This is a genomic window from Aquicoccus sp. SU-CL01552, assembly GCF_040365005.1.
Classification (GTDB): Bacteria; Pseudomonadota; Alphaproteobacteria; order Rhodobacterales; family Rhodobacteraceae; genus Antarcticimicrobium.
Genome location: NZ_BAABWV010000021.1, coordinates 1 through 53,142 on the forward strand (window position 1 = coordinate 1; position 53,142 = coordinate 53,142).

Annotated in this window: 62 protein-coding genes (1 of these 62 only partly in view); 56 read left to right on the top strand and 6 right to left on the bottom strand. The window is 65.9% G+C overall.

The window, feature by feature from the left end:
• The first annotated feature begins 99 nt into the window (after window positions 1-99).
• The 22 genes from rpsJ to rpmD all read left to right on the top strand — a co-directional run bounded on the left by rpsJ (window position 100) and on the right by rpmD (window position 10,572).
• Window positions 100-414, top strand: coding sequence for a 30S ribosomal protein S10 (gene rpsJ / locus ABWV23_RS19675; RefSeq protein ID WP_008756422.1), 315 nt, complete (start codon window positions 100-102; stop codon window positions 412-414).
• A gap of 17 nt (window positions 415-431) precedes the next feature.
• Entirely contained in the window at window positions 432-1,160 is a 729-nt protein-coding gene (rplC, locus tag ABWV23_RS19680; protein ID WP_353350893.1) for a 50S ribosomal protein L3, read from the top strand.
• Window positions 1,157-1,774 (top strand): 50S ribosomal protein L4, encoded by a 618-nt coding sequence (gene rplD, locus ABWV23_RS19685; RefSeq protein WP_353350895.1) that lies wholly within the window; start codon window positions 1,157-1,159, stop codon window positions 1,772-1,774. The genes rplC and rplD overlap by 4 nt, the downstream gene beginning before the upstream one ends.
• Window positions 1,771-2,067: a 50S ribosomal protein L23 gene (locus tag ABWV23_RS19690; RefSeq protein WP_353350897.1), complete on the top strand. Its 297-nt coding sequence runs from the start codon at window positions 1,771-1,773 to the stop codon at window positions 2,065-2,067. The genes rplD and ABWV23_RS19690 overlap by 4 nt, the downstream gene beginning before the upstream one ends.
• A 164-nt stretch (window positions 2,068-2,231) precedes the next feature.
• The gene (gene rplB, locus ABWV23_RS19695) at window positions 2,232-3,074 is read left to right on the top strand and encodes a 50S ribosomal protein L2 (RefSeq protein WP_353350899.1); all 843 of its coding nucleotides are present in this window, start codon (window positions 2,232-2,234) and stop codon (window positions 3,072-3,074) included.
• A 3-nt stretch (window positions 3,075-3,077) separates the two neighbouring features.
• Entirely contained in the window at window positions 3,078-3,356 is a 279-nt protein-coding gene (rpsS, locus tag ABWV23_RS19700) for a 30S ribosomal protein S19 (protein ID WP_300244834.1), read from the top strand.
• A gap of 3 nt (window positions 3,357-3,359) precedes the next feature.
• Window positions 3,360-3,740, top strand: coding sequence for a 50S ribosomal protein L22 (rplV, locus tag ABWV23_RS19705; RefSeq protein ID WP_300244833.1), 381 nt, complete (start codon window positions 3,360-3,362; stop codon window positions 3,738-3,740).
• Window positions 3,740-4,456 (top strand): 30S ribosomal protein S3, encoded by a 717-nt coding sequence (rpsC, locus tag ABWV23_RS19710; protein ID WP_353350902.1) that lies wholly within the window; start codon window positions 3,740-3,742, stop codon window positions 4,454-4,456. The genes rplV and rpsC overlap by 1 nt, the downstream gene beginning before the upstream one ends.
• A gap of 13 nt (window positions 4,457-4,469) precedes the next feature.
• A complete protein-coding gene (rplP, locus tag ABWV23_RS19715; RefSeq protein WP_300244831.1) occupies window positions 4,470-4,883 on the top strand; it encodes a 50S ribosomal protein L16 in 414 nt (137 codons plus the stop codon).
• A gap of 145 nt (window positions 4,884-5,028) precedes the next feature.
• On the top strand, window positions 5,029-5,649 hold the full coding sequence (locus ABWV23_RS19720) for a 2OG-Fe(II) oxygenase family protein (RefSeq protein ID WP_353350905.1): 621 nt from the start codon (window positions 5,029-5,031) through the stop codon (window positions 5,647-5,649).
• Window positions 5,650-5,811: 162 nt separating this feature from the next.
• The gene (locus tag ABWV23_RS19725) at window positions 5,812-6,012 is read left to right on the top strand and encodes a hypothetical protein (RefSeq protein ID WP_353350907.1); all 201 of its coding nucleotides are present in this window, start codon (window positions 5,812-5,814) and stop codon (window positions 6,010-6,012) included.
• Window positions 6,013-6,288: 276 nt separating this feature from the next.
• On the top strand, window positions 6,289-6,495 hold the full coding sequence (gene rpmC / locus ABWV23_RS19730) for a 50S ribosomal protein L29 (protein WP_353350909.1): 207 nt from the start codon (window positions 6,289-6,291) through the stop codon (window positions 6,493-6,495).
• Window positions 6,496-6,507: 12 nt separating this feature from the next.
• Window positions 6,508-6,738 (top strand): 30S ribosomal protein S17, encoded by a 231-nt coding sequence (rpsQ, locus tag ABWV23_RS19735; RefSeq protein ID WP_300244826.1) that lies wholly within the window; start codon window positions 6,508-6,510, stop codon window positions 6,736-6,738.
• Window positions 6,739-6,814: 76 nt separating this feature from the next.
• Entirely contained in the window at window positions 6,815-7,183 is a 369-nt protein-coding gene (gene rplN / locus ABWV23_RS19740; protein ID WP_005621870.1) for a 50S ribosomal protein L14, read from the top strand.
• A 2-nt stretch (window positions 7,184-7,185) separates the two neighbouring features.
• A complete protein-coding gene (gene rplX / locus ABWV23_RS19745) occupies window positions 7,186-7,497 on the top strand; it encodes a 50S ribosomal protein L24 (RefSeq protein ID WP_353350912.1) in 312 nt (103 codons plus the stop codon).
• Window positions 7,490-8,053: a 50S ribosomal protein L5 gene (gene rplE, locus ABWV23_RS19750; protein ID WP_353350914.1), complete on the top strand. Its 564-nt coding sequence runs from the start codon at window positions 7,490-7,492 to the stop codon at window positions 8,051-8,053. Before rplX ends, rplE begins: the two co-directional genes overlap by 8 nt.
• An 18-nt stretch (window positions 8,054-8,071) precedes the next feature.
• Window positions 8,072-8,377 carry a 30S ribosomal protein S14 gene (gene rpsN / locus ABWV23_RS19755; RefSeq protein ID WP_353350916.1) on the top strand — a complete coding sequence of 102 codons (306 nt, stop codon included), beginning with the start codon at window positions 8,072-8,074 and terminating at the stop codon, window positions 8,375-8,377.
• 12 nt (window positions 8,378-8,389) lie between these two features.
• On the top strand, window positions 8,390-8,782 hold the full coding sequence (rpsH, locus tag ABWV23_RS19760; protein ID WP_353350918.1) for a 30S ribosomal protein S8: 393 nt from the start codon (window positions 8,390-8,392) through the stop codon (window positions 8,780-8,782).
• 11 nt (window positions 8,783-8,793) lie between these two features.
• Entirely contained in the window at window positions 8,794-9,327 is a 534-nt protein-coding gene (gene rplF / locus ABWV23_RS19765) for a 50S ribosomal protein L6 (RefSeq protein ID WP_353350920.1), read from the top strand.
• Between the two features lie 11 nt (window positions 9,328-9,338).
• Window positions 9,339-9,698 (top strand): 50S ribosomal protein L18, encoded by a 360-nt coding sequence (gene rplR, locus ABWV23_RS19770; protein ID WP_353350922.1) that lies wholly within the window; start codon window positions 9,339-9,341, stop codon window positions 9,696-9,698.
• Between the two features lie 106 nt (window positions 9,699-9,804).
• Window positions 9,805-10,380 carry a 30S ribosomal protein S5 gene (rpsE, locus tag ABWV23_RS19775; RefSeq protein ID WP_353350924.1) on the top strand — a complete coding sequence of 192 codons (576 nt, stop codon included), beginning with the start codon at window positions 9,805-9,807 and terminating at the stop codon, window positions 10,378-10,380.
• Window positions 10,381-10,383: 3 nt separating this feature from the next.
• Entirely contained in the window at window positions 10,384-10,572 is a 189-nt protein-coding gene (rpmD, locus tag ABWV23_RS19780; RefSeq protein ID WP_353350926.1) for a 50S ribosomal protein L30, read from the top strand.
• 168 nt (window positions 10,573-10,740) lie between these two features.
• Here rpmD and ABWV23_RS19785 read toward each other — a convergent pair whose 3' ends face one another.
• Both ABWV23_RS19785 and ABWV23_RS19790 read right to left on the bottom strand, forming a co-directional pair.
• The gene (locus ABWV23_RS19785; RefSeq protein ID WP_353350928.1) at window positions 10,741-12,480 is read right to left on the bottom strand and encodes a hydantoinase B/oxoprolinase family protein; all 1,740 of its coding nucleotides are present in this window, start codon (window positions 12,478-12,480) and stop codon (window positions 10,741-10,743) included.
• Window positions 12,477-14,552 (bottom strand): hydantoinase/oxoprolinase family protein, encoded by a 2,076-nt coding sequence (locus tag ABWV23_RS19790; protein ID WP_353350930.1) that lies wholly within the window; start codon window positions 14,550-14,552, stop codon window positions 12,477-12,479. The genes ABWV23_RS19785 and ABWV23_RS19790 overlap by 4 nt, the downstream gene beginning before the upstream one ends.
• A 139-nt stretch (window positions 14,553-14,691) precedes the next feature.
• Here ABWV23_RS19790 and ABWV23_RS19795 point away from each other — a divergent pair, with 139 nt between their 5' ends.
• The 9 genes from ABWV23_RS19795 to ABWV23_RS19835 all read left to right on the top strand — a co-directional run bounded on the left by ABWV23_RS19795 (window position 14,692) and on the right by ABWV23_RS19835 (window position 25,251).
• A complete protein-coding gene (locus ABWV23_RS19795; RefSeq protein ID WP_353350932.1) occupies window positions 14,692-16,116 on the top strand; it encodes a hypothetical protein in 1,425 nt (474 codons plus the stop codon).
• Between the two features lie 115 nt (window positions 16,117-16,231).
• The gene (locus ABWV23_RS19800) at window positions 16,232-17,524 is read left to right on the top strand and encodes an ABC transporter substrate-binding protein (protein WP_353350934.1); all 1,293 of its coding nucleotides are present in this window, start codon (window positions 16,232-16,234) and stop codon (window positions 17,522-17,524) included.
• An 83-nt stretch (window positions 17,525-17,607) separates the two neighbouring features.
• Window positions 17,608-18,534 (top strand): branched-chain amino acid ABC transporter permease, encoded by a 927-nt coding sequence (locus ABWV23_RS19805; RefSeq protein WP_353350936.1) that lies wholly within the window; start codon window positions 17,608-17,610, stop codon window positions 18,532-18,534.
• Window positions 18,531-19,475, top strand: coding sequence for a branched-chain amino acid ABC transporter permease (locus ABWV23_RS19810; RefSeq protein WP_353350938.1), 945 nt, complete (start codon window positions 18,531-18,533; stop codon window positions 19,473-19,475). Before ABWV23_RS19805 ends, ABWV23_RS19810 begins: the two co-directional genes overlap by 4 nt.
• Complete coding sequence (locus ABWV23_RS19815; RefSeq protein WP_353350940.1) at window positions 19,472-20,182, top strand: ABC transporter ATP-binding protein; 711 nt, start codon at window positions 19,472-19,474, stop codon at window positions 20,180-20,182. Before ABWV23_RS19810 ends, ABWV23_RS19815 begins: the two co-directional genes overlap by 4 nt.
• Window positions 20,182-20,877 (top strand): ABC transporter ATP-binding protein, encoded by a 696-nt coding sequence (locus tag ABWV23_RS19820; RefSeq protein ID WP_353350942.1) that lies wholly within the window; start codon window positions 20,182-20,184, stop codon window positions 20,875-20,877. Before ABWV23_RS19815 ends, ABWV23_RS19820 begins: the two co-directional genes overlap by 1 nt.
• A 178-nt stretch (window positions 20,878-21,055) precedes the next feature.
• A complete protein-coding gene (locus ABWV23_RS19825; protein ID WP_353350944.1) occupies window positions 21,056-22,735 on the top strand; it encodes a bifunctional protein tyrosine phosphatase family protein/NAD(P)/FAD-dependent oxidoreductase in 1,680 nt (559 codons plus the stop codon).
• Window positions 22,736-23,010: 275 nt separating this feature from the next.
• Complete coding sequence (locus ABWV23_RS19830) at window positions 23,011-24,087, top strand: coiled-coil domain-containing protein (protein WP_353350946.1); 1,077 nt, start codon at window positions 23,011-23,013, stop codon at window positions 24,085-24,087.
• Window positions 24,088-24,126: 39 nt separating this feature from the next.
• The gene (locus ABWV23_RS19835; RefSeq protein WP_353350948.1) at window positions 24,127-25,251 is read left to right on the top strand and encodes a hypothetical protein; all 1,125 of its coding nucleotides are present in this window, start codon (window positions 24,127-24,129) and stop codon (window positions 25,249-25,251) included.
• A 71-nt stretch (window positions 25,252-25,322) separates the two neighbouring features.
• On the opposite strand, the gene ABWV23_RS19840 is transcribed toward ABWV23_RS19835, so the two are convergent.
• Complete coding sequence (locus ABWV23_RS19840) at window positions 25,323-26,129, bottom strand: crotonase/enoyl-CoA hydratase family protein (RefSeq protein WP_353350950.1); 807 nt, start codon at window positions 26,127-26,129, stop codon at window positions 25,323-25,325.
• A gap of 32 nt (window positions 26,130-26,161) precedes the next feature.
• Complete coding sequence (locus ABWV23_RS19845; protein WP_353350952.1) at window positions 26,162-27,919, bottom strand: acyl-CoA dehydrogenase family protein; 1,758 nt, start codon at window positions 27,917-27,919, stop codon at window positions 26,162-26,164.
• 116 nt (window positions 27,920-28,035) lie between these two features.
• On the opposite strand from ABWV23_RS19845, the gene ABWV23_RS19850 reads away from it, so the two are divergent.
• Window positions 28,036-29,070, top strand: a complete 1,035-nt coding sequence (locus tag ABWV23_RS19850; protein WP_353350954.1) for an AraC family transcriptional regulator — start codon at window positions 28,036-28,038, stop codon at window positions 29,068-29,070.
• A 10-nt stretch (window positions 29,071-29,080) separates the two neighbouring features.
• On the opposite strand, the gene ABWV23_RS19855 is transcribed toward ABWV23_RS19850, so the two are convergent.
• On the bottom strand, window positions 29,081-29,818 hold the full coding sequence (locus ABWV23_RS19855) for a GntR family transcriptional regulator (RefSeq protein WP_353350956.1): 738 nt from the start codon (window positions 29,816-29,818) through the stop codon (window positions 29,081-29,083).
• Between the two features lie 210 nt (window positions 29,819-30,028).
• On the opposite strand from ABWV23_RS19855, the gene ABWV23_RS19860 reads away from it, so the two are divergent.
• The 20 genes from ABWV23_RS19860 to ABWV23_RS19955 all read left to right on the top strand — a co-directional run bounded on the left by ABWV23_RS19860 (window position 30,029) and on the right by ABWV23_RS19955 (window position 47,749).
• Window positions 30,029-30,811 (top strand): SDR family oxidoreductase, encoded by a 783-nt coding sequence (locus ABWV23_RS19860; RefSeq protein WP_353350958.1) that lies wholly within the window; start codon window positions 30,029-30,031, stop codon window positions 30,809-30,811.
• Complete coding sequence (locus tag ABWV23_RS19865; RefSeq protein ID WP_353350960.1) at window positions 30,811-32,337, top strand: aldehyde dehydrogenase family protein; 1,527 nt, start codon at window positions 30,811-30,813, stop codon at window positions 32,335-32,337. The genes ABWV23_RS19860 and ABWV23_RS19865 overlap by 1 nt, the downstream gene beginning before the upstream one ends.
• Complete coding sequence (locus ABWV23_RS19870) at window positions 32,330-33,112, top strand: ABC transporter ATP-binding protein (RefSeq protein ID WP_353350962.1); 783 nt, start codon at window positions 32,330-32,332, stop codon at window positions 33,110-33,112. Before ABWV23_RS19865 ends, ABWV23_RS19870 begins: the two co-directional genes overlap by 8 nt.
• Window positions 33,105-33,902, top strand: coding sequence for an ABC transporter permease (locus ABWV23_RS19875; RefSeq protein ID WP_353350964.1), 798 nt, complete (start codon window positions 33,105-33,107; stop codon window positions 33,900-33,902). The genes ABWV23_RS19870 and ABWV23_RS19875 overlap by 8 nt, the downstream gene beginning before the upstream one ends.
• A 46-nt stretch (window positions 33,903-33,948) precedes the next feature.
• Window positions 33,949-34,938, top strand: coding sequence for an ABC transporter substrate-binding protein (locus ABWV23_RS19880; protein WP_353350966.1), 990 nt, complete (start codon window positions 33,949-33,951; stop codon window positions 34,936-34,938).
• A 47-nt stretch (window positions 34,939-34,985) separates the two neighbouring features.
• On the top strand, window positions 34,986-35,915 hold the full coding sequence (locus tag ABWV23_RS19885; RefSeq protein ID WP_353350968.1) for an ABC transporter substrate-binding protein: 930 nt from the start codon (window positions 34,986-34,988) through the stop codon (window positions 35,913-35,915).
• Between the two features lies 1 nt (window position 35,916).
• On the top strand, window positions 35,917-37,095 hold the full coding sequence (locus tag ABWV23_RS19890; protein WP_353350970.1) for an NAD(P)/FAD-dependent oxidoreductase: 1,179 nt from the start codon (window positions 35,917-35,919) through the stop codon (window positions 37,093-37,095).
• The gene (locus tag ABWV23_RS19895; protein ID WP_353350972.1) at window positions 37,092-37,352 is read left to right on the top strand and encodes a (2Fe-2S)-binding protein; all 261 of its coding nucleotides are present in this window, start codon (window positions 37,092-37,094) and stop codon (window positions 37,350-37,352) included. Before ABWV23_RS19890 ends, ABWV23_RS19895 begins: the two co-directional genes overlap by 4 nt.
• A complete protein-coding gene (locus tag ABWV23_RS19900; RefSeq protein WP_353350974.1) occupies window positions 37,349-38,773 on the top strand; it encodes an FAD/NAD(P)-dependent oxidoreductase in 1,425 nt (474 codons plus the stop codon). The genes ABWV23_RS19895 and ABWV23_RS19900 overlap by 4 nt, the downstream gene beginning before the upstream one ends.
• On the top strand, window positions 38,770-39,291 hold the full coding sequence (locus tag ABWV23_RS19905; RefSeq protein ID WP_353350976.1) for a PPC domain-containing DNA-binding protein: 522 nt from the start codon (window positions 38,770-38,772) through the stop codon (window positions 39,289-39,291). The genes ABWV23_RS19900 and ABWV23_RS19905 overlap by 4 nt, the downstream gene beginning before the upstream one ends.
• Before the next feature lie 19 nt (window positions 39,292-39,310).
• Window positions 39,311-39,883 (top strand): ECF transporter S component, encoded by a 573-nt coding sequence (locus tag ABWV23_RS19910; RefSeq protein WP_353350978.1) that lies wholly within the window; start codon window positions 39,311-39,313, stop codon window positions 39,881-39,883.
• A gap of 3 nt (window positions 39,884-39,886) precedes the next feature.
• Window positions 39,887-40,678 (top strand): energy-coupling factor transporter transmembrane component T family protein, encoded by a 792-nt coding sequence (locus tag ABWV23_RS19915; protein ID WP_353350980.1) that lies wholly within the window; start codon window positions 39,887-39,889, stop codon window positions 40,676-40,678.
• Window positions 40,669-41,520: an energy-coupling factor ABC transporter ATP-binding protein gene (locus tag ABWV23_RS19920; RefSeq protein WP_353350982.1), complete on the top strand. Its 852-nt coding sequence runs from the start codon at window positions 40,669-40,671 to the stop codon at window positions 41,518-41,520. Before ABWV23_RS19915 ends, ABWV23_RS19920 begins: the two co-directional genes overlap by 10 nt.
• Window positions 41,517-42,335 (top strand): energy-coupling factor ABC transporter ATP-binding protein, encoded by an 819-nt coding sequence (locus ABWV23_RS19925; protein ID WP_353350984.1) that lies wholly within the window; start codon window positions 41,517-41,519, stop codon window positions 42,333-42,335. Before ABWV23_RS19920 ends, ABWV23_RS19925 begins: the two co-directional genes overlap by 4 nt.
• Complete coding sequence (locus ABWV23_RS19930; protein ID WP_353350986.1) at window positions 42,336-43,298, top strand: nucleoside hydrolase; 963 nt, start codon at window positions 42,336-42,338, stop codon at window positions 43,296-43,298.
• 12 nt (window positions 43,299-43,310) lie between these two features.
• Entirely contained in the window at window positions 43,311-44,450 is a 1,140-nt protein-coding gene (locus ABWV23_RS19935; RefSeq protein WP_353350988.1) for a pyridoxal phosphate-dependent aminotransferase, read from the top strand.
• A 12-nt stretch (window positions 44,451-44,462) separates the two neighbouring features.
• The gene (locus ABWV23_RS19940; RefSeq protein WP_353350990.1) at window positions 44,463-45,341 is read left to right on the top strand and encodes an alpha/beta fold hydrolase; all 879 of its coding nucleotides are present in this window, start codon (window positions 44,463-44,465) and stop codon (window positions 45,339-45,341) included.
• Window positions 45,338-46,573 (top strand): hydantoinase/carbamoylase family amidase, encoded by a 1,236-nt coding sequence (locus tag ABWV23_RS19945; protein ID WP_353350992.1) that lies wholly within the window; start codon window positions 45,338-45,340, stop codon window positions 46,571-46,573. The genes ABWV23_RS19940 and ABWV23_RS19945 overlap by 4 nt, the downstream gene beginning before the upstream one ends.
• Window positions 46,573-47,481, top strand: coding sequence for a hypothetical protein (locus ABWV23_RS19950; protein WP_353350994.1), 909 nt, complete (start codon window positions 46,573-46,575; stop codon window positions 47,479-47,481). Before ABWV23_RS19945 ends, ABWV23_RS19950 begins: the two co-directional genes overlap by 1 nt.
• A gap of 61 nt (window positions 47,482-47,542) precedes the next feature.
• Entirely contained in the window at window positions 47,543-47,749 is a 207-nt protein-coding gene (locus ABWV23_RS19955) for a hypothetical protein (RefSeq protein WP_353350996.1), read from the top strand.
• Between the two features lie 131 nt (window positions 47,750-47,880).
• Here ABWV23_RS19955 and ABWV23_RS19960 read toward each other — a convergent pair whose 3' ends face one another.
• Entirely contained in the window at window positions 47,881-48,594 is a 714-nt protein-coding gene (locus ABWV23_RS19960) for an IclR family transcriptional regulator (protein ID WP_353350998.1), read from the bottom strand.
• Between the two features lie 261 nt (window positions 48,595-48,855).
• Here ABWV23_RS19960 and ABWV23_RS19965 point away from each other — a divergent pair, with 261 nt between their 5' ends.
• The 4 genes from ABWV23_RS19965 to ABWV23_RS19980 form a co-directional block, all read left to right on the top strand.
• On the top strand, window positions 48,856-49,866 hold the full coding sequence (locus ABWV23_RS19965) for a TRAP transporter substrate-binding protein (protein WP_353351000.1): 1,011 nt from the start codon (window positions 48,856-48,858) through the stop codon (window positions 49,864-49,866).
• A 79-nt stretch (window positions 49,867-49,945) separates the two neighbouring features.
• Window positions 49,946-50,458 carry a TRAP transporter small permease gene (locus tag ABWV23_RS19970; RefSeq protein WP_353351002.1) on the top strand — a complete coding sequence of 171 codons (513 nt, stop codon included), beginning with the start codon at window positions 49,946-49,948 and terminating at the stop codon, window positions 50,456-50,458.
• Window positions 50,458-51,768, top strand: coding sequence for a TRAP transporter large permease (locus ABWV23_RS19975; RefSeq protein WP_353351004.1), 1,311 nt, complete (start codon window positions 50,458-50,460; stop codon window positions 51,766-51,768). Before ABWV23_RS19970 ends, ABWV23_RS19975 begins: the two co-directional genes overlap by 1 nt.
• A gap of 64 nt (window positions 51,769-51,832) precedes the next feature.
• Window positions 51,833-53,142, top strand: partial view of a glutamine synthetase family protein gene (locus ABWV23_RS19980; RefSeq protein WP_353351006.1) — the 5' portion only. The gene runs 151 nt beyond the window's last position; only the first 1,310 of its 1,461 coding nucleotides appear in the window; the start codon lies at window positions 51,833-51,835; the stop codon falls past the right edge of the window.

The window sequence follows — 53,142 nt, forward strand, 5'->3', positions numbered from 1 at the left end:
GTCCAAGATCATCGAGTAATACCTACTCGGGTTCGACGAGGGCCGCCGGGTGAGCCGGCGGCCCTCCTATCAACTCCAAAGCCTGAAAGGGCGACAACAATGCAAAGCCAAAACATCCGTATTCGGCTGAAGGCGTTTGACTACCGCGTGCTGGACGCCAGCACCCAGGAAATCGTCAATACCGCCAAGCGGACCGGCGCCAACGTGCGCGGCCCGATCCCGCTGCCGAACAAGATCGAGAAATTCACCGTTCTGCGTGGCCCCCACGTCGACAAGAAATCCCGTGACCAGTTCGAGATCCGCACCCACAAGCGGCTCCTGGACATCGTTGATCCGACCCCCCAGACCGTGGACGCGCTGATGAAGCTCGACCTCGCCGCTGGCGTGGACGTCGAGATCAAGTTGCAGTCGTAAGGACGGAGGGTAAACACATGCGCTCTGGAATTATCGCAAAGAAAGTCGGCATGACCCGGCTGTTCATGGACGACGGGCGTCAGATCCCCGTCACCGTTCTGCAACTGGAAAACCTCCAGGTTGTCGCCCAACGCACCGCCGACAAGGATGGCTATACCGCCGTTCAACTCGGCGCCGGTTCGCCCAAGGTGAAGCGCGTGAGCAAGGCCATGCGCGGCCATTTCGCCGCCTCCAAGGTCGAGCCCAAGCGCAAGGTGGCCGAATTCCGCGTTTCCGCCGACAACCTGATCGAAGTCGGCGCCGAGATCTCGGCCGCCCACTTCCTCGAGGGGCAGAAGGTCGACGTATCGGGCACCTCGATTGGTAAGGGTTTTGCCGGTGCCATGAAACGGCACAACTTCGGCGGCCTGCGCGCCACCCACGGTGTGTCGATCTCGCACCGTTCGCACGGCTCCACCGGTCAGTGTCAGGATCCCGGCAAGGTCTTCAAAGGCAAGAAGATGGCCGGCCACATGGGCGCCGCCCGCGTGACCACCCAGAACCTCGAAGTGGTGAAAACCGACGCCGAGCGCGGCCTGGTCTTCATCAAGGGCGCGGTTCCGGGCCCGAAATCGGGCTGGGTCACCGTCAAGGACGCCGTGAAGAAGAAACTGCCGGACGGCGTTCCGTTCCCGGCGGCCCTGAAAACCGCGGCCGCGGCAGCCGAGGCACCCGCCGAAGCACCCGCGGAAGGGGGTGAAGCATGAAACTTGACGTGATCAAACTGGACGGCGGCAAGGCCGGCGACATCGAGCTCTCCGAAGACCTGTTCGGTCTGGAGCCGCGCGCCGACATCCTGCACCGCGTGGTCCGCTGGCAGCGCAACAACGCGCAGGCCGGCACCCACAAGGTCAAGACCCGCTCGGAAACCAGCTACTCGACCAAGAAGATCTATCGCCAGAAGGGCACCGGCGGCGCACGCCACGGTGACCGCAACGCGCCGATCTTCCGCAAGGGTGGTATCTACAAGGGGCCGACCCCGCGTAGCCACGGCCACGAGCTGCCGAAGAAGTTCCGCAAGCTGGGCCTGCGCCACGCGCTGAGTGCCAAGGCGAAAGCGGGCGAACTGGTCGTGATCGACACGGCCGAGTCCGAAGGCAAGACCGGGGTGCTGGCCAAGCAGGTCAAGAACCTGGGCTGGAAGCGCGCCCTGATCATCGACGGCGCCGCCGTGAACGAAGGCTTTGCCAAGGCCGCCCGCAACATCGAAGGGCTGGACGTTCTGCCGTCGATGGGCGCAAACGTTTATGACATCCTCAAGCGTGACACCCTGGTGATCACCAAGGCGGGTGTCGAAGCACTGGAGGCTCGTCTGAAATGAGCGCGAAGGCAGAACACTACGACGTGATCCGCAAGCCGGTCATCACCGAAAAGGCCACCATGGCATCCGAGAATGGCGCCGTGGTCTTTGAAGTGTCGATCGACAGCAACAAGCCGCAGATCAAGGAAGCGGTCGAGGCGTTGTTCGGGGTCAAGGTGAAGGCGGTAAACACCACCATCACCAAGGGCAAGGTCAAGCGGTTCCGCGGCCAGATCGGCAAGCGGAAAGACGTGAAAAAGGCCTATGTGACCCTCGAAGAGGGAAACACTATCGACGTGTCCACCGGACTCTGATAGTCAGCCACGAATCTGGTCTGGCCCCGGTACGCCCGGGGCCTGCGCCATTTTAACCGGGGACCTTCGGGGCCCTATGAACCAGGCACCTACGGGGGCCTTCAACATAGCGAAGCCAAAGACAACAACCTAAGGCTTCGCACGCTAAACGGAAGACAGAAAGCATGGCACTCAAGTCGTATAAGCCGACGACGCCGGGCCAGCGCGGGCTGGTGCTGATCGACCGTTCGGAGCTGTGGAAAGGACGTCCGGTCAAATCCCTTACCGAGGGTTTGACCAAGTCGGGCGGCCGCAACAACACCGGACGGATTACCTCGCGTCGTCGTGGCGGCGGGGCGAAACGCCTCTACCGGATCGTTGACTTCAAACGGAACAAATTCGATGCGGCGGCCACCGTCGAACGGATCGAGTACGACCCGAACCGGACCGCATTCATCGCGCTGATCAAGTACAGCGACGGCGAACAGGCCTATATCCTGGCGCCGCAGCGTCTGGCGGTCGGCGACCAGGTGATCGCCTCGGCCAAGGCCGACATCAAACCGGGCAACGCGATGCCGTTCTCGGGGATGCCGATCGGTACCATCGTGCACAACATCGAGATGAAGCCCGGCAAGGGTGGTCAGATCGCGCGTGCCGCCGGCACCTATGCCCAGTTCGTGGGTCGTGATGGCGGCTACGCCCAGATCCGGCTGAGCTCGGGCGAACTGCGCCTGGTGCGTCAGGAATGCATGGCCACCGTCGGTGCCGTGTCGAACCCCGACAACAGCAACCAGAACTACGGCAAGGCCGGGCGCATGCGCCACAAGGGCAAGCGCCCGTCGGTTCGTGGTGTCGTGATGAACCCGATCGATCACCCCCATGGCGGTGGTGAAGGTCGGACTTCGGGCGGCCGTCACCCGGTGACCCCCTGGGGCAAGCCGACCAAGGGTGCGCGTACCCGCAACAAGAACAAGGCGTCCAGCAAGCTGATCATCCGCTCGCGGCACGCACGCAGGAAAGGGCGCTAACACATGGCACGCTCTGTTTGGAAAGGCCCCTTCGTTGACGCTTACGTCCTGAAAAAGGCCGAAGCGGCACGCGAAAGCGGGCGCAGCGAAGTCATCAAGATCTGGTCCCGTCGGTCCACCATTCTGCCCCAGTTCGTCGGGCTGACCTTTGGTGTGTACAACGGCCATAAACATATCCCCGTCAACGTCTCGGAAGACATGATCGGTCAGAAGTTCGGTGAGTATTCGCCGACCCGGACCTATTATGGCCATGCCGCCGACAAGAAAGCGAAGCGGAAGTAAGTCATGGGCAAGGAAAAGAACCCCCGCCGCGTGGCAGACAACGAAGCAATGGCGAAAACCCGCATGCTTCGCACCAGCCCGCAGAAACTGAACCTGGTTGCGGCGATGATCCGTGGCAAGAAGGTTGACAAGGCGTTGACCGACCTGACCTTCTCGAACAAGCGCATCGCAGAGGACGTGAAGAAATGCCTTCAGTCCGCGATCGCGAATGCCGAGAACAACCACAACCTGGATGTGGACGAGCTGATCGTGGCCGAGGCCTACGTCGGTAAGAACCTGGTGCTGAAACGCGGTCGCCCGCGGGCCCGGGGCCGGTTCGGCGCGCTGCGCAAGCCGTTTTCGGAACTCACCATCAAGGTGCGTCAAGTCGAGGAGCAAGCCTAATGGGACATAAAGTCAATCCGGTCGGCATGCGCCTCCAGGTCAACCGCACCTGGGACAGCCGCTGGTACGCCGATACCAAGGATTACGGTGATCTTCTGCTTGAAGACATCAAGATCCGCGATTTCATCAAGGACGAGTGCAAGCAGGCCGGCGTGGCCCGCGTGATCATCGAACGCCCGCACAAGAAGTGCCGGGTGACGATCCACACCGCACGTCCGGGCGTGATCATCGGCAAGAAGGGCGCTGACATCGAGGTTCTGCGCAAGAAGCTGGCGAACATGACCGACAGCGAATTGCACCTGAACATCGTCGAAGTGCGCAAGCCCGAGCTTGACGCCCAGTTGGTCGGCGAGAACATCGCCCAGCAGCTTGAGCGCCGGGTTTCGTTCCGCCGCGCAATGAAGCGGGCCGTCCAGAACGCCATGCGTATGGGCGCCCTGGGCATTCGGGTGAACGTCGCCGGTCGCCTTGGCGGCGCCGAGATCGCCCGGACCGAATGGTACCGCGAGGGCCGCGTGCCCCTGCATACCCTGCGGGCCGACATCGATTATGCGCATTCCGAAGCCATGACCCCCTATGGGATCATCGGGATCAAGGTCTGGATCTTCAAAGGCGAGATCATGGAGCATGACCCGTCGGCGCGTGATCGGAAGGCACAAGAGTTGCAGGACGGCCCGGCGCCACGTGGTGCCGGTGGCGGCCGCCGCGACCGATAAGGAGTAGCAGGATATGCTTCAGCCAAAGCGTACGAAATTCCGCAAGATGCACAAAGGCCGTATCAAGGGCCTCGCAAAAGGCGGTAGCGATCTGACCTTCGGTCATTACGGCCTCAAGGCCCTTCAGCCCGAGCGTGTGACCGCGCGTCAGATCGAAGCCGCTCGCCGTGCCATGACGCGCCACATGAAGCGTCAGGGTCGCGTCTGGATCCGGATCTTCCCGGACACGCCGGTGACCTCCAAGCCCACCGAGGTTCGGATGGGTAAAGGTAAAGGTTCGGTCGATTACTGGGCCGCCAAGGTCAAGCCCGGCCGGGTGATGTTCGAGATCGACGGTGTCGACGATGAGACCGCGAAAGAGGCCCTGCGCCTCGCAGCCATGAAACTGCCGATCAAGACCCGCATCGTGGTACGCGAAGACTGGTAAGACCGACCGGTCGACGCAAGGACAACATGCCCCCGCCGAGCCATCGGCGGGGGCTTTTCGTGTTCTGCTATAATCTGGCGGAATGGCAGTAAGGTCAGGCATTCCAGACCTCGCCTTGGACGCCGATGCAGGTTATGAGGGTGTCATGGCCCAAATCGAGTCGCTTTTCGTCACCCGCCTTTACCGTTCCGCGCTCGCCACGCACGGGCCGGCTGTTGATCCCGCCGAACTTGAGGCGTCCTGCTGGTCGATCGCCGAGGATGACGAGGCCGGGCAGGCGTGGTGCGCCGAGAACGGATATCCCGGCTACACCTCCTACGCCTCGCTGACCGACCTGCCCTGGCGGTTTCCGATCTTTGCCGACCTCGTTAAGTCCCTCGACGCCCATGTTGCGGCCTTTGCCGAGGAACTCGACTTTGACCTGGACGGAAAACCGCTGCGGTTGGAGGACCTCTGGATCAACATCCTGCCCGAGGGCGGCACGCATTCCTCGCATATCCATCCACACAGCGTGATCAGCGGTACGACCTATGTGGCGATGCCGGAAGGCGCCAGCGCGCTGAAACTGGAAGACCCCCGCTCGTCTCGAATGATGGCGGCGCCGCCCCGTCGGAAAGACGCAAGGCGTGGCCTGCAACCGTTTGTCTATGTTGCGCCCGAGGTGGGTGAGGTCCTGTTGTGGGAAAGCTGGCTGCGCCACGAGGTGCCGATGAACATGTCGGAAAAGGACCGCATCAGCGTCAGTTTCAATTTTGGCTGGGGATAAGCGCGGTTTTTTTTGGCGGAAGGCGTTTTTCGGGAATGCTTCCCCCGTTTTGGCGTGTGTACAGGCCAGGTATTAACTAGTCTAAATTAATTAAAGGGTTGAAATTCAACGCTATTACCGCTATGGTTGTATTGTGGTTTCAAATTACAACGGTAATACGAAATGGTCCCCATTCTGTTGTTCGGCTTGGTCGGAATTGTCGGGGTCGCCGCGATCTTTCGGGTCTTGGGCGATGAAACGGATTATGCCGGAGATGACCTGGACGAGAATGGCGAAATCCCCGATCCTGTGGATGATACGGAAAAAGCGAACGGACCGGTTCCCCCGAACGGGGAGGCTCCGGGCGATTCCAAGGATCCCTGACCGGCAAAATCCCTGTCGTCGCAGCGGATTACCGCGTGCCGGGCGATAGGGCCGAATAGCATCGTAGATTGCCCGTCCGAAGATCATGGCTCAAAGCGACCCTGAGGGTTTTTGCAGGGGCCAAACTTTCCCTTGCCCTCTCATGGCCCCTCCCTTATAGAGCGGCATCTCACGGATTCCCGTTGCGACGGGCTTCGTGTGTTTGCAATTCATCCACCAGGTCGAAGGTGACCCGTAAAAAGGGGCCTTCTGGTGTTTTGAGAAAAGGAAAAGGCGATGAACGCCAAAGAACTGCGTGACAAGACGCCGGACCAGCTTCGCGAGGAACTGGCCAGCCTGAAGAAAGAAAGCTTCAACCTCCGCTTTCAACAGGCCACCGGACAGCTGGAAAACACCTCGGGCATCAAGGCGGCACGCCGCAACGCGGCCCGCGTGAAGACCATCCTGAACGAAAAAGCTGCTGCCGCAGCCGGCGACGCATAAGGAGCCTGACAGATGCCCAAACGTATCCTTTCCGGCACCGTGACCAGCGACGCCAACGCACAGACCGTGACCGTTTCCGTGGAGCGCCGTTTCACGCATCCGGTCCTCAAGAAGACCATCCGTAAGTCCAAGAAGTACCGGGCTCACGATGAGAACAACACCTACAAGGTGGGCGACAGCGTGCGAATCGTCGAATGCGCGCCGAAGTCGAAAACGAAACGCTGGGAGGTTCTGGAGGCGTAAGCCTGCAGACCTTTCGGTTTGAACGAAACCCTGGGGGGTAGAAAAGAAACAACCCCCAAAGGTCGGGAGAAACCACATGATCCAGATGCAGACCAATCTGGATGTTGCTGACAACTCCGGTGCTCGCCGGGTTCAGTGCATCAAGGTCCTGGGTGGTTCCAAGCGGAAATACGCGTCGGTGGGTGACATCATCGTCGTATCCGTGAAGGAAGCCATCCCGCGCGGCCGCGTAAAGAAAGGGGACGTCCGCAAGGCCGTCGTCGTGCGCACCGCCAAGGAAGTCCGCCGTGAGGACGGCACCGCGATCCGCTTCGATCGCAACGCTGCCGTCATCCTCAACAACAACAACGAGCCTGTCGGCACCCGTATCTTCGGGCCGGTGGTTCGCGAGTTGCGCGCAAAGAACTTCATGAAGATCATCTCGCTCGCTCCGGAGGTGCTGTAACCATGGCTGCAAAACTCCGCAAAGGCGACAAGGTCGTCGTGCTGACCGGCAAGGACAAGGGCAAGGAGGGGACCATCACCTCTGTTGACCCCAAGGCCGGCAAAGCTGTTGTCGACGGCATCAACATGGCGATCCGCCACACCCGTCAAAGCCAGTCCAGCCAGGGCGGCCGTCTTCCCAAGGCTGTGCCGGTCGATCTGAGCAACCTGGCGTTTCTGGACAAGAACGGCAAAGCGACCCGCGTCGGCTTCCGCATGGATGGCGACAAGAAGGTGCGTTTCGCCAAGACCACGGGGGACGTGATCGATGCTTGATTCCGCAACCTACACGCCGCGCCTCAAGGCGCAGTATGTCGAAACGATCCGGGCCGCTCTGAAAGAAGAGTTCGGGTACAAGAACGACATGCAGATCCCGCGTCTGGACAAGATCGTCCTGAACATCGGCTGTGGTGCCGAGGCGGTGAAGGACAGCAAGAAGGCGAAGTCGGCCCAGGAAGACCTGAGCGCCATCGCCGGTCAACAGGCTGTCGTGACCCGCGCCAAGAAATCCATCGCCGGCTTCCGCGTTCGCGAAGACATGCCGATGGGGGCCAAGGTCACCCTGCGCGGTGCGCGGATGTATGAATTCCTCGATCGTCTGATCACCATCGCGATGCCCCGCATCCGCGACTTCCGTGGTGTCCCTGGCAAGTCGTTCGATGGCCGTGGCAACTATGCCATGGGCCTGAAGGAACACATCGTGTTCCCGGAAATCGACTTCGACAAGGTCGACGAGACCTGGGGGATGGACATCATCATCGCCACCACAGCGAACACCGACGCTGAAGCCAAGGCGCTGTTGAAGCACTTCAACATGCCCTTCAACAGCTGATCGCGGGAAGGAACAGACATGGCTAAGAAAAGCATGATCGAACGCGAGAAGAAGCGCGAGAAGCTGGTGGCGAAATACGCCGAAAAGCGGGCCGCGCTGAAAGAGATCGCGAATGACGAAAGCCGCCCGATGGAAGAGCGCTTCAAGGCGCGTCTGAAACTGGCGAAACTGCCGCGCAACAGCTCGGCAACCCGGCTGCACAACCGCTGCCAGCTCACCGGGCGTCCCCACGCCTACTACCGCAAACTGAAAGTCTCGCGGATCGCCCTGCGGGATCTTGGCTCGAACGGCCAGATCCCCGGCATGGTGAAGTCGAGCTGGTAAGGAGGGCATGATATGAACGATCCTATCGGCGATATGCTCACCCGTATCCGCAACTCGCAGATGCGCGGCAAAAGCACCGTGATCACCCCGGCGTCCAAGCTTCGGGCCTGGGTGCTCGATGTGCTGGCGGACGAAGGCTATATCCGTGGCTATGAAAAGGTGACTGGCGCAAACGGTCACCCGGCGCTGGAAATCAGCCTGAAGTACTTCGAAGGCGAACCTGTCATTCGCGAGGTCAAGCGGGTTTCGACCCCCGGCCGCCGCGTCTACATGGGCGTCAAGGACATCCCGCAGGTCCGTCAGGGCCTGGGCGTGTCGATTGTCTCCACCCCCAAGGGTGTGATGTCGGATGCAAACGCACGAACCGCCAATGTCGGCGGCGAAGTGCTCTGCACCGTATTCTAAGGAGGTCAGACATGTCTCGTATTGGAAAACGGCCGGTTGAACTGCCCAGCGGCGTCAGCGCCAGCGTGTCGGGCCAGACCGTCGAAGTGAAGGGGCCGAAAGGCACCCGCAGCTTCAACGCGACCGACGACGTCACCATCACCGTCGAGGACAACCTGGTCAAGATCGAGCCGCGCGGCAAGTCCAAGCGTGCCCGTCAGCAGTGGGGAATGTCCCGCACCCAGATTGCCAACCTGGTGACCGGGGTGACCGACGGCTTCAAGAAAGAGCTGGAAATCCAAGGCGTTGGTTACCGGGCTCAGATGCAGGGCAACACCCTGAAGCTGAACCTCGGCCTCAGCCACGACGTGGATTTCGTCGCCCCCGAGGGCGTCACCATCACCGCCCCCAAGCAGACCGAGATCGTTGTCGAAGGCACCGATCAGCAGTTGGTCGGCCAGGTCGCGGCGAACATCCGCGAATGGCGCCGCCCCGAGCCCTACAAGGGCAAGGGCATCCGCTACAAGGGTGAGTACATCTTCCGCAAGGAAGGCAAGAAGAAGTAAGGACCGGACAGATGGCAAACAGCAAAAGAACCCTGTTTCTGAAGCGCCGCCTGCGCGTTCGGAACAAACTTCGCAAGGTCAACGCCGGGCGTCCGCGCCTGAGCGTGCACCGCTCGAACAAGAACATCAGCGTGCAGCTGATCGACGATGTTCGTGGCGTGACCTTGGCCTCGGCCTCGACCCTGGAAAAGGATCTGGGCGTCGTCGGCAAGAACAACGTCGAAGCCGCCACCAAGGTGGGCGTGGCGATTGCCGAGCGTGCGAAGAAGGCGGGCGTCGAAGAGGCCTATTTCGATCGTGGTGGGTTCCTCTACCACGGCAAGGTCAAGGCGCTTGCAGATGCCGCCCGTGAGGGTGGCCTGAAACTCTAAGGTGAAGGCGGCCTTTCGGGGCCGCCTCGATGATCCGGGGGCGGTTGCGCCCACTTGGATTGATGTCTGAACGGTGCCTTCGGCGCCGGTGAACAAGGAGGCCAGCATGGCCAGAGAACCCCACCGGGGCGGGCGTCGCGACCGCGACGAGACCCCCGAATTCGCAGATCGCCTTGTCGCGATCAACCGCGTGTCGAAAACCGTCAAGGGCGGTAAGCGTTTCGGCTTTGCCGCGCTTGTCGTCGTGGGCGACCAGAAGGGCCGCGTCGGCTTCGGCAAGGGCAAGGCCAAAGAGGTGCCCGAGGCGATCCGCAAGGCCACCGAGGCCGCCAAGCGCAACATGATCCGCGTGCCGCTGCGCGAGGGCCGGACCCTGCACCACGACATGCAGGGCCGCTGGGGCGCCGGCAAGGTTGTCATGCGCACCGCGCCGGAAGGGACCGGGATCATCGCCGGTGGTCCGATGCGTGCCGTGTTCGAGATGCTGGGCATCAAGGACGTGGTGTCGAAGTCGGTCGGCTCGCAGAACCCCTACAACATGATCCGCGCCACCCTGAACGGCCTGCAGAAAGAGCAGTCGCCGCGCAACGTCGCACAGCGTCGTGGCAAGAAGGTGGCCGACATCCTGCCCAAGCGGGACGAGGCGCCGCAGGCGTCCGCTCCGGTCGCAGAGGAGGCGTAAACCATGGCCAAGACCATCGTTGTCAAACAGATCGGCTCGCCGATCCGCCGCCCCGCCAAACAGCGTCAGACGCTGATCGGGCTGGGCCTGAACAAGATGCACAAGACCCGCGAGCTTGAGGATACTCCCTCGGTGCGCGGCATGGTCAACAAGATCCCGCATCTGGTGGAAATCGTCGAAGAGCGCGGCTGAGCCTCTTTCGATATCCAAACGAAGCGCCCCGGTCTCACGATCGGGGCGTTTTGCGTTTCGGGGAATTTGGCGGGCGAATTGTACGGTTCGCCCCGGGCCAATCGGGCGACAAAACGCCGGATCGGGGTATTTTCGGGCCGAATTGTACAATCGCCACCGCGCGGCGTTTCAGCCCCCGCGTAACCGCGCGGTTTTTGCCGAATCGACCTCCGGCGGCGTGCCGGTGAGGGCGACGCCGAACAGCTCGGCGGCCTGCTCGGGGGTGTAGCGGCCCATTTCGACGTCGTAACGCACCGCCTCGGCCGGGCGGGTGAACGGATCGCCGTAACCGCCGCCGCCCGGGGTGCGCACGTGGACCCGGTCGCCGGGGTGCAGCGGGATGTCCTGATCCTTGGAGAGGTGCGGCGGGGTATAGGCGACGCCGTCGCGCCAGACGGTGACCCGGTTCACCGCGCCGTCGCCGCCGCCCAGAACCCCCTGTGGTCCGCTGCGCCCGTGATCCATGACGAAGCTGGCCCGGGCCTCGCCCCGGCGCAGCTCGACCTCGTAGTCGAGGCCGAAGCCGCCGCGATGGTGACCCGGCCCGCCGGAGCCCTCGTGCAGGGCATAGCGGTGGTAGAGTACCGGGAAGGCTTGTTCCATGATTTCCACCGGGGGAGCCTTGGAGATGCCGATGGTGGAGCAGCCGTTGGACAGCCCATCGTGGCTGGCATTGCCGCCGTAGCCGCCGCCGGAAATCTGGTACATCACGAAATCCCGCCCGCGCGCCGGATCGTGCCCGCCGAGGGCAAAGTTGCCGCTGGTGCCGGCGGGGGCCGCGGTGACGCGGTCGGGCAGGGGGGCGACGAGGGCGGCAAAGACCGCTTCGGCGATGCGTTGCGACACCTCGGCCGCGCAGCCCGAGACCGGGCGCGGGTAGTGGGCGTCAAGGAAGGTGCCCTCGATCCCCGTCACCTCGAGTGGCTCGAAGGCGCCGGCGCTCATCGGCACCTCGGGGAAGATATGGCGCACGGCGAGATAGACCGCGCTGAGCGTGGTGGCGCGGACCGAGTTCATCGGCCCGGCACAGGGCGCGCTGGAGCCGGTGAAATCAAAGCGGAGCCTGTCGCCCTTGCGGGTGACGCACAGCGCGATTTTCAGCGGTTCATCCACAACCCCGTCGCTGTCGATCCAGGCGGTGGCGGAATAGCTGCCCTCGGGGATGTCGGCGACAAAGGCCCGCATCTGGGTGGCGGCGCGGCGGCGCAGCTCTTCGATGGCCTCGGTGACGGTCTCGTCGCCATAGCGATCCATCAACTCGTTCAATCGCGCCTCGCCCACCAGCAGGGCGGCGGCCTGCGCCTTGACGTCGCCAATACGCTGATCGGCGACCCGGATGTTGGAACAGATGATGGCATAGATCTCGCTGTCGATCTCGCCCTGTTTGAACAGCCGCACCGGCGGCAGGCGCAGCCCCTCCTGCTCCACCGCCGTGGCCGAGGCGGAAAACCCGCCGGGCACCGCGCCGCCGGTGTCGGGCCAGTGGCCGGTGTTCGACAGCCAGCAATAGAGTCTGTTATCGCGATAGAACGGCATGGCAAAGCGCACGTCCATCAGGTGGGTGCCGCCAAGGTAGGGGTCGTTGACGATATAGATGTCGCCCGGTTGCGGCGCCGGGGTGAGGCCCTGTTCGATCCGCTCCACGAGGATGCGGGTGGACTCCTGCATGGTGCCGACGAAAACCGGCAACCCGCCGGCGCCCTGGGCGATCAGCGATCCGTCGGTGGCGGCATAGATGCCGTCGGAGCGGTCGTTGGCCTCGGCGATTACCGGCGAGAAGGCGGCGCGGGAAAAGCTGAGGTCCATCTCGTCGCAGACCTGTTGCAGCCCGGCCTGGATGACCGAGAGGGTGACGGGATCGAGGCTCATTGGTCCCCTCCGATTTCGACGATGATGTTTCCGTCGGCGTCGCCGCTGGCGCGGTCGCCCGGTTCGATCAAAAGGGTTGTATCCATCTGCTGCACGATGGCGGGGCCGGTGAGGGTGAAGCCCTCGGGCAGGTGGTCGCGCCAATAGACGGGCGTGTCGTGCCAATCGCCGCCCGCGTCGCCTGCGGCGAACCAGACCGGGCGGCGCGACAGCACGGCCTGTTCCAGGCTTGGTTTGCGGTCGGCGGGGTCGATCAGCGCCGAGAGGTCCATCTCGGCCCGCGCACCGATGACCGAACAGTTGGCGTTCACGAGGTTGGCGCGGATATCGGAGAGGGCGACGCGGAAGCGTTTGAAATACGCCTCTTCGAACAGCTCTTGCAGGGTCTCGGCGGTGACGTCGGGGCGGTTCAGCGGCACCCGCAACAGGTGGGTCTGGCCCTGGAACTGCATATCGACGCTGTAGAGGCGGCGGATGCTGCGGATCTCGATGTTTTCCTTGCCGATCAGCGCCTCGCCCTCGGCGGTCTGCTCAGCAAAGACGCGGTGCAGGCGGGCCGGATCGAGCGTGTCGAGCGGGGTGTTGATCGTGGTCACGAAATCATGGCGCAGGTCGGCCACCACGCAGCCGAGCGCGTTGGTGATGCCGGGGCGGGCGGGCACGAGGACGCGGGGAATCGACAGTTCGCGTGCCAGCGCCGTGGCATGCAGCGGCCCGGCGCCACCGAAGGCGAACAGGGCGAAGTCGCGTGGATCGGCGCCGAGCGAGACCGAGACCATGCGGATCGCGCCGGCCATCTTGGTATTGGCCATGCGGATCACCGCCGCCGCGGCGCCGGTGGCATCCAGTCCCAGCGGTGCGCCGAGGTCGCGGGCAAAGACATCGCGCACGTGATCCAGGGAAATCCCGCCCTCGACCGCGTTGAGGCCGGCCGGATCAAGCCGGCCCAGCAGCAGGTTGGCATCCGAGATCGTCGGGCGGGTGCCGCCGCGCCCGTAGCAGATCGGCCCGGGCATCGCGCCGGCGCTTTCGGGCCCGACCTCCAACAACCCCGCCGGGGTGACCCGCGCGATGGAGCCGCCACCGGCGCCGACGGTGCGCACATCGACCATCGGCACATGGATCGGCATCGCGTATTCGATCTCGATCTCGTTCGAGACGGTGGGTTCGGCACCGCGGATCAGCGCGACATCGGTCGAGGTGCCGCCCATGTCGTAGGTGATCAGGTTTTCATGGCCCGCGCGCCGCCCGGTATAGGCGGCGGCCATCACCCCCGAGGCCGGGCCGGACATCACGGTTTTCGCCGCCTCTTGCGCCACGCGTGCGGCGCTGACCATGCCGCCGTTGCCGTTCATCACCAGCACCTCTCCGGCATAACCATCCCGGGCAAGATGATCGGTGAGGCGACGGATGTAACGGTCGAGCAGAGGTTGCACCGAGGCGTTGACGGCGGCGGTGACGCCGCGTTCGAACTCGCGGCTTTCCGACAGCAGCGCGTGGCCGGTGGTGATGTGATCGTTGGGCCAGATGTCGCGCAGGATCTCGGCGGCGCGTTGTTCGTGCGCGGGGTTGGCATAGGCGTGCAGGAAGTGGATCACCAGCGCCTCGCAGCCCTCGGCGAGCAGCGCCTCGGCGGCGGCGCGCAGGGCGGATTCGTCCAGCGGGGTGAGCACCGCGCCGGAGGCATCCATCCGCTCGGGCACCTCGAGGCGTAGGTTGCGCGGGATCAGCGGGGTGAAATCCCCCTTCATCCCGTAGGGTTGCGGCCGGGTGCGGCGGCCAAGCTCAAGCACGTCGCGGAACCCCTGGGTGGTGATCAGCCCGGTTTTCGACAGCTTGCGTTCCAGCACCGCATTGGTGGTGGTCGTGGTGCCATGCACGATCAGCCCCAGCGCGGCGAGGTCGCATCCCGCCTCGCGCAGGGCGTTCAGCACACCGTGGGCCTGGTTGTCCAGCGTGCTGGCGACCTTGGCCAGGCGGACCCGCCCGGTGGCGGGGTCCAGTTCCACCAGGTCGGTGAAGGTCCCGCCCACATCGACGCCGACCACCGCGCCCGAGGATTCGCCTGTCATGCCTGCTCCGTCAAACTTGTTCGCAGACAAATGATCGTCGCAAGCGGGCGGCGCTGTCAACGCCGGTGGAACGTTGCGACAGAGGGCCAAGGGGGCGAAACCGTCTTTCCTTTGCGGAAACCGCCGGTAGTATCGCGCCATGGTTGATCCCGTTCCGAGATGCCGGGCGCGCGCCGCGCGCGTCACCCGAGCCGCTGTTGTCGCCGCCGGTCTTGCCACCTGCGGCGCCGGTCCGGCGCTGGCCCATGCCACCGAGGGGGGGCTGGTGCTGTTGTTGCCGACCGATGTCTATACGGCGGCGGGGGCGGCGGCGGTTGCGTTGACCGTGGTGCTGATGGCGCTGTTGCCGGATCGGACGATGGCGCGGGTTTTCGCGCCGTTGTCCCTGTTCCGCCTGCCGACCGGGCGCGGGCCACAGGTGACGAGCCTGCTTTCGTCGCTGGGGTTTCTCTGGCTGCTCTGGCAGGGGATGACCGGCGAACGCGATCCGATGGAAAACCCGCTGACGCTGGGGGTCTGGACGGTGTTCTGGATCGCGCTCGTGGTGGTGCAGGGGGTGCTGTTCGACATCTGGCGCTGGGTCAACCCGTGGTCGGGGCCGGCGGCATTGCTGCGCGGGTTGGGGCTGCGCCCGGTGCTGCCCTTGCTGGCGCGGCTGGGCTATGGGCCAGGAATCGTGACCTTCCTGGGGTTCGCGAGTTTCCTGATGGCGGACCCGGCGCCGGCCGATCCGGCGCGGCTGGCGCTGTTCGGCGGGCTTTACTGGCTGGGCAACCTGGCGGCGGCGCTGCTGTTCGGGCCGCGCTGGCTGCGGCGGGGCGAAGGGCTCACGCTGTTGATGCGCAGCTATGCGCGGATGAGCCTGGTGGCGCGTCGCGGCGGGCGGCTGAGGCTGGGGCTGAGCGGCTGGCGGGTGCTGCGCACGCGGGTGCCGGGCGGCGGCTGGGCGGTGTTCATGCTGATGATGCTGGCCTGCGGCAGTTTCGACGGGGTGAACGAGACCTTCTGGTGGCTGGGCGTTCTGGGCCTCAACCCGCTGGAGTTTCCGGGTCGCTCGGCGGTGGTGGCGCAGAACCTTGCCGGGCTGCTGGCGGCCAATGCGCTGTTGATCGCGGTGTTCGCGGTGACGGTCAAGATGGGGTTGGCTCTGAACCGCTCGACCCTGGGGTTGGGGCCGGCGATGCGGTTGTTCGCGCCGACGGTGCTGCCGATCGCGCTGGGCTATCACCTGGCGCATTATTACACCGCCTTCCTGGTCGAGGGGCAGTATCTCTGGGCGATGATCGAGATGGCCTTCGAGGCCGGCCACGATCACCACGGTCACGACCATCACGTCACCACCGGGTTCTTCAACACCACCGACAGCATGCGGCGGATCTGGCTGACCCAGGCCGGCGCGGTGGTGCTGGGGCACGTGATCGCGGTGATGCTGGCGCATGCGGTGGCACTGCGGGTGTTCGGCTCGGCGCGCCGCGCGCTGCTCAGCCAGGCGCCGCTGGCCTTGTTCATGATCGGGTACACTTTTTTCGGACTTTGGCTGCTCGCCTCGCCGCGCGGGGTCTGAGCGGGCCGCAAAATACTGGACAGGAGCCGGGCGCCTTTGCACAGTGAGGCCACAGACGGCCAGGGACAATGGTCGACAATGGGGCGTCCGGGTTCCAAGACACGAGGGAAATGAGATGACCAACACATCCACGAAACAGACCGGAACGACGCGTCGCGGTGCGCTGAAGACACTGGCGGCGGGCGCGGCGGCGACCAGCCTGCCGCTCTGGGCGCGCTATGCGCAGGCGCAGACTTCGGAGCCGATCCGCGTCGGGTTCCAGATGCACCGCACCGGCATCGGCGCCGCCTATGGTCGCTGGTACGGGCGCGCCACCGAGGCCGCCGCGCGGCTGATCAACGAGGCGGGCGGCATCAACGGGCGGCCGCTGGAGATCGTGGTCGAGGATGATGGCACCGATCCCAAGCGCGGCGCCGAGGTGGTCGAGAAATTCGCCACGCAGCACAATTGCGACGTGGGCTTTGGCACGCTGTTCAGCCACGTGGTGGCGGGGTCGGCCCCCCGCGCGGGCGAACTCAAGCTGCCTTATTTCATCGTCTCCGAGGGCCATCAACTCGCCTCCGGCGCGCTGAACCGCTACACTGTGCAGCCCGGCATCACCGACGTGAAAAGCCAGGTGATGGCGATGGCGCCCTTCGTGGCGGAGAACCTCGGGAAAAAGGTCACCATGATCTATCCCGACTATGCCTTTGGCCACGATCACCGCGACTTCTTCTCGGAGGCGATCGCGGCGCAGGGCGGCGAGGTGGTGGCCAAGCTGGCGATCCCGCCGACCGAGACCAGTTTCACCAAGTATTTCCCCAAGATCCCGCGCGAGACCGAGGTGGTCTATCACGTGATGGTGGGGCCCGCCGTTCTGACATTCGTCAAGGAGATGGGCGAGTTCTTCGGGCCGAACGGACCCGAGATGTTCGGCTTCATCGACAGCCTCGAGGCGGTGGATATTGCCAGCCCCGGGCTGGAGTTCCTGGAGGGGTCGCATTTCTGGGAAGGCATGCCGCGCTATGTGCAGCCGAACCAGACCGAGGAGGACAAGTTCTATCGTGAACAGGTGGGTGTGGATGCCAACGGCGCCTCGGTGAGCGATCCCAAGGACGTGTCGACCTATGCTCATATGTTCGCCTGCTGGGAAACGCTGTACTTTATCAAGGCCGGGATGGAGGCCGCGGGCTACCAGGGGCCGCAGGACCGGCAGGCGCTGATCGAGGCGGTCGAGGCGATCACCGAGATGCCGCTCTCGAAGGAGCACCCGCAGGGGCCGAAGCTGTTCAACGGCAAGACGCACCAGGTGTTCGGCGAACAGCACATCAGCCAGGTTGTCGAGGGCAAGCTGCTGGTGAAGCACACCACGGCGATCGAGGAGGGATTTTATCCCGACGAGGTCGATTACACCAAGATGTCGTTCTGACCGAACTGGGGGCTGCCCGTGCCAAGACAGGATTGTGGAGCGGGCGGCCCTGCCGATCTGCGGGATCCGGGACGTACTGACTGATGGATTTCGGACCTTATCTGATGCTCGCCTCGCTCGAGGGCGCGGTGACCGCCGCCGTCCTTGCGCTGACCGCCATCGGGCTGAGCCTGGTGTTTGGCGTGATGCGGGTGGTCAATGTCGCCCATGGCGAGTTCTTCATGCTGGGCGCGGTACTGGCCTGGTGGGTGGCGAGCCATGTCGGCGGGCCGCCGGCAGTGGGCTTTGTCGCGGCGCTGGTGATCGCGCCGCTGGCGGTGGGCGGTCTTGCGGCGCTGGCCGACATGACGGTGCTGAAACGGGTGGAATATGACCCGGAACGCACCATCGTGGCCACCATCGGCATCCTTTACATCCTGCAGCAGGTCACGCTGATGACCTATGGCCCGGAGGCGCGGCCGGTGGAGCCGCCGTTCAACACGCGGCTGGCCCTGCCGTGGTTCGAGTGGGGCGAAAACGGGTTTCAATTGTACTGGCCCTGGGGGCTGAGCACCACGAGTTACAAGCTCTTCGTGATTGGCGCGGCGGCGGCGGTGCTGGTCGGCGTCTGGCTGTTGATGGCGCGGACGCGGATCGGGCTGTTGATGCGGGCGACGCAACTGGACCGCGAGATGGCGCTGGCCTTTGGCATCCCGGTCGAGCGGGTCTATGCCGTGGTGTTTGGCATCGGCGGGGCGCTGGCGGCGCTGGGCGCGGTGCTGATCGTGCCGATCCAGCAGGCGCATTACCTGATGGGGGGTGATCCGCTGCTCTTGTCCTTCATCGTGGTGATCATCGGCGGGCTGGGCAGCCTGCCCGGCACGGTGGCCGCCGCGATCCTGATCGGGCTGAGCGACGGCATCATCTCGGTGTTTTTCTCGCCGACGCTGGCCAAGATCCTGGCGACGCTGCTGGTGGCGCTGGTGCTGGTGTTCCGGCCGCAGGGCCTGTTCGGAACGGGGGCGAAATGAGCGATCGGGGCAAGGTTCTGGCGCTGCATGGCGGGCTTTTGCTGTTGCTGTTCGCGCTGCAGTTCGTGCTGCCGGCCTATCACCACGGCAACCTGGCGCGGATCATGGTGCTGGCCACATTCGCGATCGGCTACAACGTGATGTTCGGCTATGCCGGGCTGCTCAGCCTCGGGCACGCGCTGTTCTTTGCCGCCGGCATGTACGGCATGGGGCTGGCGATGCAATACGGCGGGACCGGCCCGGTGGCGGCCATGGTCGTGGGGCTGGTCGTTTCGGTTGTCGTGGCGCTGGTGGTGGGGTTGCTGGCGCTGCGCACCGCCGGGGTCGGTTTCATGATCGTGACGCTGATGTTCGCGCAGGCGGGTTATTTGACCATCCTGTATTTCGGCACCTATACGCGCGGGGACGAGGGGCTGGTGCTGCAACAGGCGCAGCGGATGCTGGGGGGCATCGACCTGTCGCAACCCGGCGCCCGCTATTTCGCCGCGCTGTCGCTGTTCGCGGTCTGCCTGATGGCCACGCTGGCGCTGGTGCGCGCGCCCTTCGGCAAGGTGCTGATCGCGATCCGCGAGAACGAGGAGCGCGCGCGGATGCTGGGGTACGACGTGTTCCGCTACAAGCTGGCGGCGGTGGTGATCTCGGGCACCATCTGCGGGGCGGCGGGGGCGGCCTATGGGCTGTTGTTCGGTTACGTGGGGGCGACGTTCGCCTCGGTGCAGTATTCGATCTTCCCGCTGCTTTGGGTGCTCTTGGGGGGCGCGGGCACGGTGCTGGGCCCGTTCGTGGGCACGCTGTTCATGTTCTACCTGATCGACCTGTCCAGCGCGGTGACCAGTGCCTACATGCTGGTGGCCGGCGTGGCGCTGGTGCTGCTGACGCTGTTCGCGCCGCAGGGGCTGGTGGGCGAGATCCGCGATCGCATCTGGCGGTGGTTGCCATGACGCTGTTGTCGACACGCGGGCTGAGCAAGTCGTTCGCCGGGTTGCGGGCGGTGCACGAGGTCGATTTCGACCTGCCCAAGGGCGAGGTGCGGGCGCTGATCGGGCCGAACGGGGCGGGCAAGACCACCTTCGTCAGCCTGCTGTGCGGGCGGATCGCGCCGACCTCGGGGCAGGTGTTCTTTGACGGGCGCGATATCTCGCAGATGCCGGCGCACGGACGGATCGGGCTGGGCATGGCCTATACCTTTCAGATCACCTCGGTTTTCGCGCGACTCAGCCTGTTCGAGAACGTGGCGCTGGCGGCGCGGCGGCGGGTGCAGGGCGCGGCGGCCGTCGAGCGCGAGGTGTTGACGGCGCTGGGCAAGGTCGGGCTGACCGAGGCGCCGGAGCGGGCGGCGGGCGATCTGAGCTATGGGCATCAACGCCTGCTGGAGATCGCGATGGGGTTGGTGCAAGCGCCGCGCCTGTTGATCCTCGACGAGCCGACGCAGGGTCTTTCGGATGCCGAGATCGCCGGGTTCAAGGCATTGATCCGGGAATTGGCGGCAACCACCACGATCCTGCTGATCGAGCATAACATGAGCGTGGTGATGGAGGTCGCGGACCGGGTGACGGTGCTGAACTTTGGCGAGATCCTGGCCGAGGGCACGCCGCAGGAAATGCATGCCAACGCGGATGTGCAGGCCGCCTACCTGGGGACGGGCTGATGCTGGAACTGGACAAGATCAACGCGGGCTATGGCCGGGCGCAGATCCTGCGGGATCTGTCTTTGCGCGTGGCGCCGGGTGAGATTCTGTGTCTGCTGGGGCGCAACGGGGCCGGCAAGACCACCACGATGAAGGCGATCATGGGGCTGTTGCCGTTGATGTCGGGCGCGGTGCGGCTGGATGGGCAAGAGATCAGCGCGCTGCCGGCGCATAAGGTGGCCGGGCGCGGCATCGGTTATATCCCGCAGGGGCGGCGGCTGTTCGGCGAGCTGAGCGTGGCGCAGAACCTGGAGATCGGGCTGCGCGCGGGGGGCTGCGGGCCCGAGGTGCTGGAGGATGCGCTGGACCTGTTCCCGAGGCTGCGGGAACGCATGGACCAGCGGGCGCAGACCCTGTCGGGGGGCGAGCAGCAGATGCTGGCCACCGCCCGCGCGCTCTGCCTGAAGCCGCGCGTGCTGTTGCTGGACGAGCCGACCGAAGGGCTGCAGCCCTCGATGATCGCGGCGATCCGCGAGGTGATCGGGGTGATGCGCGACCGGGGTGTCGGCATCCTGCTGGTCGAGCAGCGGGTCGACGCGGTGTTGTCGGTGGCCGACCGGGTGGCCTTCATCGAGAATGGCCGCAACCTTGAGACGCTGGAGGCCGAGGCGCTGCGCCGGGATCACGGGCTGATGGAACGGCATCTGGGCGTCTGAACCCGGGGCGATCCGGGGTCCACGCCTGTTGGCTTGAATAAATTTCATTTATTGAATATGTTTCGCGCTCAGGGCCGTTGCCGGGGAGGAGTCGGCGTGGTCGTTCGAGACATCCGGGGTGCGAGCAAGGCCGGGTCCGCCCGGGGCGATGGCCACCCCAGCGAGGAGAGAAGACACGATGGAGATCAGGAAGATCACCGAGGGCCTGTCGGTCAGCCCGCAGATCGTCGCGGCGGACCTGCCGGCGCTCAAGGCGGCCGGGTTCCGCGCAATCATCTGCAACCGCCCCGATGCCGAGGCAGGCGACCAGCCCGGGCACGAGGAAATTCGCGATGCCGCTGCCGCCGAGGGGCTGGAGTTCCGCTTTCTTCCGGTGACGCCGGGGATCGTGACCGATGACACCGCGACCGCCTTTGGTGCCGCGCTGACCGAACTGCCCGGGCCGGTGCTGGCCTATTGCCGCACTGGCACGCGCTCGACCACGCTGTGGTCGCTGAGCGAGGCGCCGCATCGCCCGCTGCCCGAGATCCTCGCGCTGGCCAAGCAGGCGGGCTATGACATGAACGGCGTGGCGCGCCGCATCGCCAATGGCGGCAAGACGCCCACCGATACCGGCGATGCCAAGTTCGACGTGGTTATCGTCGGGGCCGGGGCCGGGGGGATCGCGGTCGCCTCCAGCCTCAAGGCGCGCAAGCCGGGGCTGGATATCGCGCTGATCGACCCGGCGGATATCCATTACTACCAGCCGGGCTGGACCATGGTGGGCAGCGGCGTGTTCACCCCCGACGAAACCGCCAAGACCATGGGCAGCTTGATCCCCAAGGGGGTGCATTGGATCAAGTCGGCGGTGGCGGCGTTCGAGCCCAAGGACAACGCCGTGGTGCTCGATGGCTGCCGGGTGGTGAAATACGACCGGCTGATCGTCTGCCCGGGGCTGAAGCTTGACTGGGGCGCGGTCGAGGGGCTGGAGGAAACGCTGGGCCGCAACGGCGTGACCTCGAACTATCGCTATGACCTGGCGCCCTATACCTGGGAGCTGGTGAAGGGCCTCAAGGAGGGGCGGGCGATCTTTACCCAGCCGCCGATGCCGATCAAATGCGCCGGCGCGCCGCAAAAGGCGATGTACCTGTCGGGCGATGCCTGGGCGCGGCGCGGGGTGCTGAAGGATATCGACATCCATTTCGCCAATGCCGGCGGCGTGCTGTTCGGGGTCAAGGATTACGTTCCCGCGTTGGAGAGCTATGTCGAGAAATACGGCGCGCGGCTGGACTTCTTCCACAACCTGATCGCGGTGGACGGGCCGGCGAAAAAGGCGACCTTCCGGGTTGCCGCGCCCGAGACCGAGCCGACCACGGTCGAGATGGAGTTTGACATGATGCATGTCTGCCCGCCGCAGGTGGCGCCGGATTTCATCCGGGTTTCGCCGCTGGCCGATGCCGCCGGCTGGGTCGACGTGGATCAGGCCACGCTGCGGCACAAGACGTTCGACAACGTCTGGAGCCTGGGCGACGTGATGAACGCGCCCAACGCCAAGACGGCGGCGGCGGCGCGCATCCAGGCGCCGGTGGTGGCCGAGAACGTGGCCGCCGATATCGACGGGAAATCGCCGGTGGCGCAATACGATGGCTATGGTTCCTGCCCGCTGACGGTGGAGCGCGGCAAGATCGTGCTGGCCGAGTTCGGATATGGCGGGGCGCTGAAACCGTCGTTCCCGAAATGGGTGATCGACGGCACCAAACCCTCGCGCGCGGCCTGGCTGCTCAAGGAAAAGATGCTGCCGCCGATCTATTGGAAAGCGATGCTGCGCGGCAAGGAATGGATGGCCAAGCCTGAGAAAATCACCGCCAGCGGGCAGTGAGGCCGCAGTTTGGCGTGACGTTGGAGGCCGCCCCGGTGGGGCGGTCTTTTTCTTGGGGACATCGGTCCTGTCAATCGCGTCGGGAGATCCCCGCCTGCGCGGGGATGACAGGGCGCGGGTGGGGATGAGGGGCGCGGGCCGGGAGGGGACGCGAAGCTGCGCCCTTTCCAAGCGGGGCTGCATTTGACACAGTCAGGGGGAATTTACGGTCGGGGTCATGTCAATATTATTAACATTGCCTATGTTCCAGGTGGGCCGGTAACAGGGAGTTTTCGATGGCGGATTTTGACACCATGCTGCGTGACAGCCAGGCGCAGGTCGAGAAGTCGCAGGCCGAGATCGCGGCGATGACGGCCCGGATCGAGGCGGCGCGCAGCAGGATCGACGCGGGCGAGGAGAGCGGCATCGACATCGAGACCGCCACGCTGGACGACGTGCACGCCCATACCGAGGTGATGAATGCCAATATCGCCGAGCTGATCATGGGGCTGGACGACGTGACCTCGGCGTTTTCGCGCGATTTCGACGAGCTGCGCAACAAGACCGGCTGGGAAAGTTTCGTCGGCTTCTTTTCCAAGGGCCGCTCCGAGGCGCTGCGGCAGGAACGGATGCGCAGCGCCAGCATCGACGACAAGTTGCAGGACCTGATCGCCAAGTCGGACGTGATCGTGCAATTGCTCGACGGGCAGTTGAAGATGCTGGAGGAGCAGAAGGACAAGGTCGAGACCAACCTCGCCTCGACGTTGGACGACCGCGATGCGACGGTGGCGGCGCTGGAATCCGCGCGCGCCGAGATCCTCGGGATGGACCCGAAGATCATCGAACTGGAGAACCGGATCTCGGTCGAGACCGACGCGGCGGCGCGGACCCGGCTGGAAACCGAGCTGGCCGAGCTGAACACCCGCTACAACGCGCTGGTGCAGGACGAGCAGGTGCAACTGGCCAAGAGCCAGACGCTGGAACGCTATATCGAGAAGGGCAAGACCTGGGTCGATTCGCTGCAGAACCAGGCGGCGACCCAGATGGTGCTGATCAACAAGCTGCAGACCGACACCCAGCAGCGGGTGGTGCTCTATGACGCGCTGTCGAAATCGCTGAAGACCGCGCAGCAGCAGGACATCGCCCACCGCATCAACGAGATCGGGGTCAAGACCGACCAGGAGGCGCAGACCGCGATGGCCTCGATCGGCACCGCGACCAACCAGAAGATGGCCGACATGCTGGAGCGCCACGAGGAACACATGGTCTTTGCCCGCGACGTGCTGGAGAAGAAGGCCAAGGCGGACGAACGCTTTGCCCGCCGCTTTGCCGCCATCGTCGAGAAACACGACAAGAACCTTTATGGCGGGTGAGGCCATGGGGCGGGTGTTGGCGCAGCGCGGGGGGCGATCATGAGCACCCCCGCCGAGGATTTCGCGGGCCTGTACGACACCTTTGCCAGCCGCCGCTATTTCCGCAAGTTCGAGGCGATCACCGGCCACTTGGTGGAGGTGGTGGGCGTCATGCGGGCCGAGGGTGCGCTGAGCCGCGACGAGGTCAAGGTGGTGAGCCGCTATCTGCTGGCGCTGACCCATAGCTTTCGTGCGCTCAGCATGAAGTACCTGATGGTGGGGCGCGACACCGGCCGGTTTTCCGGCTCGATGCAGATGGACAAGCGCGACAGCGGCTTTCCGGTTTCGCCGGAACTTCTGATCATGGCGAACGACGCCCAGCAGGCCGGCGCGCATCTGGGCAACATGCCCAGTGTCGAGCAGTACAAGGATGACATGATCCGCATGATCATCGGCGACCGGGCGATCCCGACCCGGCTGCAGTTCGCGCTGTCGCAGCGGCTCTATTACGACGAATTGGCGCGCGGCGACCTGTTCTGGGTGCGCAACGATCCCGAGTGCCTGTGGATGGGCAACCTGGGCGAGGACCGGCGCCGGTTCCTGCTGCATTGGGCGGTGTTCGATACCCAGACCAACCTGCCGGCCCTTTACCTGATGGAGGTGGAGGACACCGGACGCACCGCCCTGCCCAAGGACGAGGCGCGCTGGCCGCAGGCGCAGGCGCACCTGATGGCGCAATCGCTGGACGCGCTGAAGCTGGTGACCATCGCCAAGGGTTTCGACGAGGATTTCGACGATCTGCACCCCAAGCGGCTGCGGCGCATCCACGTCGGCCCGATGTATTCCCATGCCTTCACCGAACAGACCGGCCCGCTGCGCGAGGTGCTGGAAGAGGCCAACGCGCCCGAGGGGCAGGACTGGGCGCTGGCCTGGACCGAGGAGGAGCTGGAAAGCGAACGCGCGGTCACCGAACGCTCGGGCTGGTTCAGCCGGGTGGAGCGGGAGGTCTTCGCGCTCGATCCCTTCGGCGGGCGCGGCGCCGAGACCGGGGCGACCCGCAGCGCGCGCAGCCTGATCCTGCCGCAGCGGGTGTTCCAGGTGTTGGCCGAGAAGTATCCGCCGGGGCTGGGTGATGTGCGCAAGTTCGTGGTCGGCCCGCAGGGGCAGGTGCTGAGATACGGGTGATCCTGCGCAGGGGGGCGCCCCCGGCGCAGGAGGGGTCGGGCGTTCGGTTCGCGTGGGCGACCGGACCCGGTTTAATCGTTGGGGCGCACCCTTGCGGCGGATTTGTCGGCAAAGGCGGCCAGGCGTGCGCGCGCGTCAGGCTGGGTGTTGACGATCCCGGCCACGACGGATTCGGCATAGGCGGCATCCAGCGCCGACATGTTCTGCACGTGGCTGATCGCCGAGCAGATGGCGAAATTGGTGAGCGGCAGGTTCTGCGCCGCGCGCCGCGCCAGTTCCATCGCCTTGTCCAGGCTGGAGCCTTCGACCATGTATTGCGCCAGCCCCAGGTCGACGGCCTCTTGCCCCTGGTAGACGCGGCCCATCAGGATCATGTCGATCATCCGCGCCTTGCCGATCAGGTCGGAGACCCGGATGGTGGCGCCGCCGCCGGTAAAGAGGCCGCGCTGCCCTTCGGGCAGGGCGAAATAGGTGGTCTGGTCCATCACCCGGACATGGGCCGAACTGGCCAGTTCCAGCCCGCCGCCGACCACCGCGCCCTGCAGCGCCGCGATCACCGGGACGCCGCCATATTCCATCTTGTTGAACGCCTCGTGCCAGCGCAGGCAGACATGCATGAAATCGGCCGGGCTGCGGTCGGCGTCATGGTGTTCGATCAGGTCGAGCCCGGCGCAGAAGTGATCGCCGGCGCCGGCCAGAACCACCGCCTTGATGCCCGCGCGGGGGGCGGCGGAAAAGAACTCCACCATCTCCTCGACCGTGGCCAGGTCCAGCGCGTTGCGCTTGTCCGGGCGGTTCAGGGTAACGACCCAGACGCCATCCTCCTGCGGGTCGATGGCAAGGCGGGTATAGCGGGAAATGTCGATATCGACGGTCATGGTTCGGTCCTCTCGGATGTGGAAATGCGCGGTCAGAGCAGGCCGGCGAGCAGGCTTTCGGCCCCCTCGGCGATGCGCAGGCGCTGGGTTTCGGTTTCGGGCAGGATGTGGTCAGCGTAGAAACGGGCGGTGGCGATCTTGGCCGTCATGAAGGCGGTGTCTTCGCCGCGTTCCAGCGCGGCCTCGGCCGCCAGCAGCGAGCGGGCCAGCTGCCAGCCGGCCACCAGGTTTCCGGCCAGCATGAGATAGGGCACGCTGCCGGCAAAGGCGGCGTTGGGATCGGTGCCGGCGGTGGCGCAGAGGTGGTCGACCGCCGCCTCGAACGCCCCGCGCGCCGCGGCCAACCGGGCGCCCACCGCCTGTGCGGCGGGGCTTGCCTTGGCCAACTCAACCTCGGTTTCCGCGATCATCGCGGCCAGCCGCCGGGCGGTGGCGCCGCCGTCGCGCAGGGTCTTGCGGCCCAGCAGGTCATTGGCCTGGATCGCGGTGGTGCCCTCGTAGATCGGCAGGATACGGGCATCGCGGTAATGCTGGGCGGCGCCGGTTTCCTCGATGAAGCCCATGCCGCCATGCACCTGCACCCCCATGGAGGCGACCTCGACCCCCATCTCGGTGCAGTATCCCTTGACCAGCGGCACCATGAACTCGGCCAGCGTCGCCGCCTCGGGGGCGTCGCCCTGATGCGCCAGTTCCTGCCAGCCGGCGGTGGCGGCGGCCATGGCACGGCCCGCTTCGGTCAGCGCCCGCATCCGCAGCAGCAGGCGGCGCACGTCCGGGTGATGGATGATCGTCACCGCATCGCGCGAAGAGCCGTCGACCGGGCGGCTTTGCACCCGTTCCCGGGCATAGGCCAGCGCCCGTTGCGTGGCGCGCTCGGCAATGGCGATGCCCTGAAGCCCGACCGCATAGCGTGCAGCGTTCATCATCACGAACATGTAGTCGAGGCCGCGGTTCTCTTCGCCGACCAGGAACCCGGTGGCGCCTTCGTACTCCAGCACCGCGGTCGGGCTGGCCTTGACGCCCAGCTTGTGCTCGACCGAGACGCAGCGCACCGCGTTGCGGGGGCCAAGGGCGCCGTCCGCCTGAACCATGTATTTCGGGACCACGAACAGGCTGATGCCCTTGACGCCCTCCGGCGCGCCGGGGGTGCGGGCGAGCACCAGGTGCACGGTGTTTTCCGCCATGTCGTGTTCGCCATAGGTGATGAAGATCTTGGTGCCGGTGAGGCGATAGCTGCCGTCATCCGCCGGTTCGGCGCGGCTGCGCACCAGCGACAGGTCGCTGCCCGCCTGCGGCTCGGTCAGGTTCATCGTCCCGGTCCAGCGGCCCGAGACCAGCGGCTCCAGATAGGTGGCTTTCTGCGCCTCCGATCCGGCGGTCAGCAGCGCCTCGATCGCGCCATCGGTCAGCAGCGGGCAGAGCGCAAAGCTCATGTTGGCGGCGTTCAGGATCTCGGTCGCCGCCGCCCCGACAACGCGCGGCAGCCCTTGGCCGCCGTGCGCCTCGGGGTGTTGCAGGCTCTGCCACCCCATCTCGACGAACTGGGCATAGGCCCTGGCAAAGCCCTCGGGCAGGATCACCTTGCCGTTCTCGATGCGCGAGGCGGCCTGATCGCCCGGCGCGTTCAACGGCGCGATCTCCTCGGCGCAGAACCGGCCGAATTCCTCCAGCACCGCCGAGACGTCGGAAAGGTCGAGCCCGTCATGCTGCGGCAGGCCCGAGATCTCGGGCCAGCCCGAGAGATGTTCGATGTTGAAAAGCAGGTCCCGGACCGGTGCGGTGAAGCTCATTGGATAGCCCCCTGAATGCGTTTCACTGCCATATATTGGGGGGAAACCGTGCCGGCTATCTCCGGAATGGACGCAAAATTTGCATAAAGTGACAAAATCGGGATACTCGCCGGATCATGACCGCAACCCTGACACCCGCCCAGACCCCGCCGGTTCTGTCCACCGTGTCCTTTGCCTTTGTCGAGGACTGGCTGACGGCGCTGCGGGCCTATTGCCCGCCACAGCAACTGGCCGGGTTCCTCGAGCAGACCGGGCTGGCCGCCGCCGAGGGCCAGCCGCGCGCGCGGGTGACGCATGACCAGATCGTGCGCCTGTACCAACTGGTCGCGGTCGGCACCGGCGACGAGATGATGGGGCTGTGGAGCCGGCCGATGCGGTCGGGGGCGCTCAAGCATCTGTGCGTTTCGGTGCGCGGGGCCTCGTCGCTGGGGGCGGCGCTGTATCGGTTCACCACCTTCTGGAATCTGCTGCTGGACGATCACCGGCTGACGCTGGAGGAGGAGGGCGAGGGGCTGCGCCTGTCGATCCTGCCGCGCGGTGCGGCGGTGCCGCAGCGGTTCGGGCAGATGCTGCTGTTGAAGCTGGCGCATGGCATCGCCTCGTGGCTGGCGGGGCGCGAACTGCCGCTGCGCGAGGTCGGCTTCGTCTTCGCCCGCCCGGGGTTCGCCGAGGATTACCCGATCCTGTTTCCGGCCCCGATCCGGTTTTCACGGCCCTGTTCGTCGATCAGCTTCGATGGGTCGATCGGGGCGCTTCCGGTGGCGCGCAGCGAGGCCGAGATGCAGGATTTCCTGGTCCGGGCGCCGCGCGACTGGATCTTTACCAGCTACCGCGAACATGCGCTGCCGTTGCGGCTGCGCGAATTGCTGTTGCTGTCGGACCGGATGCAATTTCACCTCGACGACGCCGCCCGCGCGCTGAACCTGACGCCGCGCACCCTGATGCGGCGGCTGGAGGGCGAGGGCACCTCGTTCCAGGACATCAAGGACGGGCTGCGGCGCGACATCGCCATTCGCGACCTGACCCAGGGCGGCAAGAGCCTTGAGGGGATATCGCAGGACATCGGGTTTGCCTCGGTGGCGAATTTTCACCGCGCCTTCAAACGCTGGACCGGCATGACCCCCGGCGCCTTTCGCCGCGACCGCCGCTGAGGCGGGCGGGTCACAGCCTCAGGCTGCGGGCCAGGACAAAGGCGTCGTCCGCAAGCATCTGGACATGCTCCTTCATCGCCCGCGCCGCCGCATCCGCATCGCCGGCCAGCAGGGCCTGCGCGAGAATCTCGTGCTCCTGCTCGGCGGCATGTTTCCGTTCGGGGCGGAAGGTGATGAATCGGCGATAGGGCGCCAACCGCTTGTTCAGCAGCGCGATCTGGTCGCGCAAGGCACGGTTCTCGGAGGCGGTATGGATCGCCGCGTGAAAGGCGTCGTTCCGCGCGATATAGGTATCCGCGTCGCCCTGTCGCCCTGCCGCGCGGCAGGCGTCGTGGGTTCGGGTGATCTGTGCGCGATGGTGGTCGCCCATACGTTCGCAGGCGAGACGCGCGGCCACTGCCTCCAGTTCACCGACCAGTTCGAACAGGTCAAAGATCTCGCTCACCGTGGGGCGGGCGACGATGGCGCCAAGTCGCGGCTCGATCGTGACCAGGCCGCTGGCCGCCAACAGGCGCAATGCCTCGCGAACCGGTGTGCGCGAGACGCTGAACCGTTTGCCCAGAAGCTGCTCATCCAGCCGCTGGCCCGGAGGAAGCTCTCCCTTGACGATTTCATCTTCCAGCGCGGCGGCGATTTCCTCGGCGCGCGTGGCGGGGCGGCCGAGCTCTCCTACCGGCGGCACAGCGCCCGTCTTGCGGGCGTCTTCGGTGAGTTCGAGTGCATCCGCCTCGTGGCCTTGGTCTGCCATTGAGCCTCCGTCTTGCAGTTCGTGCCGCATTTGCGTGCATCTTGTCAGCAAAAGAGATTAAAAAACGTGCGAAATCGGAATGATATGCATAAAAATCGCTAATTTGTGTATACACGGCGTGTTCATCGTGTCGATCTGTACATCAATAACCGAATAATGCCGGCCCGCAAAGCCAATCGCGCTCCGGACGGCCGCAGACGAGGAACTCGCATGGATCTTGAACTTCGCGGAAAGCGCGTACTCATCACCGGGGCGTCGCAGGGCATTGGCGAAGGCATTGCCGAGGTGTTCGCCGAAGAGGGGGCCATCCTGCACCTGACGGCCCGCAGCGCGGACAAGCTCGAAGCCATCGCGGCGCGCCTGCGCGCGGCCTACGGCACCGAGGTTTCGGTCTATCCGATGGACCTGACCGGGGGCGAGGCGCCGATCGCGTTGGCCGAGCAGGTGGGCGACGTCGACGTCCTGATCAATAACGCCGGTGTCATTCCGGGCGGCAACCTGTGGTCGACCGACGATGCGGCGTGGCGCGAGAACTGGGATCTGAAGGTCTTTGGCTACATCAACATGTGCCGCGTCTATTACGAGAAGATGAAGGCCGCCGGCGGCGGTGTCATCATCAACGACATCGGCAACGCGGGCGAGAACTTCGACCCCGACTACATCGCCGGGACCACGGGCAACGCCAGCCTCATGGCCTTTACCAAGGCGCTGGGCGGTCGCGCGCTCGACGACAACATCCGCGTCGTCGGCGTGAACCCGGGGCCGGTCGACACCAGCCGCATCTACAAGCTGCTCAAGCGGCGCGCGGTCGATTGGTACGGCGACGAAAGCCGCTGGGAAGAGCTGCTCAACACCTATCCGCGCAAGCGACCGGCCAAGGTGCGCGAGATCGCCGACCTGATGGCCTTCCTTGCCTCCGATCGGTCGGGCTATACCACCGGCGCGATCTTTACCGTCGATGGCGGGATCACCGCGCGGGCGTCGATCATCTGATGACCGATACCGTCGCCTTCTCCCCCGTGCTTGATCCAGCACCGGTGCAGTCCTTTCCGCTGCACTATGGCGGGCGTTGGCACGACGGGCTGCGCGCGGTGCACCGCGTGGTCTGCCGCCCGGCCAGTGGCGCCCAAGGGTGGACAGTGGTCGAGGCCGCGCCCGAAGACGTCGACGCGGCCTGCGTCGCCGCAGCAAATGCACTCCCCGACTGGGCCGCGCTCGATTCAGACGAGCGCGGCCGCCTTTTGCGGGTGCTGGCGGGGATCGTGCGCGAACGGATGCCGGAACTGGCGGAGCTCGAGGCGGCGGTGACCGGCCGTCCGATCCGCGAGATGCGCGCCCAGATGGGCCGCATCCCCGAGTGGTTCGAGTATTTCGCGAGTATCGCGATGGGGCTTGAAGGCAGCTCGAACAAGGTGAAGGGCGGCTTTCTGACCTACACCCGCTACCGTCCGCATGGCGTTTGCGCGCTGCTGACGCCGTGGAACCACCCGATCCTGATCCTGACCAAGAAGCTGGCGGCGGCGCTGGCGGCGGGGAACACCGTCGTGGTGAAACCCTCCGAGCTTGCCCCCGTCACGCCGCTCTTGCTGGCCGAATGGGCCGTCGAGGCGGGCCTGCCCGACGGCGTGGTGAATGTGGTGACCGGCGGGGCCGAGGCCGGTGCCGCGCTGGTGGCCAATGAACACGTCGCCCATATCGACCTCACGGGCGGCACGAAAACCGGCAAGATCGTCGCCAAGGCCGCTGCGGACCGGATGGTGCCCTGCACGCTGGAACTGGGCGGCAAGACCCCCATCGTGGTTTTTGACAGTGCCGAGCTGGACGAGGCGGTTGCCGGGGCGCTCTTTGCCGGCTTTGTCGCCGCCGGGCAAACCTGCGTCTCGGGCAGTCGTTTCCTGGTGCAACGCGGTGTCTACGACGCTTTTGTCGAGAAGCTGGCCGCACGGGTGAAGGACCTGCGCCAGGGCGATCCGGCGCTGGTCGAGACCGATATCGGCCCTGTCATCTCGGCGGCCTCGCGTGACCGTTGCCTGGGCTTCATCGCGCGGGCGGAGGACACCGAGGCGCGGCTGGTCGCCGGCGGCATCCTCCCCGATCTGCCCGAGCACCTGAAGGACGGGTATTACGTGCCGCCCACGGTCTTTGCCGATGTCGCGCCCGACAACGAGCTGTTCCGGGACGAGATCTTCGGGCCGGTCGTCTCGGTCACGCCCTTTGACACCGAGGAGGACGCCATCGCGCTGGCAAATGCGGGGCCCTATGCGCTGGGCGCCTCGGTCTGGACCCGCGACATCCTGCTGGCCCATCGCGTGGTGGACAGGCTGAAGGCCGGCGTCGTCTGGATCAACGATCACCACAAAAACGACCCGCGCTCGATCTGGGGCGGCTCGGGGGAAAGCGGTTACGGGCATGAGAACGGCTGGGACGCGCTCAAGGGCTATCTCATCAAGGGTTCGGTGACCGTGCGCACCTCGCAGGAGTTCGGCGACTGGTTTGCCGGGGGGAACCGATATGGCTGAGACCCTGTCCGCCGAGGTTCGCGATCTGTCCCTGGTCTACAAGGGTCGGGCGGGGGATGTGACGGCGCTGTCAGAGGTGAGCCTTGCCATCGCGGAGGGCGAATGTGTCTCGCTGATCGGGCCGTCGGGCTGCGGCAAGTCCACGCTGCTGCGGGTGCTGGGCGATCTGCTGACCCCGACCCGGGGAACCGTCACCATCAAGGGCCGCACGGCGCGCGCCGAACGGCTTGATCGCCGCATCGGTTTCGTCTTTCAGGAGGCGGCGTTGCTCGAATGGCGCCCGGTCCTCGACAATATCGCGCTGCCGCTGGAACTGCATGGCGTCCCGCGCGCCGAGCGCGAGGCCAAGGCGCGGGACCTGATCGAACTGGTCGGCCTCACCGGGTTCGAGGCCGCCTGGCCGCGCCAGCTGTCGGGCGGGATGCGTCAGCGCGCCGCCATCGCCCGCGCGCTGTCGACCGAGCCGGACCTGTTGTTGCTCGACGAACCCTTTGGCGCGCTCGACCAGATCACCCGCGACCGGCTCAACATGGAGCTGGCGCGCATCCACGAGGTGACCGGCGTCTCGGTCGTGCTGGTGACCCATTCGATCCGCGAAGCGGTGCTTTTGTCCGACCGCATCGTCGTCATGACCCCGCGTCCGGGCCGCATCGAGTGCATTCTCGACGACCCGCTGCCGCGTCCGCGCAGCCTCGAGACCCGGTTGTTGCCTGACTACGAAGACCTTGTTCGCGCAGGAAGTCGCGAGCTGGAAAAAGGCTATGCCAATGTCTGATCGCGCGCTGACCTCTCACAAGGTTCTGGACATCGCCGAGCGCAGCTGGCCCGCCGTGCTGATCCTCGTGGCGCTGATCGCGGGTTGGGAGTGGGCCTGTGCCGCGCTCGGGATCAAGCCCTATATCCTGCCCGCCCCGTCCGCGATCCTGGGCGCGGTGATGAACGACATTCCGGGCCTTTCGCGCAACGCGGGCATCACCGCGTGGGAGGCCTTCGCGGGCTTTGTCGTGGGGTCGGCCCTTGGCGCGCTTCTGGGGACGGGGTTTGCCTATTCGCGCTTTCTCGCGCGGGGCTTCCTGCCCTTCATCATCGCCGCGAACACCATTCCCGTGGTGGCCATCGCGCCGATCATCATCATCTGGTTCGGCCACGGGATCGGGTCGAAGATCGCCGTCACCGCGTTCCTGTCGTTCTTCCCGCTGGCCCTGAACATGATGAAGGGCCTGCAAAGCTATGACCGCACCGTCGCCGATGTCTTTCACATCGCCGCCGCGACGCCGGTGCAGACCTTTTTCAAGATGCGCCTGCCCTCGGCCATGCCCTATGTCTTCGTCGGGCTGAAGCTCAACGTCACCTTCTCGGTGATCGGCGCCATCGTGGCCGAGTTCGTGCAGGCCGACCGGGGGTTGGGTTTCGTCATCATGACCACCTATCGCACCATGGCGATGCCGAAGCTCTGGGCCGCGATGCTGCTCTCGGCGCTGATGGGCATCCTGTTCTTCCTGATCGTGGCGATGCTGGAACGGGTTTTCGTGCCCTGGCATGCCTCGATGTCCACCGATCCCTGAGAACGGGGCAAACCCCGCGAAACCCATCAACAGAGAGACCAACAAGATGAACAAGACACTGCTTTACGCCCTTGCCCTCACCACCGCTCCGCTGGCGGTCCAGGCCGATTCCATGCGGCTCGAATGGGTGATGCAGGGCCAGTTCGCGGGCCCGATCATGGCGCTGGAAAACGGCTGGTACGAGGAGGCCGGGATCGAGATGGAATTGCGTCCCGCCGGCCCCGACATCAAGCCCGCCATCATGGTTGCGACCGAGGTCGACACCTATGGCATCGGCCACCCGAACCAGATCATCGCCGCCCGCGCCAACGGCGTGCCGCTGGTGATGGTCAGCCAGTGGGGCCAGAAGCCCGCCACCACCTATATCGCCCGCAAGGACGCCGGGATCGAGACGCTGGCCGACATGCCCGGTCATTCGGTCGGCCTGTGGTTCGGCGGCGACGAGCATGAATTCCTCGCCATGCTGAACAACGCCGGCGTCGCGCAGTCGGACGTGGACGTGGTCAGCCAGGGCTATGACATCATCTCGTGGCTGAACGGCGATTACGAGGTGATGCAGGTCACCCGCTACAACGAGCTGCAGCTTGTCTATGACAACGGGTTCGCGCCCGAGGACCTGGTGGTCTTCGAGCCGGGCGATTACGACTCGGCGCTGATCTCGGGCGGTCTGTTTACCACCGAGGAGCAGATCGCCGCGCATCCCGAGGCGGTGCAGGCGGCGGTCAACGCCTCGCTGCGCGGTTGGCAGGCGGCCTTTGCCGATCCCGCCGCGGCGGCCGAGGTAATGGTAAAATACAATTCCGAGCTGGATGTTGCCTTTCAAACCCGTCAGATCGAGGCGATGAAGGATATCGCCTGTGCGGGTCCGACGCTCGAGGGGCAGTTCGGAACCACCGACCCCGCCGATTACGAAACCGCCCAGGCCATCCTGCTGGGGGCCAAGCTGATCGACAGCGAGACCGACCTGAGCGCCGCCTTCACCAACCAATTCGTCGAGGCCGCCCCGGCGGCGTTGCGCGAGATCGCCTGCGACTGAGGCCAACCGGGCCGGGCCTTGCCGCCCGGCCCATCACGGAGACAGACATGAGAGAAATCCGCATCCGCCTTCTGTGGCACAAACAGGCCCAGTTCGCGGGCTATCTGCTGGCCGAACAGCTGGGCCTCGGCGAGGATGCCGGGGTCCGGATCGTCTGCGAGGGGCTGGATTTCTCGTGCAAGCACGTCAACGCCGTGTTGACCGGCAAGACCGAGATGTGCGTGGCCAGCCCGGCGCATCTGCTCGAATCCGCTGACCCCGCCGCGCTGCGCTGGCTGATGGCGATCCAGCAGGAAAGCCCGCTGGTCTATCCCGCCCGCCGCTCGGACGGCATCGCCACGCTGGCGAATCTTGCCGGCAAGAGCGCCGGTGTCTGGCCGGGCCACGAGGATCTGGAACTGCGCTGGATGCTGGCGCGCGCGGGCCTGCCCGATGATGCGGTGACCCGCGTCGAGATGCCCGATACCGTCGGCCCCTTTCTCAACGGCGAAACCGCGACCGGGCAGATGACCTGCTATCACGAGTTGCACATGGTCGAGCATGCCATCGGCACCGAGGACCTGGTGGTATTCGACGGCAAGGCAAGCAGCAGCACCATCCTCAAGGACGGGTTGATCGCCTCGGCGAAACTGGTCGAGGACGAACCGGAGGTGGTGCAGGCCGTGGTGGATGCGGTGCTCGAGGGCTGGACCATTGCCTTTGACGAACCCGAACGCGCCATTGCCGCCGGTCTTGCCGCGCGGCCCGACCGCACCCGGGACGAGGAGGCGGCGCAGCTTGCCGCCATCCGGGCGCTGTCGCTGACCGGGGCCACCCTGAGCGAGGGGCTGGGCTTTCCCGATCCCGCGCATATGGCCAACGTCGTGACCGCGATGCAGGAGTTGGGCGAGCCGGTGCCGGCCATCGAAGGCCTGCGCGATCCGCGCTTCTGGCTGGCGGCGCCACAGCGGTTCCGCCGGTCCGAATGGGAGGCGTGATGTGATCCCCCTCCCGCAAAGCGCAGAGGTCATCGTGGTGGGCGGCGGCATCGTCGGCCTGTCGGTGGCGCTTGCGCTGGCGCAGGCGGGGGTGAAACCGCTGCTGCTTGAGGCGAAGAGTTTCGGCGGCGCCGTCACCGGTGGCAGCCTTGCCGCGATCGGTACGCATATGCACGGGCTGGCGGAGTTTGCCGTCATGTCCCATGCCTGTGACCTCTGGCGCGATCTGGCGGCGCGCACCGGCAACCCGTTCGAGCACAACCCGCAGGGGCAGATCGGCTTCATCCGCGATGACGAGGGATTGGAGAGCGGCGCCGCCTGGGTCGCCGAAGAGCGTGCGTTGGGCGCCGAATGCCGGATGCTGACCCCCGCCGAGGTGAGCGAGGTCGAACCGCATCTGACCGGCCCCCTGCTCGGCGCCACCTTCGCGCCGGATACGGCGACCGTGAACCCCTTTCTTGCCGCCCGCACGGTGCTGGCCGAGGCCCGCGCCGCCGGCGCCGTGGCGCTGGATCACACCCCCGTTGCCGCCCTGCTGACCGAGGCTGGGCGCATCAACGGGGTGCGCATGGCGGATGGCACCGAGATCGCGGCAGGCCAGGTGGTACTGGCCGCCGGCCCCTGGTCGCAGGAGATCGGCGCGAGTGTCGGCATCGACCTGCCTGTGGTGCCACGCCAGGCGCAGTGTCTTGCCACGCTGCGTCAGCCGGCGGGCACGATCACCCGTGTCGTCACCGCGGTGGAAAGCCGCGGCGGGGTGGCCAGCGGCTATACCCAGATCCAGCAGGCGACCTCCGGCCAGATCCTGTTCAACACCGTCGTCGATTTCATCGACACCCCGCCCGGGGCCAAGGACAGCATCCGCGAGGTGCCCTCGGGGTTCGTGCTGTCCTCGATCGACACGCTGACCATGCTGTTCCCCGCGCTTGCCGAGATCCCGTTGCTGCGGTCCTGGGTGCGGTTCGAGGCGGTCTCGCCTGACTCCCGTTTCCTTGCAGGTACGCTGGAGCGGGACGGGCTGTGGATCTGCGCGGGCGACAATGGTTCGGGCTATTGCCGGTCCTTGATGCTGGGCCGCTTCCTCGCGGGTGAGATCACCGGGGCGCCGGTTCTGGACGCGGCGCTGCAGAGGGACGCCCGCACCCTCTATGACCCCGCCCGGCACGGGAGGGCGGCATGAACACGGTCGAGATCCTGCTTGACGGTCATCCCGTCGCCTGCCCCGAGGGCCTGCCCTTGACCGAGGTGCTGATGTCGCGTGCGCCGGGTTGGCGACAGAGTCCCAAACTGGGCGCGGCGCGGGGCATGTTTTGCGGCATGGGGCTGTGTTTCGAATGCGTGGTCGAGGTTGATGGCGCATGGTCCCGCGCCTGCCTTGAACGCATCCGGGCGGGCATGGTAGTGCGCACCGCGCGGGCAGGGGAGGGCGAGCCATGAGCGCGGAGCATCTCTCGTGTGACCTGGCCGTCGTGGGCGCTGGTCCGGCCGGACTGGCCGCCGCGCGTGTCGCCGCCGCGGCCGGGGCGCGGGTGATCTGCCTTGATGCTTTCGCGCAGCCCGGCGGACAATACGCGATGCAGCCGACCCAGGGCGACAGCGCCTTTGCCGACACCGCGCAGGTGCGCATGGGACGGGACGCGGCCAAGGCGGCGCGCGATGCCGGTGTCGAGATCCTCTGCGGGGCCGAGGTGTTCTGGGGCGCCCGGGTGTCGGGCGGATTTTGCCTGTCGGTGAACCGGGGCGGCCACTCGCTGGTCGTCGAGGCCCGCGCGCTGGTGGTCGCCGCCGGCGCCATGGAGCGCCCCTTGCCGTTCCCCGGCTGGACCCTGCCCGGCGTGATCGGCGCAGGGGCGGCGCAGCGGCTGCTCAAGACCGGAACCGGCGCGCTGCCGCTACCCGGCAAGGCGGTGCTGGCCGGCAGCGGGCCGTTCCTGCTGGCGGTCGCGCAGAGCTTTGCCAAGGCCGGCCAGAGGCTGGATCAATTCGTCGAGATGCAGACCCCGTCCGTTCCGGCAATCGCGGCGCTGTTCGCCGCGCATCCCGGCAAACTGCCCGAGGCCCTGCGGCTGGCGCTGGATCTGCGCAAGACGGGGGCCGAACGCCACAGGGGGCACATGGTCACCCGCGCGTTGGGAACCGACCGGGTCGAGGCGGTCGAGATCGCGCCGATTGGCTCCTCCGGCGCGCCCGACATGACCCGGGCGCAGATCACCGACGGCGTCGGCACGCTGGCCATCGGCTATGGCTTTCAGCCGGTGGTTGACCTGACCACGGCGCTGGGCGCGGCGCATGACTTTAACGCCGACCTGGGCGGCTGGCATTGCCGCTCCGATGCGCGGGGGAGGACAACCGTTCCCGGCGTCTGGGCGGCGGGCGAGACGCTTGGCATCGGCGGTGCCGTCCCAGCGCGGCTGTCCGGCCGCATCGCGGGCGGCGCGGCGGCGGCGGCATTGGGCTTTGCCGAACCGGACCTCGGCGCCGAGCAGCGCGCCCTGCACAAGGCCCGCGCCTTTGCCGCGGGGCTGGCCGCGCTCTTCCCGGCGCCGGCGGACCTGCCGCTTGAGCTTTCCGGCGACACGCTGATCTGCCGCTGCGAGGATGTGCTTGTGGATGACATCGCGCAAGCCATTGCCGAGGGTGCGCGGGAGAGCTTTGCCGTCAAGACCTGGACCCGCGCCGGCATGGGCCCCTGCCAGGGCCGGATCTGCGGTGCCGGCATCGCCGCGGCGCTGGCGCGGGCGGGGGTGCCCGCCGAGACGGCCTCTTACAACCGCGCCCACCTGCCGCTGCGCCCGGTGCCCTTGCCGCTGGTGCGCGCGACCATGGCCGCCCAGACCAAGATGGAGAAACGCGCATGACCACCATGTCCACCATAGCCACCCCGCAGTTCTGCCAGGGGCGCCATGTCGCGCTGCGGCTGAAGCCCGGCGAAGAAGTGTTGGGGACGCTGCAGGATTTCGTCGTGCGCCACGGCATCAAGGCCTGCACCATCGTCTCGTCGGTGGGCTCGCTCACCCATGCGGCGATCCGCTATGCCAACCGCCCCGAGACCACCCGGCTGGAGGGGCATTTCGAGATCTGCTCGCTGATCGGCACGCTGGAATGCGCCGCCCCGGGCGAGGCGCTGAACGGGGCCGGACCCGATGCGCAAGGCGGCGCGCATGTGCACCTGTCGATCTCGGACGGTGAGGGCAAGATGATCGGTGGCCACATGATGCGCGGTTGCCGTGTCTACACGACCCTCGAATTGGTGCTGCTGGTGCTGGACGGCCTGTCCTTCACCCGTGAGCCCTGCGACGCCTCGGGATACTCCGAGCTCGTCATCCGCGCGGATTCCCCGCGCGGCAAGACCCAAGAAGACCAAAAAACACCTTAACAACAGGGACCAAGGACAGATGAAACTCGATACCAAATCTCTCGTGCTGATGGCCGTGGCCATCGTCATCAACGTGGTGGTCGGCCAGATCGCCGTGTGGATCAAGCTGCCGCTTTACGTCGACGCGGTGGGCACCGTGCTTGTCGGCATCCTTGCCGGGCCGTTCGCCGGCGCGCTGACCGGCCTGCTGACCAACCTGATCTGGGGCCTGATCTCGGACCCGGTCGCCGCTGCCTTCTTCCCGGTGTCGCTGGCCATCGGCCTGCTGGCCGGCCTTCTTGCCCGTGCGGGGTGGTTCAAGTCCATCGGCATGACCATTGCCGCCGGCGTGGTCATCGCGATCGTGTCGACCATCGTGGCGGTGCCGATCATCGTCTACATGTTCGGCGGCGTCACCGGCGCGGGCACCGATTTTGCCACCGCCTACCTGCTGGCCGTGGGCCAGGAACTGGTGCAGTCCGTGGCCATCGCGAACCTGGTGCAGAACCTCGCGGACAAGATCCTCACCTGCCTCATCGCCTGGGTGATCGTGAAGCGCCTGCCGCTGCGCTTTACCTCGGGCTTTGCCTTCTACGGCCACTCGAAGGCCTGACCCATGGCCGTCGCGCATCCCTCCGGGGCGGATCACGCCCTGCTCTTCGTCCCGGGCCAAAGCGTCATGCACCGGCTCAACCCGCTGACCAAGCTCACCTGTGTGCTCTGGGTCGCGGTGGCCGCCTTCGCGCTGCCGCCGCAGGGGACGATCCCGCTGGCGCTGGTTGCCATTGCGACCGGCATCTTCGCGGGGGCGGGCAAGGTGTTTGCGCGGCGGCTGATCCTTACCCTGGTGCCGCTGTCGCTGGCACTGTTCGTGGTCCACGGGATTCTCGTGGACCACGCCGGGGATCGCACCGTGATCCTTGGCCTCGACCTCAGCCACGACGGGCTGGCCTATATGGTGCGCATCCTCGGGCGGATCGCGGCGCTGCTTTCGGGCTCGCTGCTATTCGTCTGCACGACGCATCCGGCGCGGCTGCTCAAGGCGCTGGACGCGCATCGGTTTCCCCCCGGCATGGCCTATGTCATCGCCAGCCCGCTGTTGCTGCTGGAGCCGTTCACCCAGCGGGCCCGCGCGATCCGCGAGGCGCAGATGGCCCGTGGCCTGAACCTCGAGGGCAGCTTCCTGGCCCGGGCCAAGGCCTTTCCCGCGCTGCTGATGCCGCTGGTGACGCTGGCGCTGGCCGACATCGACCATCGCGCGCAGGTGCTGGACGGGCGCGGCTTCCGCGCCATGCCGCACCGCACCGTGCTGGACGCACCGCGCGACAGCACCGCGCAGCGGGTGGCGCGCTGGGTCATCCTCATTTCCATTCCCTTTCTGATCGCCGGAGGCATCCTGTGGCATTGATCGAGGTCGATCACCTGACGTTCGCCTATGACACCCGACCCGTGCTGGAGGAGGTGACGCTTGCCGTCGCGCCCGGCGAAAAGCTGGCGATCCTTGGCGGCAACGGCTCGGGCAAGAGCACGCTGGCGCAGTGGATCGCGGGCTGGCTGCCGCGCGGTACTTTCGCGGCCAGTGCCGGCGGCGTGAACATCGAGGGCCGGCCCTGGGACGAGCTTGACGATGCGACCCGCGCCGGGACGGTGCAATTCGTCGGCCAGGTGCCGATGCAGCAACTGTCGGGCTTTGCCTTTACCGTGCGGGACGAGATCGCCTTCGGTCCCGGCAACCTGCAACTGCCCGAGGCCGAGATCCGCGCCCGCGTCGATGCGGCGGTCGCGGCCTGCAACCTGTCCCACCTGCTGGAGCGTGACCCGTTCTCGCTCTCGGGGGGCGAGCAGCAGCGGCTGTCCATCGCGGCGGCGCTGGCGATGCGGCCGCGTGCGCTGGTGCTGGACGAACCGACCGGCAACTTCGACCCGGAATCGCGCGATGCGCTGTTGGCGCAGATGGCGAAACTGCCGGCAGAGCTGGCCATCGTCTGGTGCGACGTGACGCTGGGCGTGCCGCTGGCCGTGGCACAGCGCTTCGTGCTGCTGGACGCGGGGCGCATCGCCTATGACGGCGATGCGGCGGGGCTGCTGGCGCATCCGCGCACGGCGGAGATCTTCGGCCTGCCGGCGGTGGCCGAGGCGGCGTTGATGCTGCGGGCGCAGGGGCTCTGGCCAGAGGGGGCCGCGATCAGCGCGGACGCCGGGCAGGTGGCCGCCGTGCTGCGCCCGATGCTGGCGGAGGCGGCACGATGAGCCCGATCCTGACGCTCGACGCGGTGCAGTTCGGCTACGATCCGGCCAAGCCGGTATTGCAGGACATCTCGTTCCAGGTGCACCCCGGAGAGGTCGTGGCCGTGGTGGGGCGCAACGGGGCCGGCAAATCCACCATGTTGCGCCTGCTGAACGGGTTGCTGCGGCCCGGTTCGGGCAGGGTGACCATCGCGGGCAAGGACGCGGCCGATCTCAAGGTCAGCGAGATCGCCGCCCATATCGGCACCGTGTTCCAGGCACCGGAGCAACAGATATTCAACGCGACGGTGCGGAGCGAGATCGCCTTTGGCCCCGCGCAATCGGGGCTGAGCGCCGAGGTGCAGCAGTGCCGCATCGACGCGGCGGTGCAGCGCACTGACCTCGGCGAGGTGCTCGACACCCATCCGCTGGACCTGGATGCGGCGATGCGGCGGTTCGTGGCGGTGGCCTCGGTGATCGCCTGCCAGCCGGACCTGATGCTGTTCGACGAGGCGCAGCGCGGGCTCGACGCCACCCGCCGCGCCCTGCTGGGTCGCATCATCGCCGAGGAGAAATCCGCCGGTCGCGCCATCGTTCTGGTCTGTCACGACATGGATTTCGTTGCCGCCCACGCCGACCGGGTGCTGGGGCTGGCGGAGGGACGCCTCGCGGTGGATGCCCCCGTGCGCGACTTTTTCGCCGATGCCGAGGCGACGCGCGCGGTCTCGGTCGAGCAGCCCGGCATCGTGGAACTGGCGCAGGCGCTGGGTCAGCCGGTGGCGGTGAATGCCGCCGAACTGGTGGCGACGCTGGCGAAGAAACTTAAAGGAGGGGCGTGAATGCGGCTCATCATCGACACCGATACGGCGGGGGACGACGCCTTTTCGATCCTGCTGGCGCTGAAGGCGCCGCATGTCACGCTGGAGGGCATCACCATCTGCAACGGCAACGTGCCGTTCGACCAGCAGGCGGAGAACGCGCTTTACACGCTGGAGGTCGCCGGTGCCGGTGGCACCGTGCCGCTGTACAAGGGCTGCCTGCGCCCGATGCTGCGCACGCCGGTGGACGCCACCGAGTTCTTTGGCGCTGACGGCATGAGCGACGCGCATTTCCCGCTGGCGAAACAGCGTCCCGAGGCGGGCCATGCGGTCGATTTCCTGATCGACACGATCATGTCGAACCCCGGCGAAATCGAGATCCTCGCGCAGGCGCCGCTGACCAACATCGCGACCGCCTACGTGAAAGAGCCGCGCATCGCCGAAAACCTCAAGCACCTGTGGGTGATGGGCGGGCTCGACAATTCCCTCGGCAACACCACGCCGGCCTCGGAGTTCAACTTCTACGTCGATCCCGAGGCGGCCAAGATCGTGGTCAACGCGGGCTTCAAGCTGACGCTTTCCACCTGGACGCTGACGATGAAGTCCGGCCTGTTGCCGGACGAGTCGCTGCGGGTGATCGAGGCGATGGATACACCGCTCTCGCGCTTTTTCATGGCGATCAGCCAGGCGCCGTTCAAGCGCACGGAAATGCGCTATGGCCGGCCGCTCTCGACCCACCCCGACAGCCTGACCTGTGCCTGCGCCATCGACCCTTCGCTCATGCTCGAAACCGCCGACTGCCTTGTCGACGTCGAGACGCAGGGCGAGCTGACCCGCGCCTATTCCTCGATCTGTACGCCGCTGACCCCGGACGAGGCGGAAATCGACTTTCTCTGGCCCTCGGCCCCGGCGAATGCCCGGGTGATCCGCAAGGCCGACACCCAACGCTTTGCGCAGATGCTGATCGCGGCGCTGGCGGACTGACAGGACAGCCACATGACCAAGGATTCAGACACCGAGATCCGCAACCGCTATTTCGACACGCTGTTCAGCGACGAAAAGCTCATCTGGATGGGGCAGAACACCAACCACATCCCGGCGCATCCGGCGGTGACGCAGGCGATGATCGGCTCGATCACCAAGGGCGAATACAACGCCTATGCCCCGCCGCTCGGGTTCGAGGCGCTGCGCAAGGCCATCCTGGACGACCTCGGTGTCACCGGGCGCGCGCTGGTGACAGAGGGCGGCGTCAACGCGCTGGCGACGCTGGTGCGGACCAAGGTGCACGCGGGCGATACCTTCGTGACCTCGGACCCGACGTGGAAGTGGCCCGGCCTCTTTGCCACGCAGGCCGGCGCCGAGGTGATCGAACTGCCGATCTTCGGCCCCGAAACCGGCTACAAGCTGACCCCCGAGGTGCTGAGGGCCAATGTCGACGCGCGCTGTGCGCTGATCTACCTGGTCGATCCCAACAACCCGCTGGGCACCACCTATGACGCCGACGAACTGGCGCAGTTCATCGAGATCGCGAAATCCGTGGGCGCGCTTCTGGTCCATGACTGCACCTATCGCGACTTTGCCCCCGACCACGTGCCGGCCATGCGCATCGACCCGGTGAACGCCGTCTGCACGGTGAGCTTTTCCAAGTGGCTGGGCCTCGCGGGCATGCGCATCGGGGCGCTGGTCGGATCCGAGGCGCTGATCGACGAATGCGCCGCCTTTTCCAGTTCGATCCTCGGGGCGGGTGTCGTGGCACAACGGGGCGCCATGGCCGGGCTCGAGGTCAAGCCGGAGTGGATGCAGACCGTGCGCGCCATCAACACCGCCAACCAGCAGATGATCCGCGAGGCCGTGGCCCGCGTCGAGGGGCTGGAGCTGCTGATCTGGCCGAGTTTCGCCAACTTTCTCTGCATCGGCACCAAGGCATCCGGCGTCACCCCCGAACAGATCGTCGAGGCCTTTCGACAGGAGGGCGTGATGATCCGGCAGGGCCGATATCACACCGCGCGGTTCGGCGCGGGCTTCATCAAGGTATCAACCACCGTGCCGGAAGCATGGGCGCAGCGCTTTTGCGATCTGCTGCCCGAGATGATGACCAAGGCGCGCGGGCTGACCGACGTTCCGGCGCTGTTCTGAAGGAAGACGACCATGCATATCACCACCAAGGACGGCGTGAAGCTTTATGTCGAGGAGGCGGGGCAGGGCACGCCGATCCTCTTCATCCACGAATTCGGCGGCAACTATGACGCCTGGGAGCCGCAGATGCGCCGCTTTGCCCGGCGCCATCGCTGCATCACCTACGCGGCGCGCGGCTATCGGCCGTCGGACGTCCCGACCGACATCGAACAGTATTCCCAGCGCATCGCCGTCGAGGATGCGCTGGCGGTACTCGACGGTTTGGGCATCGAGAAGGCGCATATCGTGGGGCTGTCGATGGGCGGTTTCGCCACCGCGCATTTCGGCCTGATCGCGCCCGAGCGCGCCTTGTCGCTGACCATCGCCGGCACCGGCTATGGCGCAGAGAAGGAATTCGAGGAGTATTTCAGGGGCGTCTCGCTTTCGGTGGCCGACAACTTCGAGACCAAGGGCGCCAAGGCGTTCTCGAAGATCTACGCCGAGGGCGCCAGCCGCGTGCAGTTCCAGAACAAGGACCCGCGTGGCTGGGCCGAGTTCGCACAACGGCTGTCGACCCATGACGACCTCGGCGCGGCGCTGACCATGCGCGGCGTGCAGGCGCGGCGGCCGTCGCTCTATGACCTCGAGGCCGAGTTCGCCCGGATGGAGGTGCCGACGCTGGTGATGGCCGGCGACGAGGACGACCACTGCATCCAGACCTCGATCTACCTGAAAAAGACCATTCCCGCCTGCGGACTCGCGATCTTTCCCAAGACCGGCCACACGCTGAACCTCGAGGAGCCCGAGATGTTCAACGCCTTGCTTGCCGAGTTCCTGGCCCAGGTCGAGGCAGGCGCCTGGACGGCGCGCGACCCGCGCGCCGACCCCGGCCAAGTGATGCGCACGTCATGAGCGGACCGGCGGTCGATGGAGACAGGCTCTGGTCCCGGCTCATGCAGATGGCCGCGATCGGCGGCTTTGACGGCGGCGGGGTCAACCGGCAGGCCCTGTCGGACGAGGATCATGCCGCTTGGGCGCAGATGATCGCCTGGGGCGACGAGATCGGGCTCGAACCCTCGACCGATGCTGCCGCCAACCTGTTCCTGACCCTGCCGGGCAGCGATCGCAGCCTGCCGCCGCTTATGGCGGGCTCGCATCTCGACAGTCAGCCGACCGGCGGGCGCTTTGACGGCGTGTTCGGTGTGCTGGCCGCGCTTGAGGCGGTGACCGCCATGGCCAAGGCCGGGCACCGTCCCGCCCGCGACATCGTCGTGGTGGCCTGGATGAACGAGGAAGGCTCGCGTTTCGCGCCGGGCATGATGGGCTCCGAGGTCTTTGCCGGCGTCCGGAGCCTCGAGGCGGTCCGGGCGGCGAAGGATGCCGAGGGCCTCCTGTGCGGCGACGAGATCGACCGCATCCAGGCGGCCTTTCCGAACCTGGCCGAGCGGGTGCCCTTCGTGCCCGAGGCCTATGTCGAACCGCATATCGAGCAAGGTCCGGAACTGGAGGCGGCGGGGGTGCCGATCGGCGTGGTCAGCGGCATCCAGGGCAAGATCACCAGCGAGATCACCCTGACGGGACAGGCGGGCCACGCGGGCACCGAACCGATGCAGGCCCGAAAGGACGCGGTGATGGCCTTTGCCCGTGTCGCGTCCGAGCTTCAGCAGCAGGTCGGCCTGTCGGATCCCGACATCCGGTTTACCATCGGACGGGTCGAGGTCACGCCGAACGCGCCCTCGGTCATCGCGCGCGAGGTCCGGTTCCGCACCGACCTGCGGCACCCGTCCAACGACGTGCTCGATGCCGCCGCAGCCCGCATTCGGGCGGTCGTGGCGCGCGCGGCCGCACCCTGCGAAGGGCATGTGCAAGAGCTGGTGAACGCCCCCTCCAACAGCTTTGATCCGGTGCTTCAGGCGCGCATCTGCGCCGCCGCGGACGCGCATGGTCACGGCCATCGCCGCATGGCGTCGGCGGCGGGGCATGACGCGCGCCACATCGCCCGGGTCTGCCCCTCGGCCATGATCTTCATTCCCTGCAAGGACGGCATCAGCCACGACCCGTCGGAAAGCGCGACGCGCGCGGACGTGATCGCCGGGGCCGAGGTGCTGCTTGACGTGTTGCTGGCGTCCGAAAAAGGCATGTGATGCGCATCGCGTTGCTGTCTCACTGTCTGGCGAACCAGAATGCCAAGGTCGCGGAGTACGAGGTGGCGCCGGGGGCTTTGTCCCCGGTGCTCGCACTTTTGCGGGCCGAGGGGTTCGTGATCCAGCAGATGCCCTGCCCGGAAATGACCTTTCTGGGCTGTTCGCGCTGGTGGCAGGTCCGGGCGCAATATGACACGCCGGGCTATCGCCGGCATTGCCGCACGGTCGCGCAGTCGGTTGCCGATGTGCTTGCGGCGCAAGGCGGGGAAGCCGGCGGCGATCTGGTGTTTCTCGGTGTCGACGGCTCGCCCTCCAGCGGGGTCGGGATCACCGACGATGGCCCGGGGTGGGGCGGACGCCCGGAATCGAAGGAGGTGCGGCTGATACCCGGTCGCGGAGTCTGGACCGAGGTGCTGGTCGAGGTGCTGCACGCCCGCGGGTTGCCGGTGCCGCGGATGATCGGACTGGGGACCGAACTGCCCGGATACGACAGCGATGCCGATCTGAACCGGCTGCGGGACTTTCTGCGGAACCCGGACTGGCAGGAGGCGAAGGTGGATACGCCCGCTGATCCCGCCGATGACGCGGGCGCGGTACCGGCGGTCATTCGCAGTCGCAAGGTGCTGGTGGTTCCCGCCGATGCGCTTGACGGGACCGCGCCCCTTGCGCCCTTCACCGATGCGGGTTGGGGGCTGCTTCAGATGCCGCCTGCCGGGATGCCGGAGCCGCAACGTCAGCAGGCGCAAACCCTGGTCGCGGATCAGGTCGAGGATTACCGGCGCAACGAATACGAAATGGCCGCCCCGGCCGATGCCGATCTGGGTGGGTTGGACACAGAGCTCTTGCGGCGGGGCATGGCACCGCTTGCGCGTGTCGCGCCCCCGGGATTGTCCGATTCCATGGCGTGATTGTACGATCCTTGTTCCAACCGGGGGGGCGGCAAAGGCCAATGCCACCAGCACCAAGGCGATGAACCTGCGTGAAAACGCGCTGGCGGTGAAGGAGGAGCAGTGGATCGACGTTCTGGGCGTCCCGGACGCGTATTACACGCGCTTCATCGATTCCCAGGACGAGGTCATCAAGAAGTACCTCGCGGCCGATGAATCTTTGCCAAGGTCTACAAGTCGCAGGAGGCCGTTGCCGACCTGGTCTATCCCTATCACGCGCGGGTGGTGACCCTGCACCGCAACGTGGTCGAGGGCGCCGAGGCGGCCCGTAACAAGTAACCCCGTTCGGGTTGGTGCGGGCCGGCGGGCGGGTCCGTCTTTCGGGTTGCCAGGTGGGTGTCGCGGCCTGTCCCCGGCGATCTAGCGCAAGGCTTCGGCGATCTCGCCCGCATGGCGGTGCAGGATTTCGACCAGACGCGGGTAATCCGGGCTCGAGATCACGCTCATCGGCTCTGAAAGCCCGAGGGCGGCTTCGGCGCTGCCCAAGGGGCCGACCGGCACCGAGATGCCGACTGCGCCCGCTTCGAACTCGGCCTCGACGATTGATGCGCCGCTGTCGCGGATGGCGTCAACCTCGGCGGCGATCCGATCCCGATCCATGAGGGTTTCCGACGTGAACCGCTCGATCGGCAGGGTTTCGATCATCTCTTTCGCCCATGCCTCGTCGCCCCAGGCCAACAGCATCCGTCCGATCGACGTGCTGAGCAGGGACAGGCGGCTGCCCACGGTGAAGCCGAAGGTATAACGTGCGTTCTGTTGCGAGGATTGGGCCACGTAGACCGCCGCGGCGCCATCGCGCATCGCCAGGCTGACGCTGTAGCCCAGTTCGCGGGCACAGAGTTCCATCAGGGGTTGGACCCGCCGCCCGAACTGGTTTCCGCGCAGGAACCCGCTGCCCAGGACCAGGACACGCGGGGTGAGCGAATAGCGGTTCTCGTCCTTGCGGACATATCCCAGATGAACAAGCGTCAGCACCAGTCGGCGCACGGCGGCGCGTTCGATCTTGGTCAGGCGGGCAATGTCGGCGAGGGACAGCCGGTTGTGGGCTTCGTCAAAGGCGCGGAGGACCGTCATGCCCTTCATGAAGGTCAGCGAGATGTCTTTGGTTGGAATTTCCGGCTGCACGTTTCTCATCCCGCCCTTCGACGCCCAAACATTGGGCGCAACATGTTCTTTCCAACTTATTGCCTCGTGAAACCTTGGCCCGCAAGGAGAGGCTGCCTTGACAGGGCAAAAGTAAATTAACCATACGGTGTATTATCGAACAAATGGAACAAATCCACGCGGCGGCATGGAAATGCCCACAGCCCGTCCAACAACGGAGACCCCCCAAACATGCTGAGAACTCTCACCGCATCCGGTGCAGTTGCCCTTGCCCTTGCCACCTGTTCGCAGGCGGACACGCTGCGCTATGCGCATTTCATGTCCGCCAACAGCTGGCAGAACCAGGTCATCTTCGAGGATTGGGCCGCCGCCGTCGAGGCCGAGGCCGGCGAGGACCTGGATGTTCAGGTTTTTCCCGCTCAGACATTGGGCAAGGCGGTTGCCGGGTATGACAATGCGGTCATGGGGATCGTGGATATCGCCTGGGCCGTTCCGGGCTATACCGCAGGGCGCTTTCCGTTGAGCCAGATCATGGAGCTTCCGGGCCTGTTCAAGACCGGCGCGGTGGGATCCTGCGCGTTCCAGAAACTGTATGATTCCGGCGCTTTGGACAGCGAGTATGACGACACCCATGTGCTGTTCGTCCACACCCATGATCCGGGCCACCTGCATACCGCTGACACGCCGGTGCGCAGCCTTGACGACATGAAGGGGCTGAAGCTGCGCCGCCCGACACAGGTCGTGGGCGACCTGCTGACAAATCTCGGGGCCGAGCCGGTCGGAATGCCCGCGCCGAACACCTACGAGGCGCTGCAACGCGGTGCGATCGACGGTTACATGCTGCCTTGGGAAAGCGTCGAAAGCTTCCGCCTGGCCGAGTTGTCGAACTATCACACGGTTTTCGGTTTTTACGCGCTGGCCTTTGTCACCACCATGAACAAGGCCAAGTACGAGGCCCTCTCGCCCGAGGCAAAAGCGGCCGTGGATGCCAACAGCGGGATGAAATGGGCGGTGACCGCCGGTGGTGGATATGACGAGGCAGGGGCCAAGGTGCTGGCCGAGTTGCGCGAGAATTCCACCGTGATCGACCTGTCCGAGCAAGAGCGCGCGGCCTGGAACGAGGCGGCGCAGAAAGCCTCGGACAGCTATATCGCGGCGCTGGATGCGCAGGGCCTGCCCGGCACGCAGACCTATGCCGCGGTGCAGGGATATGTCACGGAATGCGAGGCCGAGCTGAACTGAGCCCGAGCCACACGATGATCCGGCGGGCCGCCTTGTGCGGCCCGTCGTGCCCTGTCTTCAACCAACGGGACCACAGATGATGACAGCGACGATCCGACGGGTTGCCCGCGTGATGGAGAACGCCTGCCTGCTCATCGGGGCGGTTTGCCTGCTGTACATGGTGTTCGTCGTCGGCTTCAACGTGCTGGCGCGGATCATCTTCGACGCCACCGATACCGCCGTGAACCTGATGATACCGGGGGCCATCGAACAGGTGTCCTACCTGCTGGGGCTTATCGCGCTGGCGGCGCTGTCGGCGTCGATGGCCAAGGGCATGATCGCGGTCGACTTCCTCGTCGGTCGCCTGCCGGAACTCTGGCAGGCGCTGGTGGCGCGTCTTTGGTTCATCGGCATCCTGGCCTTCGCGCTGGTTCTGTGCTGGCTGTTCTACGAGGACATGCTGGCAACCTTTGCACGCGGCGAGGCAACGCAGGATCTGCGGCTGCCGATGTTTATCATTCACGGGCTCTATGCGGTCGAATGCCTCGCCCTTGCAGTGATCGCGCTGCGCGAGGCGCTGACCAACGATGGCCAGCACGCGGAGCTTTCCTGATGACCCCCTTGATGATCGGCTATGTCTCGATTGCCGCGATGTTCGTGATCGTGATCCTCGGTGCGCCCATCGGGTTGGCGATGATCGCGGTGGGCTTTGCCGGGTTTTCCGCCATTGTCGGCATGACGCCGGCGCTAGGCGTGCTGAAAACCGCAACCTTCGAGACCATCACCAACTATTCCTTCACCCTGATCCCGTTGTTCCTGCTGATGGGCAACCTGATCTCGCGCTCGGGGGTGGCCTCGGACCTGTTTCGCGGCGCGCTGTTGCTGACACGCGGTTGGGCCGGGGGGCTGGCGGCGGCGGGCATGACCGCGAGCGCGGTGTTCTCCACGGTCTCCGGCTCGTCGCTGGCGACGGCCTCGACCATGACCCGGGTGGCCTACCCGGAGATGAAGGCGCATGGCTATGACGCGCGGCTGGCGACCGGGTCGCTGGCGGCGGGCGGTACGCTGGGCATCCTGATCCCCCCGTCCATCGCGCTGATGCTTTACGCGTTGATCACCGAGCAATCGGTCGGAACCATGTTCCTGGCCGGTATCCTGCCCGGCGTGCTGGCCTTTGTCCTGTATATCGTGACGATTCTGCTGATGGCCCGGATCTGGCCCCCCGATGCCACCGCCGTGCCGGCGCTGCCGATAGACGAGCCGGCGCCCGCCGGGCGGTTCGAGATCCTGCGTCTGTTCGCCCCCGCCCTTGTCCTGTTCGGGCTGGTCATGGGGGGGCTTTACGGCAACTTCTTCACCCCGACCGAGGCTGGCGGCGTCGGGGCGGCGCTGGCGTTGATCTTTGCGTTGTGGCGGCGGGTGCCACGGGGCGACCTGGTCGCGGCTTTTGTCGAAACCATCGTCACCTGCGGGTCGATCTTCCTGATCCTGATCGGCGCCGAGGTGTTCGGGTTCGTCCTGTCCACGTCGCAACTGTCCAACGCCCTTGTCGATTTCCTGAGCGGCAGCGGCTTTGGGAACTGGCAGGTGCTGTTCGCGATCCTGATCTTCTACGTGGTGTTGGGCTGCTTCATGGAAAGCCTTGCCATGATCCTGCTGACCGTACCGATTTTCTTTCCCGTGGTCCTGGCCAACGGGTTCGATCCGATCTGGTTCGGGGTCATTGCCGTCGTTACCGTGGAGCTGGGAATGATCACGCCACCGGTGGGAATGAATCTGTTCATGGTCAAAAGTGCCTCTCGGGGGACACCGCTGTCCACGATCATGACGGGGGTCTTGCCGTTCGTGGTGACCGACATCATCCGGCTGGGCATCCTGTTGGCGTTCCCGGCGATCTCGCTTTTGCTGACCGGGCGGCTTTAACATGACTCTGAATTTTCGGACGGACCTCTTGCGGCCCGTTCGGGGGCGTTAGGAAGGCTTACGAATGACATCTACTTTTCAGACACGGATCGCGGCAGGCCGACTGGCACAGGACGGGCTGCTGAGTGACGCGGCGATACAAGAGGCTGCCGCGCTGTTGGAGCGAACCGAAACCAGCGCGCTTGAAACGGTGCGCGTGGTCTTTGCCGACCAGCACGGGTTGCTGCGTGGCAAGACGGTGACCGCCGACAGCCTTGCCTCGGTGTTCCGGTCCGGTCTGAACCTGCCGAGCACCCTGTTGCTGAAAGACACCTCGAACCGCACGGTGTTCCCGATCTGGGATGGCCGCACCCCCGGGGTCATGGCGACGATGGCCGGCGCGGGGGACATGTTGCTGGTGCCCGATCCGTTCAGTTTTCGGGTTCTGCCGTGGTCGCCGCATTCGGCGTGGCTGTTCTGCGATCCCTATACTCGCGACGGACAAACGCTGCCCTTTGCGCCGCGTCCCGTCCTGCGACGTGCGGAGGCGGCCCTGGAGGCCAAGGGGCTGGCGCTGACCGTCGGGCTGGAGGTCGAGTTCCACGTCTTCACGCGCAAGCAGGATCCGCTGGGTCACCAGCATGCGGGAATGCCGGGCCAGCCGCCGCAGACCGAATTGCTGGACCAGGGGTATCAATACCTGTCCGAGGCGAATTACGACCGGTTGGAACCGGTGATGGACATGCTGCGGCGCCATGCGCAGGCGCTTGGCCTGCCGGTGCGGTCGACCGAGGTGGAGATGGGGCCGAGCCAGTTCGAATTCACCTTTGAACCGGCCGGGGCGATGGCGCATGCGGACAACATGATCATGTTCCGCACCATGGTCAAAGAGGTCTGCGCGCGCGAGGGGCTGCATGCCACGTTCATGTGCCGGCCAAAGACCGAGAACAGTGCCTCCAGCGGCTGGCATCTGCACCAATCGCTGACCGATGCCGACGGCAACAACCTGTTCATCCCCGACCAACACGGCAAGCTGACCGAGCAGGCCAGCGCGTGGATCGCGGGGCTGTTGGCCCACGCGCAGGAAAGCTGCCTGCTGACCACGCCCACGGTGAACGGATACAAGCGGTATCAACCGTTCCAACTGGCCCCGGACCGGATCGAATGGGGCTATGACAACCGGGGCGCGATGGTGCGGGCGCTGATGGCGCCGGGCGATGGCGCAAGCCGGGTCGAGAACCGGGTGGCCGAGCCTGCCGCCAACCCCTATTTCTATTTCGCCTCGCAACTGCTGTCGGGGCTGTCCGGGCTGGACAAGGGCCTGAGCGCCCCCGACCCGGTCGAGAACCCCTATGACAATGACGCCGTGGCGCTGCCGCCCAGCCTGATCGCTGC

What these genes read in the sequence shown, in the direction of transcription:
- rpsJ (WP_008756422.1), top strand. Translation starts at nt 100, where the DNA reads ATGCAAAGCCAAAACATCCGTATTCGGCTGAAGGCGTTTGACTACCGC.
- rplC (WP_353350893.1), top strand. Translation starts at nt 432, where the DNA reads ATGCGCTCTGGAATTATCGCAAAGAAAGTCGGCATGACCCGGCTGTTC.
- rplD (WP_353350895.1), top strand. Translation starts at nt 1,157, where the DNA reads ATGAAACTTGACGTGATCAAACTGGACGGCGGCAAGGCCGGCGACATC.
- ABWV23_RS19690 (WP_353350897.1), top strand. Translation starts at nt 1,771, where the DNA reads ATGAGCGCGAAGGCAGAACACTACGACGTGATCCGCAAGCCGGTCATC.
- rplB (WP_353350899.1), top strand. Translation starts at nt 2,232, where the DNA reads ATGGCACTCAAGTCGTATAAGCCGACGACGCCGGGCCAGCGCGGGCTG.
- rpsS (WP_300244834.1), top strand. Translation starts at nt 3,078, where the DNA reads ATGGCACGCTCTGTTTGGAAAGGCCCCTTCGTTGACGCTTACGTCCTG.
- rplV (WP_300244833.1), top strand. Translation starts at nt 3,360, where the DNA reads ATGGGCAAGGAAAAGAACCCCCGCCGCGTGGCAGACAACGAAGCAATG.
- rpsC (WP_353350902.1), top strand. Translation starts at nt 3,740, where the DNA reads ATGGGACATAAAGTCAATCCGGTCGGCATGCGCCTCCAGGTCAACCGC.
- rplP (WP_300244831.1), top strand. Translation starts at nt 4,470, where the DNA reads ATGCTTCAGCCAAAGCGTACGAAATTCCGCAAGATGCACAAAGGCCGT.
- ABWV23_RS19720 (WP_353350905.1), top strand. Translation starts at nt 5,029, where the DNA reads ATGGCCCAAATCGAGTCGCTTTTCGTCACCCGCCTTTACCGTTCCGCG.
- ABWV23_RS19725 (WP_353350907.1), top strand. Translation starts at nt 5,812, where the DNA reads ATGGTCCCCATTCTGTTGTTCGGCTTGGTCGGAATTGTCGGGGTCGCC.
- rpmC (WP_353350909.1), top strand. Translation starts at nt 6,289, where the DNA reads ATGAACGCCAAAGAACTGCGTGACAAGACGCCGGACCAGCTTCGCGAG.
- rpsQ (WP_300244826.1), top strand. Translation starts at nt 6,508, where the DNA reads ATGCCCAAACGTATCCTTTCCGGCACCGTGACCAGCGACGCCAACGCA.
- rplN (WP_005621870.1), top strand. Translation starts at nt 6,815, where the DNA reads ATGATCCAGATGCAGACCAATCTGGATGTTGCTGACAACTCCGGTGCT.
- rplX (WP_353350912.1), top strand. Translation starts at nt 7,186, where the DNA reads ATGGCTGCAAAACTCCGCAAAGGCGACAAGGTCGTCGTGCTGACCGGC.
- rplE (WP_353350914.1), top strand. Translation starts at nt 7,490, where the DNA reads ATGCTTGATTCCGCAACCTACACGCCGCGCCTCAAGGCGCAGTATGTC.
- rpsN (WP_353350916.1), top strand. Translation starts at nt 8,072, where the DNA reads ATGGCTAAGAAAAGCATGATCGAACGCGAGAAGAAGCGCGAGAAGCTG.
- rpsH (WP_353350918.1), top strand. Translation starts at nt 8,390, where the DNA reads ATGAACGATCCTATCGGCGATATGCTCACCCGTATCCGCAACTCGCAG.
- rplF (WP_353350920.1), top strand. Translation starts at nt 8,794, where the DNA reads ATGTCTCGTATTGGAAAACGGCCGGTTGAACTGCCCAGCGGCGTCAGC.
- rplR (WP_353350922.1), top strand. Translation starts at nt 9,339, where the DNA reads ATGGCAAACAGCAAAAGAACCCTGTTTCTGAAGCGCCGCCTGCGCGTT.
- rpsE (WP_353350924.1), top strand. Translation starts at nt 9,805, where the DNA reads ATGGCCAGAGAACCCCACCGGGGCGGGCGTCGCGACCGCGACGAGACC.
- rpmD (WP_353350926.1), top strand. Translation starts at nt 10,384, where the DNA reads ATGGCCAAGACCATCGTTGTCAAACAGATCGGCTCGCCGATCCGCCGC.
- ABWV23_RS19785 (WP_353350928.1), bottom strand. Translation starts at nt 12,480, where the DNA reads ATGAGCCTCGATCCCGTCACCCTCTCGGTCATCCAGGCCGGGCTGCAA.
- ABWV23_RS19790 (WP_353350930.1), bottom strand. Translation starts at nt 14,552, where the DNA reads ATGACAGGCGAATCCTCGGGCGCGGTGGTCGGCGTCGATGTGGGCGGG.
- ABWV23_RS19795 (WP_353350932.1), top strand. Translation starts at nt 14,692, where the DNA reads ATGGTTGATCCCGTTCCGAGATGCCGGGCGCGCGCCGCGCGCGTCACC.
- ABWV23_RS19800 (WP_353350934.1), top strand. Translation starts at nt 16,232, where the DNA reads ATGACCAACACATCCACGAAACAGACCGGAACGACGCGTCGCGGTGCG.
- ABWV23_RS19805 (WP_353350936.1), top strand. Translation starts at nt 17,608, where the DNA reads ATGGATTTCGGACCTTATCTGATGCTCGCCTCGCTCGAGGGCGCGGTG.
- ABWV23_RS19810 (WP_353350938.1), top strand. Translation starts at nt 18,531, where the DNA reads ATGAGCGATCGGGGCAAGGTTCTGGCGCTGCATGGCGGGCTTTTGCTG.
- ABWV23_RS19815 (WP_353350940.1), top strand. Translation starts at nt 19,472, where the DNA reads ATGACGCTGTTGTCGACACGCGGGCTGAGCAAGTCGTTCGCCGGGTTG.
- ABWV23_RS19820 (WP_353350942.1), top strand. Translation starts at nt 20,182, where the DNA reads ATGCTGGAACTGGACAAGATCAACGCGGGCTATGGCCGGGCGCAGATC.
- ABWV23_RS19825 (WP_353350944.1), top strand. Translation starts at nt 21,056, where the DNA reads ATGGAGATCAGGAAGATCACCGAGGGCCTGTCGGTCAGCCCGCAGATC.
- ABWV23_RS19830 (WP_353350946.1), top strand. Translation starts at nt 23,011, where the DNA reads ATGGCGGATTTTGACACCATGCTGCGTGACAGCCAGGCGCAGGTCGAG.
- ABWV23_RS19835 (WP_353350948.1), top strand. Translation starts at nt 24,127, where the DNA reads ATGAGCACCCCCGCCGAGGATTTCGCGGGCCTGTACGACACCTTTGCC.
- ABWV23_RS19840 (WP_353350950.1), bottom strand. Translation starts at nt 26,129, where the DNA reads ATGACCGTCGATATCGACATTTCCCGCTATACCCGCCTTGCCATCGAC.
- ABWV23_RS19845 (WP_353350952.1), bottom strand. Translation starts at nt 27,919, where the DNA reads ATGAGCTTCACCGCACCGGTCCGGGACCTGCTTTTCAACATCGAACAT.
- ABWV23_RS19850 (WP_353350954.1), top strand. Translation starts at nt 28,036, where the DNA reads ATGACCGCAACCCTGACACCCGCCCAGACCCCGCCGGTTCTGTCCACC.
- ABWV23_RS19855 (WP_353350956.1), bottom strand. Translation starts at nt 29,818, where the DNA reads ATGGCAGACCAAGGCCACGAGGCGGATGCACTCGAACTCACCGAAGAC.
- ABWV23_RS19860 (WP_353350958.1), top strand. Translation starts at nt 30,029, where the DNA reads ATGGATCTTGAACTTCGCGGAAAGCGCGTACTCATCACCGGGGCGTCG.
- ABWV23_RS19865 (WP_353350960.1), top strand. Translation starts at nt 30,811, where the DNA reads ATGACCGATACCGTCGCCTTCTCCCCCGTGCTTGATCCAGCACCGGTG.
- ABWV23_RS19870 (WP_353350962.1), top strand. Translation starts at nt 32,330, where the DNA reads ATGGCTGAGACCCTGTCCGCCGAGGTTCGCGATCTGTCCCTGGTCTAC.
- ABWV23_RS19875 (WP_353350964.1), top strand. Translation starts at nt 33,105, where the DNA reads ATGTCTGATCGCGCGCTGACCTCTCACAAGGTTCTGGACATCGCCGAG.
- ABWV23_RS19880 (WP_353350966.1), top strand. Translation starts at nt 33,949, where the DNA reads ATGAACAAGACACTGCTTTACGCCCTTGCCCTCACCACCGCTCCGCTG.
- ABWV23_RS19885 (WP_353350968.1), top strand. Translation starts at nt 34,986, where the DNA reads ATGAGAGAAATCCGCATCCGCCTTCTGTGGCACAAACAGGCCCAGTTC.
- ABWV23_RS19895 (WP_353350972.1), top strand. Translation starts at nt 37,092, where the DNA reads ATGAACACGGTCGAGATCCTGCTTGACGGTCATCCCGTCGCCTGCCCC.
- ABWV23_RS19900 (WP_353350974.1), top strand. Translation starts at nt 37,349, where the DNA reads ATGAGCGCGGAGCATCTCTCGTGTGACCTGGCCGTCGTGGGCGCTGGT.
- ABWV23_RS19905 (WP_353350976.1), top strand. Translation starts at nt 38,770, where the DNA reads ATGACCACCATGTCCACCATAGCCACCCCGCAGTTCTGCCAGGGGCGC.
- ABWV23_RS19910 (WP_353350978.1), top strand. Translation starts at nt 39,311, where the DNA reads ATGAAACTCGATACCAAATCTCTCGTGCTGATGGCCGTGGCCATCGTC.
- ABWV23_RS19915 (WP_353350980.1), top strand. Translation starts at nt 39,887, where the DNA reads ATGGCCGTCGCGCATCCCTCCGGGGCGGATCACGCCCTGCTCTTCGTC.
- ABWV23_RS19925 (WP_353350984.1), top strand. Translation starts at nt 41,517, where the DNA reads ATGAGCCCGATCCTGACGCTCGACGCGGTGCAGTTCGGCTACGATCCG.
- ABWV23_RS19930 (WP_353350986.1), top strand. Translation starts at nt 42,336, where the DNA reads ATGCGGCTCATCATCGACACCGATACGGCGGGGGACGACGCCTTTTCG.
- ABWV23_RS19935 (WP_353350988.1), top strand. Translation starts at nt 43,311, where the DNA reads ATGACCAAGGATTCAGACACCGAGATCCGCAACCGCTATTTCGACACG.
- ABWV23_RS19940 (WP_353350990.1), top strand. Translation starts at nt 44,463, where the DNA reads ATGCATATCACCACCAAGGACGGCGTGAAGCTTTATGTCGAGGAGGCG.
- ABWV23_RS19945 (WP_353350992.1), top strand. Translation starts at nt 45,338, where the DNA reads ATGAGCGGACCGGCGGTCGATGGAGACAGGCTCTGGTCCCGGCTCATG.
- ABWV23_RS19950 (WP_353350994.1), top strand. Translation starts at nt 46,573, where the DNA reads ATGCGCATCGCGTTGCTGTCTCACTGTCTGGCGAACCAGAATGCCAAG.
- ABWV23_RS19955 (WP_353350996.1), top strand. Translation starts at nt 47,543, where the DNA reads ATGAACCTGCGTGAAAACGCGCTGGCGGTGAAGGAGGAGCAGTGGATC.
- ABWV23_RS19960 (WP_353350998.1), bottom strand. Translation starts at nt 48,594, where the DNA reads ATGACGGTCCTCCGCGCCTTTGACGAAGCCCACAACCGGCTGTCCCTC.
- ABWV23_RS19965 (WP_353351000.1), top strand. Translation starts at nt 48,856, where the DNA reads ATGCTGAGAACTCTCACCGCATCCGGTGCAGTTGCCCTTGCCCTTGCC.
- ABWV23_RS19970 (WP_353351002.1), top strand. Translation starts at nt 49,946, where the DNA reads ATGACAGCGACGATCCGACGGGTTGCCCGCGTGATGGAGAACGCCTGC.
- ABWV23_RS19975 (WP_353351004.1), top strand. Translation starts at nt 50,458, where the DNA reads ATGACCCCCTTGATGATCGGCTATGTCTCGATTGCCGCGATGTTCGTG.